Genomic DNA, 57,671 nt, shown 5'->3' with positions numbered 1-57,671 from the left:
GGCAGAGGTTGTTTTACCTCTTGTTGGGTATTGGGTATACGAGGGGGATATGAATTTTTGGCTAGCTGTGTTAGCCGGAACAATCGGTGGAACGACAGGCCCATTAACGTTATATGCACTCGGTTATTACGGTGGTCGTCCTCTATTAATAAAATACGGGAAATACTTCTTTATTAAAGAAGAACAAATTCAAAAAGCAGATGATTTCTTTGAGAAATATGGACCGGTTGTAGCATTTTTAGGACGCTTCATTCCGGGAGTTCGAACACTTATTTCCGTTCCATGTGGTATGGCGAAAATGAATATATGGAAATTTAGCATATATACATTTGTAGCAATGTTCCCGTTAACGACTTTGTATATTTATTTTGGAATGAAATTAGGTCCGCATTGGGAAAAGGCAGCGGATGTTGTTGGACAATATATGTTACCTATATTAGTGGTCGTTCTTATTGTTGTAGGTAGTATCTTTATCTATAAATTTATGAAAAAACGAAACAAAACGGAATCTATCTAGTCATTAACGCTAAGGTTTGATTATTTTTTTAGAATAGATGAATAGTACAGGCAAAAGACTCTAAAGGACATACACATATAGGGAATATAAAAGAGAGAGGGGAAACAACTATGTCTTGTGAGTGCTCAGGGTCAGCATTAACTTGCTGTCCAGATAAAAATTATGTGCAAGATAAAGTGTGTAGTCCGTGGTCTGCTACTGTAGTTGCAACAGCAATTGATAATGTTCTCTATACAAATAATATTAACCAAAATGTAATTGGTACTGGTTTTGTTAAATATGATGTTGGACCAGGCCCAATTACTGTAGAAGCACTTGATTCTGCTGGGGCTACAATTGATACACAAACATTAAACCCAGGAACGAGTATTGCTTTTACGTATCGTCGCTTTGCTAGTATACAAGTTGTGTTACCTGCAACACCTGCTGGAACGTATCAAGGAGAATTTTGTATTACAACACGTTATCCACTTTCATAGTAGAATAGGGGAGGATCAAAATGGGAATGAGAAGTTCCAGTTTGTCTTGTTGTTCTAATAAAACGCTTGTGCAAGATCAAGTATGTACAGACTGGTCTATTACAGTTGCTGGTACTCAAATTGTATACACGAATAATATTACACAAGAAGTGTACGGTTCAGGTTATGTTAAATATGATGTAGGCGCAAACCCGATTACCGTTGATTTTTTAGTAGGTGCTACAGTAGTTGATACGATTACTGTACAACCGCAAAGTAGTGGTACTTTCACAGTGCGACATTTTACTACTGTTCGAATTACTACGACGGGAACAACGGTTAATCAAGGAGAGTTTTGTATTACAGTACGTTATCCGATTTCATAAAAAAGCATACCGAAATGGTATGCTTTTTTGTTGGAGAAGGAATGAAATAGTTATTTTATAAACAACATGTAAATTGGCAACAGTACTTGCCTTCTAAATATAGTGAAGGATTATTTTGTATATTGATAACACTTACGGATTGTAAATCTTTTCCTGTGTAAGACATTGTATTACCAGGAAACACAGTGAAAATATTGGTTACTGCTCCGACGATTTGAATTGTAATTGCTTCGGTGCTGCTAGTACTATTATAAACCGAGACAGTACCTGATATAAGTAGTATCCCATCACTTTGCCACAGTATCATTGATGGTGATGCATCTTTGGTAGAGGGAATAGTGTTATTAGTTATGAGGAAGTTTCCTGCAAATTCATTTGTTACTCGTTCGCAACTTGGATTTGGAGGAGGGGGCGGTGGACAAGGGGCTGGACAAATGATAGATAAAGGAGCAAAACAACCAATATTTTTTTGTTTTTCAATACAACCCCTCCTTTTTAAGTTGTCTTTTACTACTATTAAATGTAGAAGCATGGCCGATGTGTTAAGAAAAGAATAAAATTTTTAAAATTAAGATTGTCTAATAGGCTTACAGCTTAACTTATCATTAATGTTATAGAAAAGATTATATGTAAATAGACATGGGAAAAGAATAATCAGACTCTTTTAGACAAAAGGTGTTTGTATACAATAGTACGAGTAATGTTGGAGTTAACACCTAATTAACTGTATATTTACAAAAATCTAATAAAATTCATTTGTTATTTAAACGACATTAATATGTTTTAGATAAAATAGCTCTTGTAATGAATCAATTATTATGAGGAGGATTCACGTGGAAAGAACTACTTTAAGAAAAGTAAAAGGTCTTATTGGATTATTAATGGTGTTTGTATTGGCATTTGTATCATTTCCGTGGAGTACATCGGTTAAAGCGGAAGAGAAAAAGAAAGAAAAGGCACCAAGTGAGAAGAAAATCGTTTTCCCAGTTGTAAGTGATGTGCATATTAAAGATAGTGGAACAGATGATACGTTCCGCTGGAAAAGAGCGATTGAGCAACTTAATACGCTTGCACCAAAGCAAGATGCGTTTGTCATTGTAGGTGATTTTACTGATTCGGGTTCAGTAAAGCAATATGATCGTTTCATGCAAGTGTATAATGAGAATGCAAATAAAGATGCGGTACGAATGAATTCTCTCGGTAATCATGATTATTGGAATGGCTTATCTGTAGAGGGAGCGCAGAAGCGTTTCTTAGAAAAGACAGGAATGGAATCGATTTATTATCATAAAGTGGTAAAAGGGTATCATTTCCTTGTTATGTCTCCAGAGGATGGGACAACACATGGCTATTATTCGGACAAGCAAATTAATTGGTTAAAAGAAGAAATGGCAAAGGCACAAAAAGATGATCCAGAAAAACCGATTTTTGTGTTTTTACATCAACATATTAAAGATACAGTGTACGGTAGCCAAGAATGGGGAACGAAAGATAGTGCAAAGATTAATGCGGTATTAAAAGAATACCCACAAGTAATTACGTTTTCAGGTCATTCACATTATCCGTTAGATGATCCAAGATCGATTCATCAAAAAGACTTTACGTCTGTTGGAACATCTTCTGTAAGCTATATGGAAGTTGAAGGCGGTAAAGTACAAGGGAATATCCCGCCAGGAGCTAGTACATTAAGCCAAGGTTTATTGGTAGAGGTAGATGACAAAGAGGTAACAATTAATCGCCGTGATTTCCATACAAACTCTTGGACAGGTGAGCCTTGGAAAATTAAATTACCAACGAAAAAAGAAGGATTCAACTATGTAGAAGATCGTGATAAAGAAAAGCCATACTTTGCGAAGGATGCAAAGCTTGCTGTATCAAATGTAACGGAAAATGCGGCAACAGTAACATTCCCGCAAGCGTTGGACAACCTTCTTGTTCATTCTTATCGCTTGCAAGCAAAGGATAAACAAACAGGTGAGATTAAAAATAAGCTATTAGCGTTCTCTGGGTTTTATCGTGATCCAGTGCCGAAAGAACTTACATTTACGCTTGCTGGATTAGATGGTGGGAAAACATATACACTTGAAGTGGTTGCAATTGATTCGTTTGGCAATGAAAGTGCGCAACCGTTAACTGCAGAAATCACAACGAAAAAAGATAATATTGATCCGAATGTGAAAGTACCAAAGGCAGACGTTTTTGATGTGAATTTCTTAGATGGTACATTTAAAGATAACTCACCGTTTGGAACAAAAGGTGATGTGAAAGGCAATGTATCTATTGAATATGATAAAGCGTTGAAAACAAATGTAATGAAATTAAATGGAAAAGCAAATACATTTGGGTACCTTCCATTTTCAGCAACACAAAAAGAAAAAGTAGCAAATTCATTTACGTTAGAAACTGTATTTTCAATGAATGAAATTCGCGGACAAGGTATTTTGCAAAATACAGAGAGCGGTGGAATTGGTTTTGAGTCTACAGGAAGTGGATATGTAGAATTATGGGCTCATATTGGCGGAAGTTATAAACGTGTGGGCGTTCAATTAGAAGCAAACAAAACGTATCATTTAACAGGAACGTATAATGGAAGTGAAGTAGCAATTTATGTAGATGGTAAAAAAGTAAATAGTCAGCCAGCTCAAGGGAAAGTATATCACCCGAACGTACCATTCGCATTTGGTGCAGATCCTGATAGCAATGGAAATGGCGGTATTCCGTTAAATGGACAAATTGCGTTAGCAAAATTATATAGTAAAGCATTAAGTTCTTCAGAAGTAGTAGCAGCATATAACGAGTTTTCTAATCGTACAAAATTAGAGCAAGTAAATGCGTTATATGAAGAGAGTGGAAAAGTGAAAGAAGTGTTAGCTGGTACTTATGAATTTGGTGAAAAGCCAGGTCAATATTCACAAGAAGCTTTTAACGAATTACAAAGAAGCTATGACAATGCAAAGAAAGTGTTTGAGAATATAGCGAGTACAGGAGAACAAATTGTTCAAACGTATAATGAATTAAAAACAGCAAACCAAACATTTGTACAATCAAAGGTAGCAGAAGAACAGCCAAAAACACCGAAAGAAAAATTAAAAGGGAATGTTGAATTTGCAAAAGCTTTAGTAAAGAAAGCGCAAGATGGAAATGTAACAGACGGTTCAGTTAAATCATTAAGTCAAAAAATCACAGTTGCAGAAGCTGCGTTAAAAGATAAAAATGTAAAAGATGAGTATGTGGAATCAATGAATCGTACGCTAGAGCACGCTATTTCACTTGTTGAAAAAAGCATCAACAAATAAGGTATAAGAAAAAGAAGCTTATCATGATAGGCTTCTTTTTTGTTATACTAAAAGTAGTATAGAAAAAGGGAGCGAATAATTTGGAAGAGAAAAAACTAAAAAGAATTCTTGAATATGTATGGATCGCAGTTGTGCTCCTTGTAGGATATTATTTATTAAAAGATAAAAGTATATGGGTTCTATTTTTAATGACATTTTTATTAGCTGGATTAGGAACGCTATTTATTAACTTTTTCTTTGATAGTGTAAACGCGTGGAGAAAGAAAAAGAAAGAGGCGAAGTAAGGGTGAAGAAGTATACAAAAGTTGCAGGTTATGTACTAACTTGCATCGGTATATTTTTCAGTTTACAATCGTTAACTAAAAAACATAATAGACATGAAAATAGCTCGCCGTTTCATAGGCGAGCTATTTTATTACGCTTTTTTCTTCTCATCATTTGTTTTTTCATTAGCTAAATGACTATGTTTTTTAGAGTAGAAAAAGTAGACGCATAAACCGATTATAAGCCAGACTGCAAAGCTGATCCATGTCATTTTAGACAAATTAATCATTAAATATAAACAACAAAGAATAGCGACAACTGGTAGTACAGGTACGAGTGGTGCACGGAAGCCACGTTTTAAATCGGGATGAGTTTTCCGTAAAATAAGTACAGCAAAGCAAACGAATGTGAAGGCTGTTAACGTACCGATGTTTACTAAATTCGCTAGTAAATGTAGATCTAAAAGTCCTGCTAATAAAGCTGCAAATATCCCAGTAATCCATGTGTTTAGTAAAGGGATTTTTACTTTTTTATTTACGCGTGCTAATGCTTTTGGCAGTAAACCGTCTCGGCTCATTGCATACGAAACGCGAACTTGTCCATACATAACGACTAAAAGAACGGTTGTCATTCCTGTCATCGCACCAACTGCAAGTAGCCCCGCAATAGTATCTTCACCGACGAAATGCAGTGCAAATGCAACAGGATCAGAAACGTCTAATTGCGTATAAGGAACCATACCTGTTAAAACGAAAGATACGATCATGTATAAAACTGTACAAATGAGAAGGGAACCGATAATACCGATTGGTAAGTCACGCTGCGGTTTTTTCGTTTCTTCTGCAGCGGTTGCGATTGCATCAAAACCTAAAAATGCGAAGAAGACAGTGGCAGCTCCAGTAATAATACCGTCGTACCCGAATGGAATGAACGGTGTCCAATTTTCAGGTTTTACATATTTTGCGCCTGCCACGATAAAGGCGATAATAACTGCTAATTTTATAAGGACCATAACATTATTAATGCGTGCGCTTTCACGTATACCAAAACTTAAAAGCCCAGTAATGAGAAGTAAAATACAAACAGCTGGTAAATCAATGAGACCACCTTTTCCCGTTCCAGGAGCCGAGGAAATAATGGCGGGAAGGTGTACATTGAATCCTTGAAGCAATGATTGTAAATATCCAGACCAGCCAACAGCTACTGCTGCAACTGCGAGTAAATATTCGAGCATTAAACACCAACCAACGATGAAGGCGACAACTTCTCCGACGGTCATGTATGCATAAGTATAAACACTTCCTGAGACTGGTATAGAAGAAGCGAATTCGGCATAACAAAATGCTACACAAGCACAAGTAAATGCAGCAATAAGGAATGATAGCATAATACCAGGACCAGAATGTTTTGCTGCTACAATACCTGTTAATACAAAAATCCCTGTCCCAATTACAGCGCCGATTCCTAAAAACGTTAAATCGAGTGCCGTTAATGTTCTATCTAGCTGCCGTGGTGATTCAGTACTAAGCGCTTTTTTTCGTAATAATGACTTCACTTTGAACTCTCCTCCTTTAGTTTTCATCTCCATAACTGCGAATATAGTACGAGCCTATTGGAAAAGAGTATGTAAGTGAATGAAGATACAGTTATGGTATGTAGTTTTTTTGAAATTTCTGGATTAATCTTATTATAATTCAGAATATTTTGTCAAATAAAACTTTAACAAATAAAATGCCGGTTGTAAGGAGAAACTATGTGCAGAAATAGATGCAGGTTAACAAAAAGATTTACTTTATATAGTAGGAGAAGATGCTATGTTATTTTATTTTGAACTTGTCGTCATTTTACTTTGTACGAAATTAGCTGGTGATATTAGCGTTAGGCTTGGCCAGCCTTCTGTACTTGGTAAATTAATCGTTGGTATTATTATCGGTCCTGCTGTGCTTGGTATTATTAATAGTTCAGAACTTATTGATGAGCTTAGCGAAATTGGTGTTTTGCTACTTATGTTTATGGCGGGACTCGAAACAGATTTAGAAGAGTTAAATCGGAATTTAAAAGCGTCCTTTGCAGTAGCGGCTGGTGGAATTATTTTCCCTTTCATCGGTGGTTATGTAACGGGACTGCTTTTCGGATTGATGCAATCCCACGCCATTTTTTTAGGATTATTACTTTGCGCAACATCGGTTAGTATTACGGTGCAAACGTTAAGAGATTTAGGGAAAATGAATACGAGAGAAAGTACAACGATTTTAGGAGCGGCTGTATTTGATGATGTGATAGTCGTTATTTTATTAGCGTTTGTAATGAGCTTTTTAGGAACGCAAGATGTGAATATAACACTGGTTATCGCAAAGAAAATTATTTTCTTTGTAAGTATCGTTTTTATCGCATGGAAAGTAGTTCCGTGGATTATGAAAATGCTCGTACCACTTCGTGTATCGGAAGCGTTAATTAGTGCGGCTCTTATTATTTGTTTCTCTTTTTCGTATTACAGTGAAATGATGGGAATCGCAGGTATTATTGGGGCATTTGCAGCAGGAATTGCCATTTCACAAACAGAGTATAAGCATGAAGTGGAACATAAAATTGAACCAATTGCGTATGCGATATTTGTCCCAGTGTTCTTCGTAAGTATCGGAATGGAAATTACATTTCAAGGTATCGGAAGCCAACTTTGGTTCATTATCATCATGACGCTCATCGCAATTTTCACAAAGTTAATTGGATCAGGTTTAGGAGCAAGACTAACAGGATTTAACTTACAATCTTCTATTAGTATCGGTGCGGGAATGGTGTCGCGCGGGGAAGTAGCGCTTATCATTGCAGCAAATGGATTAACGGCGAATTTATTAGCGAAAGAAAATTTCACAGCGATTGTCATTGTTGTCATATTAACGACGATTATTACACCGCCGCTTTTGAAGAAATATTTTGTATAGAGAGAACGGGCTTATCTTATATAGGTAAGCCCTTTTTTTATCGCAAAAAGCAATGGTTATGTAGCATGAATAGGTTGTAATTATGTTAAAATCTACGTATATGCTAGGGTAAGGAGAGAAATAGATGAAGATTACGAGGGGAAAAGTTATAGGTGTAGTTATACTTCTTTTACTTTGCATACCATGTATGGCAGGAAAAGAATCAAAAGTGAAAGATTTTCCGGTTTCTATTTTTTCTTCTTATGTGGAAGGTGATAACCTGAAAGAACATCAGTACACTGCTTTTGTACCTGACTTTGCAATTTGGATAAATGGATGGGAAAAACAGAGATCTGAAGGCGAAATAACTGCATATAAAAAAGGGGATCGAACTGTAATTGTTCACCATCCGTCTGGTAATGATGGCTATTATCTTCATGAAGAAGTAGAATATACGAAATAAAAAGTAGCCACAAGAAGTGGAGGTTAAATGGTGAAAGCTTCAACATTACTATTTAAAATTGAAAATAATATGGATCAATTTTCACCAGCTGAAAAGAAGGTTGCCATGTATATAATGGGGAACGCAGAGATTGTTCCGAATTTAACGACGAAAGAAGTGTCTACAAATGCGGGATCGAGTGAGGCGAGTGTTGTACGTTTTTGTAAAACAATCGGTATTGGAAGCTTTAAAGCATTTAAGATAGCACTCGTTCGTGAATTAACAATTGTTGATTATAATATTAACGACTTTTCAGTGATGAATACAGAAGATGGACCGTATGATTTGTTTAATAAAGTTACATATGTGAATAAAGCTGCAATTGAGGCGAGTGTTACTGCGATAGATAAGAAGGAACTTGAGAAAGCTGCTGATAGTATTGTGAAGGCTGATAAGATCATATTTTACGGTGTTGGTGGATCAGCTACACCGGCGATGGACGGAGCTTATAAATTTACTCGCCTTGGATTTACAGCGATGATGCTATCTGATTTTCATATGATGTTGCCACTCGTCACGAATTTAAAAGAGGGAGATATATTTGTGGCGATTTCAACTTCTGGGCGGACGAAAGATGTGCTCGAAATGGCGCAATATGCGAAGAAGCGAGGGGCTACAGTTGTTGCGATTACGAAGCTAGACCAATCATCTCCTTTATATAAAGCGGCAGACATTCGCCTTTGTATGCCAGATGTAGAGCAAGATCATCGCATTGCGAGTATTGCGTCAAGGATGACGCAACTGAATATGATTGATGCTTTATACGTTATTACTTTTAACCGTATCGGTAATAATGTGATAGATCAATTTATGGAGACGAGAGAAGAAGCTCTGCGGTTACGGAAGTTAAAGTGAAAAGATGGGGAAACCCATCTTTTTTGTGTGACTGGACATAAATTTGTCATGAAAAGAAATGAAATTTCATAAAATAAAAAAGTAATGTCGATTTTAAATTTCTTAAAGTTATAATAAAAGTGTGAAATAAAATTTCAAAGAAGGTGACAACATGTTAGAAAATTTATCTACAGAACATCGTAATGAGAAGACGATGAATTTAGATGAGATGAGCATAAAGGAAGTTTTACAAAGCATGAATCAGGAAGATCGGACTGTTGCGTTAGCAGTTGAAAATGAAATAGAAGAAATTGAAAAGGTTGTACAGATTGTTATTAAGTCTTTTGAAGAAGAAGGCCGTTTAATTTATATTGGGGCTGGTACGAGTGGCCGTTTAGGTATTTTAGACGCAGTGGAATGTCCACCGACATTTGGAACAGATGACAAAATGGTGCAAGGATTTATAGCAGGTGGATTGAAAGCGCTTACCAAGGCGGTAGAAGGCGCTGAAGATCGTGAAGAGTTAGCAGAAGAAGATTTGAAAAGCATTGGATTAAACGAGAAAGATACGGTTATTGGAATTGCAGCAAGTGGTAGAACACCTTATGTAATTGGCGGATTGAAATACGCAAGTAGTGAGGGAGCGAGTACAGCTAGTATTTCCTGTAATAAAAATGCTGAAATAAGTAAATATGCAAAACTAAATGTGGAAGTGGAAACAGGCGCAGAAATATTAACAGGCTCAACACGTTTGAAGGCTGGTACAGCGCAAAAACTAGTACTCAATATGATTTCTACAGTGTCTATGATTGGTGTAGGGAAAGTATATAAAAACTTAATGGTAGATGTTCAATCGACAAACGAAAAGTTAGTAGAACGCTCAAAACGAATTATTGTTGAAGCAACAGGCGCTAGTTATGAAGTAGCTACAGAGTATTATGAAAAAGCAAATCGAAATGTGAAAGCTGCAATCGTTATGATATTACTACAGTGTGAATATGGGGAAGCACTAGAAAAATTAAAATGTGCGAAAGGATTTGTGAAGAAGGCACTTTAAACTCTGGGGAGGGGGGATTCTGTTATGAAGAAAGAAGAGATAATGGCGAGTAGGATTACGGAGCAACTTGGGGGAGTAAAAAATATTCGTGGCATTGCTCATTGTATGACGAGGTTACGATTAACGCTTCATGATGAAAGTAAAGTGAACATGGACCTTTTGAAAAAAGTTGAAGGTGTTATGGGTGTGATTGAAGATGAAACACTTCAAGTTGTCGTTGGTCCAGGAACAGTAAATAAAGTAGCAGCTGAAATGGAAGTTTTAACAGGATTACGAATTGGTGAGGTTGCAGACCATCACCTTGAAGATCTCGGTCAAGAGATAAAGTCAGGGATTAAGAAGAAAAATAATACACCAGTGAAAAACTTTTTAAGAAAAATAGGAAGTATTTTCATTCCGTTAATACCTGGTCTTGTCGCATCAGGAATTATAAACGGGGTTGCTAACTTTGCGAAAAATGCAGGCGCCGACCCGAATGCAACATGGCTACAAATGTTACTATTAATTGGCGGCGGTATCTTTACATTCTTAGGCATTTTAGTCGGCTGGAATACAGCGAAAGAATTTGGAGGGACACCAGTTCTTGGGGCAATTGCAGGTATTTTAATTTTCAATCCAGCGATGGCGAATGTAAAATTATTCGGTGAAGCGCTAGTACCCGGACGGGGCGGATTATTTGCAGTTATTTTTGCAGCATGGCTTATGGTTGTAGTTGAAAGACAAGTTCGAAAAGCTGTGCCAAATGCAGTTGATATTATCGTGACACCACTCATTACTGTATTAGTGGTAAGTATAGTAACGATGTTAGCAATTCAGCCAGTTGCAGGTTTCTTATCTGAAGGAATTACAAGCGGAATTAATGCTATCTTAAATATTGGCGGAGCATTTGCCGGAGCTGTGCTTGCTGGAACATTTTTACCTCTCGTAATGGTCGGATTACATCACGGTTTAACACCGATTCATATGGAATTTATTAATCAAACTCACGTAACGCCTTTATTACCAGTATTAGCAATGGCTGGCGCTGGGCAAGTAGGAGCAGCGATTGCAATTTATGTGAAAACAAAAAATAAACGCCTTCGTAATGTGATTAAAGGTGGATTTCCAGTAGGATTTTTAGGAATTGGCGAACCGTTATTATACGGGGTTACATTGCCACTTGGGAAACCGTTTCTTACTGCTTGTTTAGGAGCGGCTGTCGGCGGTGCGTTCCAAGCAGTTATGAAAACAGCCGCACTCGGAATAGGTGTATCAGGATTATCATTAATTCCGTTAATTGCTGATAATAAATATTTATTATATTTCCTTGGTTTAGTGATTGCATATACTTTCGGATTTATCTTTACGTACTTCTTCGGATTTAAAGAAGAAATGGCAGAAAATATATAGAAAAAGAGAAAGGGGTTTCCTTTCTCTTTTTCTATTAATAGAGAGGGAGATTTATATGATAGGAGTTTCAATTTATCTTTCAAAAGAGCGAGTAGAGAAACAAGAAGCATGGTTAAAAATAGCGAAAGAAAACGGATTTTCATCTATTTTTACATCTCTTCACATTCCAGAAGATGATCCGAATACGTATAAGGAGTTAATTCAAATACTTGGGAAACAAGCTCTCGAAAATGAAATGGAATTAATGGTTGATGTCTTTCCAAAATCGTTAAACCATTTAGGAATAACGTATGAAAATGTGGAAGAGTTAGTAGAGTGGGGCATTACTGGTTTGCGAATGGATTACGGTATTGCACCAAAAGAAATTGCGCTCGTATCTCATAAAATGAAAGTGGCTTTAAACGCGAGTACGATTACAGAATCATTTTGGAAAGAGTTACTTGCGGAAAATATACGAGTAGATCGTGTAGAAGCGTGGCATAATTTTTATCCGCGTCCAGAAACAGGACTAGCAAAGTCGTTTTTACAAAAACAAAATAAGTATTTACATGATTGCGGAATAAAAACGATGGCATTTATTCCGGGAGATGATGAAAAACGAGGTCCTTTATATGGAGGTTTACCAACGTTAGAAAAGCACCGCAATATGCGGCCGCTTGAGGCGTATTTAGAACTTGTTCAAGAGTGTGCCGTCGATAAAGTGCTAATTGGAGACATAAGCGCGAGTCTAGAAAGGGTACAAGAAATCGCGATGGCGAGTAATGGGATTATTCCGGTGCGATATCAATCATTTATAAATGATAGCGACACTGTACAATTGATAGAAAGAGTGCATACGAACCGGCTTGATCCAGCACGTGATGTAATTCGCTCTGTAGAATCGCGTGAAGAAAATAAAGTTGTATTACAACCGATGAATACAATTTCAAGAAAACGGGGCAGTATTACAATCGATAATGAATTGTACGGTAGATATGCTGGTGAAATGCAAATTGTTATAAATGATTTACCTGAAGATGAGAGAGTGAATGTTGTTGGAATGGTGATTGAAGAAGATGTGTCTTTATTGTCTTATATAGGTGCTGGGGAAAAATTTCAACTTATTCTAAGTAATAGAGCGAAAGCTTGAATTAGCACTATTTTGTAAAAGACATTATTCGTAAAACGGATAATGTTTTTTGTTTTCTTTCAAAAAAGTGTTTGACGAATGAAGAGAAATACCGTATTGTTTTGTCTTGTGAATAAATGTTCATCATAACAAAACAAAAAAAGGAGAGTTCAAAATGAATCAATATATTGGTAATTTAATTATTCGTATCGTGTTAGGAGTTACGTTTTTTGCACACGGTTTAGCAAAGTTTCAATCAGGTATCGATAACGTAGCAGGATGGTTTACAAGTATCGGCTTACCAGGTGGTCTTGCATACGGCGTAGCAACAGTTGAATTAGTAGGTGGTATATTATTAATTATCGGTTTAGGTGTACGATATGTAGGATTGTTATTCGCTCTTATTTTGGCTGGAGCTATCGTAAAGGTAAATGGAGCAGCAGGGTTATTAGGAGATGGAAAGAATCCGGGATATGAATTAGATCTTGCTTTATTATCAATGGGTGCGTATTTATTCGTTGTAAAAGCAGAAGGATATGTAGATCGTTTCTTAAAAGAGAGAGTAATGAAAACGAAGTAAATTTCATTTTTTAAGTGTTGACTTGACGACTTGATGTAACTATAATGATTACATCAAGTTAGTTAGGTATAAAATGATACCGATATTTTTTTACACAAGATGTAACTATTCTGATTACACCTTGTGTAAAGTTTAAAGGAATATGAAAGCAGGAGGAAGTAACATGCTTAAATCAAATTTAGAAATTATTCGAAGCACATATGAAGGACCATCTTCTTCAAATACAAAACATTTAGCGGAAGCTCTCTCTGAAAAAGTAGAGTGGACAGAGGCAGCCGGTTTTCCGTACGGTGGAACGTATATTGGTGTAGAAGCAATAATGGAAAATGTATTTAGCCGTTTAGGATCAGAATGGGATAATTATAAAGCGAGTGTAAATACGTACCATGAAGTAAACGGAAAAGATGTAATCATTGCTGAAGGTGTTTACTCAGGAGTTTATAAAGAGACGGGAAAATCCTTTGAAGCAGACTTTGTTCACGTATGGAAACTTGAGAACGGAAAAATCGTGAAGTTTAAGCAGTATGTGGATAGTTATATTGTACGAGAAGCGATGAAGGCTTAAAATAAGGAAACAAATGGAATCGACTATGTGCAGGCGATTCCATTTGTTTATGTAATTATTAGGGGGAATGGGGAGTACATAATATGAAAAAATGGATAATAGGGACAATTACAATGATTGTAATTGTGATGGGGGCTTTATTCGGTGTTACTAAATTTCTTAATTATATAGAGGAGGAGGAGAAGAGCCTTAAAGTACAAAAAGTAATGGATCAACAGGAGAAGAAAGTAAAGGAAGAGAAGCCACAAGTTAGTGAAGATGAAATTATTTCTACAATGCATAGGATGGTACATCAAAAAGTGAAATCCTCTGAGAAATGGGGATTTATCGAAATGACAAATAAGGAAATTAGTAGTGCGAAGAACGCAGTAGAAAGCAGTACTAATTTTAAATATAAATCAAAGCTACTTTCTACCTTGGAGCGTTGGGAGAAAGGAGACTTTTCACAAACGGTTGAGGAGCATAACTTTTTGTGGGAAATTCAAGGTGGTGATACCGGAAAGGCAACAGAACGCTTATCGCCAGAAGAAGAAAAACAGTATGTGAAAGAAATGAAAGGTAAATAAAAAACATCGCCACTCTGGTGGCGATGTTTTTTCATTAAGAATGCTTTCGCACTAAAGCTCCAGTTGGCTGCGAAGCAACGGTTTTAAAATGAGAAAATAAATAACATCCTGTCACGACGATAATTGTCCCGAAAATTTGAATCCATGTTAGTTCTTCTCCGAGGAAAATAAAGGCTAGGATAGCTGTAAAAATCGGATTGAAATTTAGAAAAATACCCGATGTAGTAGCTCCTAATTTCTGTACACCAATGTTCCAAAATACCATACAAAGGACCGTTGAAATCAATCCTGTATATAAAAGTGATGTTATGAAGGAAGAATTAATATTGGAAACAGTGAAGTTGCCTATGTTAAATGGAAGCAATAAAATGACGCCAAAAATGCCAGAATATAACGTCGCCATTAGTGGTGTAACTGTTTTTGTCGCCCATTTACTACAAACAGAATAAATGCCCCAAATACAAACAGCCGCAATCATCCATAAATCGCCGCTATTAAAATGTAGTGAAAACAATAGAGCGAAATTTCCTTTCAAAAGAACAAGGATGACCCCGGAAAATGAAAGAATCATAGAAAGAATTTGAAGTGTATTTACTTTTTCTTTTAGAAATAACACAGAAAATAATGCAATCGAAATAGCGTTCAATGTAGAAATAAGACCTACATTCGTTGCGGATGTTTTTTCTAGTGCTAAAAATTGAAAAATGTTAAAAAGAACGACTCCTGAAATTCCCATAAGTATTAACGGAAGTATTGCAGAGCGTGGTGGAATGATTTTCTTCTCTTTAAACCATACCATTGGTAATAAACAAATGATCGCAATTATCCATCTTAAACTTGTCAGTGTCATCGGAGATGCATGATCGACGAGTGATTTCCCAACAACAAAATTTCCTCCCCATAATAAGCTCGTTAATAATAATAAAAAGACATAAAAATAAGGCATGCTAAAAACCCCTTTTTTGAAATAAGAATGAACTGTAAATAATTTTAGCATTTTTCTTTATTATCTAATATATTCTTTTGTATAATGGTTAAAACTCGATAAAATGTTTTGTTAGAAATCTTATTCGAAGAAAAATATTCAGTTTTATATAAGTTATGGGATGTTTCTTCGAATAATCATCGGTAAGAAAAAAGGAGGAATTTTGATGGAGTCATCTGTTATTAAAGTGCTTGATAATTTGGATGTGAAAATTTTAGATATATTGCAGAAAGAGTCACAAGTAAGTAATGCAGAGTTAGCACGCCGCGTTAATTTATCACCAGCTGCGATGCATGCAAGAATAAAAAGATTAGACGGGGAAGGATTCATTGATAAGCAAGTAGCAATTTTAAATCAAGAAAAGCTAGGTTTTGATTTACTTTGCTTTATTTTTATGAGCACGAATATTCATCAGTATGAAAAGCTTGAAGTGTTAGAACGAGAATTAGAATCTATGCCTGAAGTGCTAGAATGTCACTGTTTAACAGGAGAGTATGATTATTTATTAAAAGTTGCAAATCGTGATCGTAAGGAACTGGAGCATTTTATTAGAAAGCTGAATAAGCTTGGTATTACACGTATACAGACGAGTTTAGCACTGCGTGAAATTAAATATTCGACGGTATTGCCGATACGAAATGAGGAACCAAGCATTGATTAGATTGCTTGGTTTTTGTTTGTGAAAAATTCAGAAAAGTGATTGACGGAGAGAAAAGAGAGATGTATTATTATATGAAATTATGTATTAATATTCATTTAGTCTTATAAATATTATGGTACTAGGTAAGGGGATATAATATGGAAATCTTTAATGCGGTTACAAGTGATGTGAAAGAAATTTATAATCTCATTGAAATGTATGCAAAAGAGGGAGTTGTTTTACCGCGGTCTATTCTGTCTCTCTATCAATATTTACAATGTTTACACGTTGTGAAAGAAGACGGGAAAATTGTTGGAGTTGCTGGATTGCATGTATTAGGAGAAGACCTTGCAGAAATACGATCGCTAGTAGTTTCGCATACATATGCAGGAAAAGGGATAGGGCGTATGCTCGTAAATCATGTGATGGAGGAAGCTACGAAAATAAATGTAAAAAGAGTGATTTCCTTAACGTATGAAACAGTATTTTTTCAAAAGTGTGGATTTGATTTTGTAAATAAAGAAGCATTGCCAGAGAAAGTATGGATTGATTGTAGACATTGTCCAAAGGTTGATTATTGTGATGAGGTGGCGATGGTTCGGTATGTTGGATGAAATTTTAGAGAAAAATCACCCACTATTATTCAAATAATAGTGGGCATCTATATTTTAATACAAAATGAGATGGTATTAGGAATTTGAATTCGTTTTTCTCACGGCAAAATTATAAAGTGGATCTCTAAGTTCATAGTTATACGTAGAACCATCGACAAGTCCTACAACTTTATCGTTATCATAAAGGTCGAGCATAAATTGTGCCATTTGTTTTGCAGTATGAAATTTCGGTACAACACCATCATATTGAAACTCATCAATATTAAATGAACGCTGTGCAAATTCTGTTTCAGTTGCACCAGGAGCTAAAACTTTTGCTTGTAGTTTTGCACCTTGTTCTTTCAGTTCGTGAGATAGTCCTTCTGTAAATGCACTTACATAAAATTTCGTAGCACAGTACGTAACAGCATTGGCAACAATCGTGTATCCACCGCCTGATGAAACGTTAATAAGCTGTGTTCCTTCGGTCATTGAATAATCTCGAACGAAAAGGGAAGATAGTATTGTTAGTGCTTCTATATTTACATGCAACATCGTTTCTATCTTGTTTAAATTTTGTTCAGCAATTGAGGCGAAATTACCAAAACCTGCGTTGTTAATCCACGTTTCAATTTGAAAACTTTGTAGACTTTCATAAAATTTATAAACTTCTTCAGTGACGGATAAATCAGTTCTTCGAATGACAACATCCAATTCCGGATTCATTTCGTTAATTTTCAATTTCAATTCTTCTAATTCTGCTTGTCTTCGAGCTACAAGTATTAAGTTTTTTCCGCGAGATGCAAAGGCTAAAGCTGATTCATAGCCAATTCCTGAACTAGCACCAGTAATAACAGTATATTTCATATAAAAGCCTCCTAAATTCAAATTAATTTATTATGGTTAGATTGTATTTGTTAGAGTATACTCTAAGTCAAATGTTTTTTATAAAGTGAAACTTTAATCAGTGGGGGGGGTGTTCATCCCCCACTGATTATTAGCCCTCACCAATCGGGCGTTTACGGGCAGTTGATCTCCCACCTTGCTTCTTTGCTCCAGCCGAATTTTGAGGTGGGAGTTTTACTGCTCGTTAATGCGGGATAATTTGGATAAGGCAGTAAAATATATGAGAGTAAATGGCGTGCGGAGGGAGTATGATTATGTACACAATTAGCGAGGTAGCTAAATTATTAGGAGTGAGCACACATACATTACGTTATTATGAAAAGGAGAATATATTAATTGCAAATCGCGATGCAAATGGGAATAGATTGTATGAAGAGTCACATATAAAGTGGTTGCAGTTTGTAATGAAATTAAAACAAACACAAATGCCGATAGCAAAAATAAGAGAATACGCTAGATTATATACTGAAGGTGAGCATACAACCGAAGCTCGGTTACAACTTTTAGAAGATCATAAAAAATCTATTCAAACTCAAAGAGAAAACTTAGAAGTTACAGAGAATATGCTTGAAAATAAAATTATTGCATACAAAGCCTCGTTGGAAAATAAATAGATTAAAAAATCCTCCGTTTCTTATTACGTGATGAAAAATGGATTTGATCTATGAGTATTTCATCATAGTGTGCGGACAAATTAAAAAGAGCAGCTAGCAAAAGCTAACTGCTCTTTTTAAGGGATCTCTCCAAGGGGGAATGGAGAAAATATTTTGTTACTACCATTATTGCCAGATTATTAAGAAATATACATGTGAATTTAAGAAATTTAAAATATTTTTGGGTTAATAGAATCCGGGTGTTGACACTTTATCAATTGGTCATGTAGAATATTTATGAATGACATTCAGTCATTTTTTTCTGTGGAAGGGTGTAGATAAGCAACTTTTATATGTAGTTAGCTTAATAACGGAACAAATATAAGGATAAATGAGGATGATATTATTTTTTAAAATAGTAGTTAGCGTGAGATTATATTTTTTGAATTAAAAATGACTGACGGTCAGTCAGTAACAAAAGGTGAGAGATATGAAAAATAAAGCTTGGTTATATGTCATATTAACATGTATTTTTGAAGTCTTTTGGGTGTTTGGTTTTAATACAGCTCATACTTGGTGGCATTGGGCCATTATTGTAGGAGTTATCGCTGTTGATTTTCATTTTCTTTCTAAAGCGTGCGAACATCTTGCAACAGGGACTGTATATGCTGTGTTTGCCGGAGCTGGTACGGTAGGTACTTTCCTAATGGATGTATTCCTTTTCGGCGGCAGTTTCAGTGTAGGAAAACTATTCTTTATCGTGATGGTCGTAGCGGGCGTTATCGGTTTAAAATTGGCTGATAATAAAGAAGAAACTGTGGAAGAAACTATGGAAGGAGCTGCTTAAAAATGGGTTGGATTTTCGTATTTTGTGCTGCAATTAGTGAAATAGTCGGTGTGATAGGCCTTAAAATGTATAGTAAAGATAAGACGTTAGCAAATGGAACGATTTATATAGGTGGATTTGCAACTTCCTTCGCATTTTTATACACATCTTTCTTGTTCTTACAAGTAAGTGTGGCTTATGCGGTTTGGATTGGCATTGGGACTGCAGGAGCAGTGTTATTAAACATGTTCCTGTTTGGAGAATCGAAAAGTAAAGCTCGTATTATTAGTGTAGCTCTTATCGTATGTGGAGTGACGGGATTAAAGGCTCTTTCATAAGAAAATGATATTAAAGTTGAATCTCCTAACGATTTGTTGGGAGATTTTTATTATGAAAAGTGCACTATAATTGACAGTACAGCTAGTTATTTTATAAAATGAGTGACAGTCATTCAATACGCGTGTGAAAGGGTTTAGATGATGAATAAAAAAGAAAAAATTGTCTATGCAGCTATTGAAGTATTTCAGGAAAAGGGCGTTGAAAAAACGAAGATTTCTGATATCGTGAAATTGGCTGGCATTGCGCAAGGAACTTTCTATTTATATTTTCCTTCTAAGTTATCTGTTATGCCTGCAATAGCAGAAGTGATGGTTGAGAAGATGATACTTGCAGTGAAAGAAAAAGTACAGAACGATGCACCTTTTTCAAGTAAAGTTGAGCAGGTAATAGATGCAGTGTTTAACTTTATAGCTGAATATCGTGAAATACAAGCATTAATGTATGCGGGCCTTGCATCTACTGAACATATAAAAGAATGGGAAGCTGTATATGAGCCTCTTTATATATGGCTAAGTGAATTTTTAAGTGCTGCAAAAGAAGATGGTGAAATTCGCGATTCGGTTCACGCAGAAAGAACAGCAAAGTTATTTATCGCTCTTGTTGAATCAGCAGCGGAACAAGTTTATTTATATGATCATAAAGATGATGAGCAAGTCGAGCTACAAAAGGCAGAAGTACTAGATTTTTTAACACATGCACTACATATAAAAATATAAACAGTTAGGTGAACCTGTCTGAAAAAGGTAGGTTCATTTCTGTGAAAAACTGAATGATAATCATTCAGTTTGTACTTATGCATGTGTTGAAGGATAGAGTGAAACTTTTAATGAGTGGGGACATCTTCACTCATTATGAGCCCACGAATGGCGGGATAAAGAGAAAGCTTCTTGGGTATTATTTTTGAGAGGAACTTACGGGAAGAGGTGTTAAAAATTGAAGAAACCGATAAAAGAACAAAAGATGGTATTGATCATTCTTTTGAGTAATATATTTATCGCTTTTTTAGGGATTGGATTAATCATTCCGGTTATGCCATCCTTTATGAATGATATGAATTTAACAGGAAAGACGATGGGCTATCTAGTTGCAGTATTTGCAATGGCTCAGCTTATTACTTCACCTATTACGGGTCGTTGGGTCGATCTTTACGGTAGGAAGAAAATGATAATCATTGGATTATTTATTTTTGGTGTTTCAGAGCTTCTTTTTGGATTAGGAAAAGATGTGTGGATGCTTTATGCAGCGAGGGTGTTAGGCGGAATTAGTGCTGCGTTTATTATGCCGGGTGTTACGGCATATGTTGCTGATATTACCTCTATTCAAGAACGTCCAAAGGCGATGGGATATCTTTCAGCGGCTATTAGTACCGGATTTATTATAGGGCCTGGAATCGGCGGGTTTATTGCAGAATATGGTATACGTGTACCGTTCTTTGTAGCGGCAGTTATTGCCTTTATAGCGTGTGTGATTTCCGTCTTTATTTTGAAAGAGCCGTTAACGAAAGAGGAGCTTGCAGAGATTGCTACTAATACGAAAGAATCGAGTTTTATCGGAGATTTAAAGAAATCTTTAAATCCAATGTACGCTATAGCATTTATCATCGTATTTGTACTCGCTTTCGGTTTATCGGCATATGAAACTGTGTTTAGTCTGTTTTCTGATCATAAATTTGGTTTCACACCGAAAGATATTGCTGCAATTATTACGATTAGCTCAATTTTTGGAGTAGTTGTACAAGTATTTATGTTTGGGAAATTGGTAGACATATTAGGTGAGAAAGTGTTAATTCAATTATGTTTAATTGTAGGAGCTGTGTTAGCGTTTGTTTCAACTATCGTCTTTAATTATTGGAGCGTGCTTCTTGTTACTTGTTTTATTTTCCTAGCATTTGACTTACTTCGTCCAGCTTTAACGACGTTTTTATCAAAAGCAGCTGGGAAAGAGCAAGGGTTTGTTGCTGGTATGAACTCAACGTATACGAGTTTAGGAAATATCGCAGGACCAGCGATGGGCGGAATATTATTTGATATAAATATTCATTATCCATATGCTTTCTCAGGTGTTGTTTTAATAGTTGGCCTCGGCATTACATTTATGTGGAGAGAGAAACAGTTAGCTGAAAGTTTCGCGAAGTAATAAAACCCCTTACCATTGTAAGGGGTTTTTGTTTTACAAACTTAATCCAAACCGCTTTAATTCAATAAATATCCCCTCTAATTGCTTTCCTTTATCCGTTAATGTGTACTCTACACGAGGCGGAACTTCTGGATACACTTTTCTCGTTATTATGCCTTGTGCTTCTAATTCTTTTAGTCGAAGTGATAATGTTTTCGGACTAATCCCGTCCATTGATTTTTGTAAATCACTAAAACGTAATGTTCCTTCGATAAGAAGGTCGCGAATGATTAAAAATGTCCATTTTGTACTAATTACGTCAAGAGTTTTAGCGATAGGACATGGGATGCCAGGTAAACCTTTCGTTAATATAACTGGATCTATATTGGTCATGGAAATAGCCTCCATAAAAATTTTTTGAATGAATTTGCTTTATAGTATCACAAAACTATCTTTTTGGTAACTATATGAAAAAAATATCACTACTTCCATAAAGGAAGTTAATGCATATACAATAGCAATACGAAATACAAAGGGTTTGTATGAGGAGGAGGTGATTTCCATAGGTATGAAAAGGTTATTTGCGTTACTTAGTTTTTTTGTCATTTGTATTGTGCTTGTAGCGTGTAGTGGGGAACAAAAAACCGAAATCCAATTATTGAAGGAAATGCCGAAGCCAAAAACAATGACAATCGATCCTTCGCTAAGCAAAAAAGAAGCGACAGAAATGGTTCATGCAGCCCAGCGCTTTTATGCATTTTGGGATACAGGTAGAGAGGAACTTATTCCGCAGACGGTTACTGAAAATTTTTTCGATAACACACTGCCGAAAGGTCGACCACAAGGCACTGAAGGATTAAAGCTTGCGGCGCGAAACTTTCGTAAAGTAGTTCCAGACATACATTGTGAAGTTGAAGATTTATTAGTGGTTGGTGATAAAGTAACAGCTCGTCTTTCTTTTACAGGAACTCATAATGATAAAAAAATTAGTTTTTTTGCAATTGATATTTTGCATGTGAAAGACGGAAAGATAATGGAAGATTGGCATTTAGAAGATAATCTTACGCTGAAGCAGCAACTGGGCTTAATAGCTGAAGAGTAGATCATATAGGGGAGAGAAAAGCGATGGGAAATATTTTTATTATAAATGGACATGAAAAATACGGTACGAAAGAAGGACGATTAAATAGGACGTTAGTTGATTATATGGTAACTGTATTAAGCGAGAATCATCATGTGAAAACAATAACGATTCAAGATGGATACAATATTAAAGAAGAACAAGATAAGTTTTTATGGGCCGATGTTGTAATTTATCAAACACCAATTTACTGGTTTAGTGTTCCTGGATTATTTAAAACGTATATGGATGAAGTATATAAATATGGCTTGTTCTTTAAAGGTGCGGATGAATATGGAACAGGTGGTTTACTAAAAGAGAAGCAGTATATGTTTTCTACAACTTGGAACGCACCTGAAAAAGCATTCGGAGATAAGACGAAGTTCTTTGAAGGAGAAAGTTTAGAATCAGCGCTTAGTCATTTACATCGTGTGCAGAAGTTTCTCGGTATGAGCCCGCTAAAGAGTTTTGCTTGCTATGATGTGGTGAAGAATCCGGATATTGAGCAGTATTTATTGAACTTGAAAGATCATTTGGATGAAGTAATTAAATAATAGTTTGCATCTCTATGCGTAGAGGGTTCATCTTTAAACATGTAAAAGAAGGTACTACTAGGGATGTAGTACCTTCTCTTGCATTCATAAAAATTACTTAATTCTTATTGGCTTAAAGTCTTCATAAGTGAAATCTAATATTTTATCCCGCTATTTGTGGGCAGTAAAACTCCCACCTCAAAATTCGGCTGGAGCAAAGAGGTTAGGTGGGAGTCGGGCTGCCCGTAAACGCCCGATTGGTGAAGGCTAATAATCAGTGGGGGATGAAGAAAATCCCCACTGATTATAGTTTCACTTTATGAAATACGTTGAAAATCTTTACTCATACAGGACTGTTTTAGTTTTTTTGATTTTATCAAATATTTAATATCAGAGGTGTTATCATATGAAAGCTGAATATGATAATAGTTAATATACTCAAATAATGCAAAAATATAAATAAATAGGGCGAATGATAGCCCGCCTAAAGGTAAATGGGGATACCAAATTAAAAAATCAATAATAAACATACCAAGTCCTGTGATAATCAATCCTATATTTATCTTTTTTAGTCCTTTTAAATATTGAATGATCCAAATAGGCGTAACAGATGTTTTTTCTTTTTTTAGTCTTTTCCACTTTACATACCAGTAAACCGTTCCTTGTAGTAAGAGAAACTCTAAAAGAAGAAATGAGACCCAAAAAGAATATAGGGAATATAAATATAATGTAGGATAAGCATAATTAATTAAGTAACTTGTAAAAATAAAAGTAATGACTGAAAATAACTCACCTGTGTATAAATAGGAAAGCCTTCTTTCTATGTTTCTTCTCATAGTTCTTCTCCTTTTATCCCCCATTACATTTTAATGCGGGGATGGCTGTATCCATAACTTCGCAAAATTCGCCCAACCGAATGAATCAATTGTTACGTTTTTTAAAGAAGAAGGATATGTTTTTCTTTTTAAAACGTGATAGTTAAATAAAATGATGTGTTCGGCTTGTAAAAACTCTTCAATTTCATACATGAGCTCATAGCGCTTTTCTTTATTTTCTTCTAATAAAAATGTATCTAGCAAACAATTAATTTGTTTTTCATAGTGCGGATCCATGAATCGACTTATAAAACAACTTTTATTTTTAAATACATTTAAGAATGCAATTTCATGCTCGGCGGCAAACACTTCTCCCATTAAAATGATATCGGCATGTTTATCAATAGAACAGTCCATATAATCTGAAACAAGAAATGGATGAAGCTCTACTTGTATGCCTAAACGGTCGCAACGTTTCTTTAGGAAGACTGCGTCATTTGCACTATCTTTAAATGCGAAGAAGTAAATATGTATCGTTTCTCCATTGTATGTGCTCTTTTTTAAATACTCTTTTGCCTTTTCTAAAGAATAGGATCTTCCCTGAGCTTGGCGGCTTCTTTCAGGGAAAAAGCTTGATGCAGCAATTGTTCGTCTTCCTTCTATGTTACGAAGTATTGTTTCAACATCATATATTTCTCTCCAAGCTTTACGAAAGTAAATATCGTGATGGGGACCGGTTTTCTTAAAGTTGAAGCCAGCATAGATGCAACCTATTTCTTCTATTTGTATATCGTGTCTTTCGTTTTCCTTTTCATTTGGTAGTTCATAATCAGAATCTATTTTCACGTGGTCTGGAATACGCCAAAACTCAATACGGTCTAGTAGAGCTCGCTCTTTAAAATAATGGGTGAAAGCTTCAAGTATGATATTGTCTTCAGAGTAATGAGCAAGTTTAAAAGGTCCCGTTCCTATGTAGTGATGATTTTGGATACTCGCATCATGTGGTAAAATCGCGAGTTGCATGGAACTCATATAATGTAAGAAAAAAACGTTGGGTTTTGCTAAATGAAATCGTACTTGTAGTGGTGACGGTGTTTCAATTTGGACAATTTCTTCTGTTAACCATGCGTAAGGAGAATGAACTTGCTGCAATCTTTCAAATGAAAATTGAACATCTTTAGAAGTTAAAAGAGTTTCATTATGAAAATGTATATCTTTTCGTAAATAAAACGTCCACGTAAGTTGATCCTGACTTAATTCCCACGTATGAGCAATGTGCGGTTCCATTTTTTCTGTAATATCGTTATAAATGACTAATGTATCAAAAATTTGGCTAATAAGATGACCCTCTGTTGTTACAGCCGTAAAAGCCGGGTCTAATGGAAATATCTTTCTTGATATAGGGATCTTTAATATGTCATACATATCACTTGAAGGTTCATAGCCGAAATGATGATGTAGTTTATTTTCTATCTTTTTTTGAAGTGCAAGAGGAAGGGGCTCTTTTAAAAGAAGAAAGACATCTTTTAATTTTTCTTGCGCTAACAGTTCATCTGTATAGGATTCAATTGCTTCTACGAAACTATGTACAAATATAATTTCAGTTTTATTCCCGCGGCCTCGCCCTGGAGTCCAGCGAATTAATTGCTCCTCACTCATTTTCTTTAATAAAATTTTAACGTTTTTCGTACTGCAATATAAAATATCTGCTAATTCTTGTAAGCTATTTCGCATATGTTGCTGATCTTGTGAATGTAACCTTAAACGAATGTAATAGTCCATAATCTTCATACGTGTACACTTCCTTCTTTATAAAGTGAAGCTTTAATCAGTGGGGGTTTTCTTCATCCCCCACTGATTATTAGCCTTCACCAATCGGGCTTTTACGGGCAGCCCGACCCCCGCCTAACTGCTTTGCTTTCGCTGAATTTTGAGGTAGGGGTCTTACTGCCCGCAAATAGCGGGATAAAAGGGGAAACTCTTTAGAATATTCTAACCTTTTTCTTCCTCTTTTTCAAAGTAAAATGAATAAGCATAAGGAGGGGGAAAACGATGGGGTTTTGGAGTATGCATCGAAATATAAAAATTAGAATTATAACATCATTTTTAACAAGAGCTGTATCAACGATGATTTTTCCATTTATGGCAATTTATTTTTCAATAAAGTTAGGTAGTGCGGTTGCTGGTGCTTTACTACTAATTAATGTAATAGCTTCATTAATAATTGGTTTATACGGTGGGTATGTTGGAGATCGACTCGGTCGTAAAAAGGTGATGATTATCGGCCAAAGTATACAAGTCATTTCCATTGCTTGTATGGGAATTGCGAACTCAGACTATGTAGATTCACCGTGGTTAACGTTTTTGTTTATGCTCGTGAACAGTTTAGGATCTGGACTTATGAATCCAGCGACCGAGGCGATGTTAATAGATGTGAGTACACCTGAAAATCGAAAGGTGATGTACAGCATTAACTACTGGGCTATTAACTTATCGATTGCGATTGGAGCAATATTTGGCGGATTACTATTTGAAAACTATCGCTTACAATTGTTTATCGTATTAACGACTGTTGCGATCATTACTTTATATGTGATGGCTGTATATATGGAAGAAGTGTATGTTTCTCGAAAAACAGTAGAGAAGAAAAATGTATTAAAAGATATGGCGGATAGTTATAAAGTTGTTATGAAAGACCGAGCGTTTTTAATTTTTTGTGCAGCAAGTATATGTACATTATCGTTAGAATTTCAAATTAATAATTATTTAGGGGTACGTTTACAGAAGGAATTTGAAACGATTCACTTTTTCTTTGGAAATGGTTTTACGTTTGATTTAACAGGTATTCGAATGCTGAGCTGGATATCTACAGAGAATACAATTTTAATTGTATTATTTTCGGCGCTTGTTATTAAAATGTTGAAGAGCTTCAACGATTTAAAGATCTTATATGTAGGCTTATTTATTTATACAATTGGATTTACCATACTTGGAACGAGCAATAGCTTATGGATTTTATTAATTGCGGGGCTTTTCCAAACAGTAGGAGAGATGATGTATGTACCGGTTCGCCAATCTATTATGGCGGATATGGTGCCAAATGAGGCGAGAGGTTCATATATGGCGATTAACGGAATGGTCTTTCAAATGGCGAAAATGAACGGTGCATTAGGGATTATGTTAGGTTCATTTATTGCCTCTTGGGGAATGAGTGCGCTGTATTTTATCGTTGGTATGAGCAGTATTTTATTATTTATGAAGGCGATCGGAAAAGAGAAGTATGAGGATGAGAAAGGAGTTTCTCAGATTGGATAAAGTTATCTAAAAAGCGAACCGGTTATGCTGGGACTCGCTTTTTAGATAGCTTCTAAAACGGATCAACTTCAGCTAAATTTGGAGTGGCAATTGGATTTGTTAATAAGTTTTTCAGCTCACCTACTTCTGAGAGAGCGACAAGGATATAACCACTAATAAGGACGATGAGTCCAATGACCCGTAATGTTTGCAATTTAATGTCACGGCTATTTTCTTCTGAGTTGTTTTGGGGCGTTGAAGGCGGATTGTTGTTCATAATAGAGCTCCCATCTTTTTTATTTATCCCGCTATTTGCGGGCAGTAAGACTCCCACCACAAAATTCGGCGAATGCGAGGAAGTTAGGTGGGAGATAACTGCCCGATTGGTGAAGGCTAATAATCAGTGGGGGATGGACAAAACCCCCACCGATTAAAGTTTCACTTTATATGTGCGAAATCATTATTTAACTTATGGATAGGAATCGTATAGTCATTTTCACTATATGAGAAATGCCTACGAAAAGTGATAAGAAATTTTAGGGCGAGAAAAGAGGCTGTTGTGCGCAGCCTCTTTTTGATGTGGATTTAAAGTAATATTAAGTTACTTCTAAATTGATGCGATATTTTAAGGGAATTACTTGTAAGTTTAAATATATGTAAATGAGGCTATTTATAATCAATTATTAACATTTTAATAGTGAAGTTTTTTCTATTGGTAGGTTTATATGGACATGATAAAATAAAAGTAACTGTATATTGTGAGGGCGGGAGGTTGCAATCCTTTCTCTAATTTTAGAGAGAAAGGAGGTGACCGAATGGATTCTTTACTTCTTTTATTGCACGATGCTGTAAAAGTATTTTTTACGGTGTTAGCGGCTGCTTGTGCAAATGAGCTAGTCAAAAAAATTAGCAATAAATCTAACAAAAGAACCGCCCCTAAGGCCTGCAAGCGTAAGGGCGGTTCTAAACGAAAGAAATAAATTTTAGCAACCGACCACCTTGCGGTAACAGTTACTGGAAGAGATGTTAGCGCATCTTTTCTTTTATTTTATACGAAATAAAGCGATATAATACTTGTAATCAATTTCTATACTTATAGTATAACAAGCAGATATGAAAAATCAACCGGCACTATATGGCCAAAAAGAAAACATGTTATAGTGAACAGATATTTGAACTATAAAGAAGAAATCCTCTTCTTCGTTTTCGGTACGATAATAAATTTAATCCAGAGCATCCCAATGACTGCAATGATCAAACTATGTAGTAATTGTCCTGTAGCAATGAGTATAACAACTGAAAATACAATGAGTTGAATACTTAGTAATGTGAAAATTAAGCTAAGAAATTGATTCATTCTTTCTTCAGTGGCAATCGGATACAATGCCACGATAATATTTCCCGAAAAATACTTCCACAGCGAACGAAGCTGCATAGAGATCATATATAGGACGCAGTAAGCGATAGCGCCTTTTACGTATATATTCGGTACGAAATATAGGATGAAAGAACCGATTAACCCTAAGCGAATATATATACCGAAATAATCATTCCCACGTAAAAACGATAGTGTATGTAAATAGAAGAAAGTAGCTTGTTTTTTATGTAGTAAAGGTTCGATCCAATTTGTAAGCCATTTTCTGCCGTTTACTTGTTTTTTTAGCTGCGGAACATCGGTGAAGATGCTAGCGAATTGATAAAAGCGTATGTCCATTTTTTCTTCTTGTTCGATTATGTATTCCCACGGTATGCGCTTTGTAGGCTGTTTTTTTGTATATAGAAGTAGGAAGGAAAGAAGTAATAGTAAGCCGCCTAGCACAATAATATTTGCAACAGAAAATAGCATGTAAATGATAAGTGCATTACAAGTAATGCGCACTATAAGCCATATGTTTTTTTCATGACTATCACGCCATATCCAATGTATGTATATGTTCCAGCCCTTTAAAATCATTAAAACGATAAAGATTGTACATAAGAAAGGTACAGTCAATTGTAATGATTGCATAGCAAGCGGTACGATAATAAGGAACGTAAATACAAGCGGGAAAAGCTGAATGATGTAATTATATAGAAGAGATTTTTTGAAATAAGATGTTAATTTCTCTTCTAGTGCTAGTAAATAGACAGCGTCAGGTTTTTGAATAAATGTGCGAACTTGGCATCTCGTTATAATGAGTGTAAGTACGATCGTGATGAGTAATAAAGATATTCCTTTAGAAGGATCCGTTTTAAGAAACTTTGCGTAATAATATGCACCTACACATGAGACGAAGATGAAGCTATATAGCAAACCGTTAATCATACGTGCAAAGTATGTGATGGCATTTTGAATATGTTGTTGAAAGCGAGAGCTCCATAGTGATTCGATTGACATGTTTTTCACCTCTTTTTTCTATTATATATGTTTTATTAAGCAAAAAACGAGCAAATTGCGTTACGCAATTTGCTCGTCTTTCTTTTCGTTATTTTTTTTCTGATCACGATTCATTAATGGATAGAAGGCAAAGCCGATTACGAATAAACCAATTCCGAGAAGGAATGTTTTTATATCGGACGCGCCTGTTTTAATAACCCATAAAGCATAGCAAATTGCAATGACTGCGACCACGCCATCTATAATTCTTGCCCGTAACTCATTTTTATAAGTTTCACCAGTTGCGACCAGTTTTAACTGGAAGATTGGTGAAACGAGATATGGAATGAGGTAGGCTAAAGTTGATACTGTAATAACGAATGTATAAGCTTCCGCAATGGTTCCAGATAGTGTTGAGAATAAGAATACTTGCGACATAATGTTTGTTAATCGTAATGAGTAAATTGGACTTCCTTTTTTATTTGTTTTTGTAAAGAAGGAAGGGAAGAAACCTTCTTTGGCTGCTTGATAAGGTACTTCTGAGCTTAATAAAATCCAGCCTAATATTGAACCGAATAGGGAAGTAAGAGCAAGTAATGCCATAAGTTTCCCGCCGCCGTGACCCATTGCAGCGTTTAATGCGTCTGCTAATGGACGTTCAGAAGCTTGTAATTTATCAACGTGAAGTACACCCATTGTTAAAATTGTAATTCCTAAGTAAATTGCAACTGTGATAAGTAATCCTGCAACAGTGGCGCGTTTTACCGTTTTTGGGGAGGTAGCTCGGTTTGATAAAAGAACGGCTGATTCAATCCCGATAAATGCCCAAAGCGTTGTAAGAGCCGCTAAATTTACTTGTGAAAGGAGGCCGTGTGATACGCCTTCTTTATCGATCATTGGTGTGTACCATTGTCCAAACTTTGAAGCTTCGAATGCAAATAAAGTAACGACGATGAATAGAAGGAATCCAGTCACTTTCGTTGTCGTTGCTAAGAAGTTTAGCTTCCCAGCTCCGCTTACACCGTTTGTTAAAATTAAATGTGTGCCCCATAGTAAGACAGAACAAATAGTAAATGTAATTAGTTTTCCAACTTCTATATTGAAAGAGCCAATTGAAAACAATAGACGCGTATCTTTCATAATTGGGAAGAAGAGTGATAAATATCCCGCGAAAGATGTGATAATGGCAACGTTACTTGCCCAATTTGCTACCCAATATCCCCACACCATGCTGAAACCAGCCATTTTTTTCTTTTTTGGTGATGAGAATAAAGCATATGCATGACTTTGTGGTCCTGTCGTTAAATCAGGACGACGAATTGCTAAATTACCGAAAACAAGAGCTAGCATTAAAACACCAAACCCTGTTGTTAACCAAGCTAAAGTGACACCGAGAGGGCTAGCTGTTTGTGCCAACGTACTTGGCACCATGAAAATACCAGCGCCAACCATGTTACCGACAACGAAAGCTGTTAGTACCCAAAAGCCCCATTTTTTTTGTTGCATAGAAAATACCTCCAAAGTTAGTATAACCAAGTCAAGCGAGGAGATATGTATGTCTTCCTGCTAGGGAAGAGAAGTTCCAAACAAAACAAAAAAAGCACGTAATTTGCCGCTACATGCTTTCTATCTTATAAGAAACCCACGACATACCTCTCGATAGCTCTCCACAAACGAAACGTTTGTGACAGTTCTGCACTTATTAAATGCAGACCCAGCAAGCGCGCATGGTGGGCACGTCTTACTTCGGCAACCATTCCTTTCTCATTCATTCATCAATGCCACTACATCTCCTGAAATGATACTCTTAATGATTGCAACCTCTACCTCACCGAGATACGAATGAGGATTTATGTATTAAATTAACATGTTTAAGAGTAACAAATGTATTTTTATACGTCAATGGATATAGTAATAATCAGATTATAGAGAAGAGTTCGTTATTAGGTCCTGTAGGATTTAAGCCGCTTCATAATACACAAGTGTTTCGGAAATTTAAAAAGCAGCTGACCTAAATATTAGATCAGCTGCTGAATATAAGATTAAACTAAGTTTAATACAGTTACTTTTTGACGAGTCATAGACTCAAGGCTCTTACGAATACCTTGTGCGCCCATACCTGAACCTTTTACACCGATGAATGGGAAGTGGTCAGGACCGCGCTCTGTGCGTCCGTTAATTTGAACAGAACCAGTGTCGATTTTGTTAGCAATTGCAAATGCTTTGTTAATGTCTTTCGTGAAGACACTTGCTTGCAAGCCAAACTCTGATTTGTTAGCAATTTCAATCGCTTGTTCGTCAGAAGAAACACGGATGATTGGAAGGATTGGGCCAAATGGCTCTTCCCAAGCAACTTTCATTTCTTCTGTTACGTTGTCGATTAATGTTGGGTAAATTAAGTTACGCTCACGTTTGTTACCGATAACGATTGTTGCACCTTTTTCAGCAGCATCGTCAATTAAACCTTGAACGAAGTCAGCAGATTTGTCGTCGATTAATGGAACGATTGTGCTGTTTTGTTCTGGAGATCCAACTGATAGTTCAGCCACTTGCTCTTTTAATAAGCCAGCTAGTTCGTCTGCTACATTTTCGTGTACAAGTACACGTTTAATAGCTGTACAACGTTGACCTGAGTAAGAGAATGCACCGCTTACGATATGCTTTGCAGCTTCTTGTAAGTCTGCATCTTCACAAACGATACCAGGATCTTTACCACCAAGTTCTAATACAAGTGGAATCATCGCAGCTTTTTTCGCTAAATGTTTACCTGTATTTGTACCACCTGTGAACGATACCATATTTACGCCAGGATGTTCTACTAAGTAGTCACCAATTACAGAACCGCGTCCTGTAGCTACGTTTACAAGACCTTTTGGAAGGCCCGCTTTATGAAGTGCTTCAACCATTTTAATACCGCTAATAGCACCTTGAGTTGCTGGTTTGAAGATAACAGCGTTACCCATAATAAGTGCTGGTGCAAGTTTTGCAGCAGATAAGTTTACTGGGTAGTTAAACGGTGCGATTGCTAATACAACACCAAGTGGTGCGCGTTGGATAATCGCAAGTTTAGATTTAGATCCACCAGGGAAGCTATCACCCATCATGCTTTCACCGTGCATGTGAAGTGCTTCGTCAACTGTGTAACGAATTAAGTCAGCTGTACGAACGACTTCTTTTTGCGCATCTTTATATCCTTTACCGACTTCTTTCATAATGATATCGGCAATTTCATCTTGCATATTTACGAGCTCATCAGCCCATTTATATAAATATTTTGCACGATCTTGTAGAGAAGCTTCAGCCCATGATTTTTGAGCTTCTTTTGCAGATGCAATTGCTTCATCCACTTCTCCGCGAGTAATTGCTTGTACTTGCCCAATTACTTCGTGTAAGTATGGAGATGGAATGTCGATTGTTTGACCAGAAGAGCTTTCTCTCCATTCTCCGTTTAAATAAAATTTGTACGTATTGCTAGTTGTCATGATTAGTCCTCCTAAAATAGCAACTTGTAAGAGTGAGTATAAGGTGATTGTAGGTGGTTTGATAATATTTTTCAAATGAAATGTTTGTGAAAACGATTTCTTACTATTTTTTTATTTTGTATGCCCTTTCTTACAGAAGATTCCCTTATTTCAAACTGAATTATAAGTAGAATGCATCACTTTCATTTTTTGTGATAAAAGATTATTTTATTCTAAAGGGAAAAAAACAATTGACAGAATACTCAATAAAGTTGTAAGATTATAAATGGAAAATAAATGAAGGGGGTGTGCGTAATGATTGTAATCGTAAATGTAATGGGCTTAGCTCTGTTAAATGGCGGAAAACATTCATATCATTACGCAACCCGTGCGGATATATAGGACCTTTGTGTCTTATGAGAAGCGTACGTTGCGTATATCGTAACGTACGCTTTTATGCATTCTATTGCATATCGTCAAGCGGCGGTATGCTTTTTTTTGTTTATCTTCCCTGTTTTCGTAGTTACTATAAAAAGTAAGAATTTGGAAGGCGGAAAAATGTGAAGAAATTGTATGGCTTACGAAATGTAAATGTGATGGATTTGGATAGCGGATAAAAAATGAGGGTCAAATGAGAACGAGAAAGGAGAGGTTACATTGTTTTCAGTATTACTAAAGTTAAGCTGGTTTTTTAGGGAGCATTGGAAAAGGTATAGTATCGCAATTGGGGTACTTTTAATTGTAAACGTGATAGAGGTAATTCCTCCGAAAGTGTTAGGAATTACAATTGATAATATTAAAACAGGAGCCTTAACGAACGAGGCGATTATGCAATATATTTTTATTTTACTTGGGGTAACGATTGGTGGGTACGTGCTTACTTTCATTTGGCAGCACCAACTATTTGGCGGTGCATTCGTACTTGAGAAAACGATGCGTTCAAAATTTATGGGGCATTTACTTAAGATGACACCGACGTTTTATCAAAAAAATCGTACTGGCGATTTAATGGCGAGAGCGACAAATGATTTAAAAGCAATCTCCATGACAGCTGGTTTTGGTATATTAACGCTCGTTGATTCTAGTCTATATATGCTTACAATCGTTTGTATGATGGGCTTTTCAATTAGTTGGCAGTTAACATTTGCTGCGCTTATACCGCTTCCGATTATGGCGTTTGCAATGAATATATACGGAAAGAAATTGCATGAAAGATTTACAGTCGCGCAAGATGCGTTCGGGGATATGAATGATAAAGTGCTTGAATCAATTGCGGGTGTACGCGTTATTCGTGCGTACGTACAGGAGAACGCTGATCAAGAAAGGTTTCATCATTTAGGAGATGACGTATACGAGAAAAATATGAGAGTAGCAAGAATCGATGCATTATTCCAGCCAACTGTGAAAATGCTCGTCGGTCTTAGTTATTTAATTGGTTTAGTGTACGGTGCATATCTCGTATTTCAATCAAAGGTGACACTCGGTGAGCTCGTTTCTTTTAACGTCTATTTAGGGATGATGATTTGGCCGATGTTTGCAATTGGTGAATTGATTAATGTTATGCAAAGAGGAAATGCTTCGTTAGATCGTGTAAATGAAACGTTAGCTTATGAGCCAGATGTAAAGAATCCGAAAGATCCAAAGGTTGTACAAGAGCCAGATTACATTCAGTTTGATAACGTTACTTTTTCATATCCTTCATCAATTGAAACAAATTTAAAAAATGTTTCGTTCTCATTAAAACAAGGAGACACACTTGGAGTTGTTGGGAAAACAGGAAGCGGGAAAACGACGCTCGTTCGTCAACTTCTTCGTCAATATCCACTTGGGGAAGGGGATATTGCGGTTTCTGATGTGAAGCTAGATAAAATTACGAATGATAACGTACTTGGCTGGATTGGGTATGTACCTCAAGAACACATTTTGTTCTCAAAAACAGCGAAAGAAAATATTTTATTTGGAAACAGAGAAGCGACTGAAGAAGAACTTGAAAAAGCGATTGAAATAGCTGCGTTTAAAAAGGATTTAGAGTTTTTACCAGAAGGTTTAGAAACGCTTGTTGGAGAGAAAGGTGTTTCTTTATCAGGTGGGCAAAAGCAAAGGATTTCTATTGCGAGGGCTGTTATTCAAAATCCGGAAATTTTAATTTTGGACGATTCTTTATCAGCTGTTGATGCTCGCACAGAAGCAGCAATTATTGAAAATATACGAACAGAAAGAAGCGGGAAGACGACGATTATAACGACGCATCGTTTATCAGCGGTGCAGCATGCTGATTGGATTCTCGTTATGGATAACGGTGAGGTTATTGAAGAAGGTTCGCATGAAGCGCTCGTTCGAAATGGGGGCTGGTATGCTGAGCAGTTCGACAGACAGCAAGGTGAAAGTGAAAGTGAAAGTGCGGATAGCGGGGTGAAAATATGAGTGTTTCAAAACGGTTGTTTCAATATGCGATGAAAGTGAAGGGGCCGATCTTTGCAGCGATGGCGATGCTATTTGTTTTTGTTATTGCTGAGCTCGCGGGTCCTTTCGTCGCAAAAACGATGATTGATGAGCATATCGTTGGAATAGAGAGACCTTGGTATGAAACAGAAAAGAGTGAGGATGCAGTTTCATATAATGGCGCCTTTTATAAGCGAAGTGATCGCTTTGAACAAGGTGAGAAAAAAGGGAAAGAAGTCCGAGTGATTCAAGTTGGTTTTCAGTACTATTTTGTGCCGAATAAAATAACGCTTGAAGGAACTCGTACTGTTAAGGGTGATGTAGTTACAGTAAAAAGTGGTAAGGCAGTGCAAGTGTATAAAGTGAAAGCCTTAACGAAAGAAGAAGTATTTGCGTTTTATAAACCGGAAATAAATCGTTTACTATTACTTGGCGGTGGTTATTTCGCTTTATTAGTAGTCGTATCATTATTTGCATACGGAAAGCAGTTCTTCTTACAGAAGGCGGCAAACAAAATTATTCAAATTATGAGGGAAGACGTCTTTTCCCATATTCAAACGTTGCCAATTCGTTATTTTGACCATTTACCAGCAGGGAAAATTGTTTCGCGTGTAACGAATGATACAGAGGCGATTCGTGACTTATATGTAACAGTACTTGCGACATTCGTCTCTAGCATTATTTATATTATCGGGATTTTCGCTGCTCTATTCTTACTCGATGTGAAACTCGCGATGTTCTGTTTATTAATTATCCCGATTTTAATTGTTTGGGCGATTATGTATAGAAAGTATGCGTCTGTATACAATCATAAAATGCGTTCGCGTTTATCGGATATTAACGGAACAGTGAATGAATCGATTCAAGGGATGCCAATTATTCAAGCATTTCGTCAAGAGCGTGAAACGAAGAAGGAATTTGAAGAGCTCAATGGCGATTATTTTAAATATCAAAATAAAATTTTAAATTTAAATGCAGCAACTTCGCATAATTTAGTGTCTGTATTAAGAAACATCGCTTTTACAGGTGTAATTTGGTATTTCGGTGGTGCTTCATTAAGCGCTTCGGGCATCGTTTCACTCGGGATACTTTATGCTTTCGTCGATTATTTAACGAGGCTATTCTCGCCAATTACGAATATGGTGAACCAACTTGCTAACTTAGAGCAATCGCGTGTTGCATCAGAGCGTGTCTTTGAATTGCTAGAGGAAAAGGGAGAGGCAGTAGAAGAAGAACGTATGCCTCGCTTAACCGGAAATGTGAAATTCGATAATGTTTCGTTTTCTTACAATGGAAAAGATGAAGTGTTAAAAAATATTTCTTTTGAAGCGAAACAAGGGGAGACAGTGGCACTTGTTGGCCATACTGGATCAGGAAAAAGTTCCATTATGAATGTGCTCTTTCAATTTTATGAATTTCAAAAAGGGAAGCTTACGATTGATGGTCACGATGTAACAGAGATGCCGAAACAAGCAACACGTGAACATATGGGAATTGTATTGCAAGATCCGTTTTTATTTAGCGGGACAGTGGCATCCAATGTAAGCTTAGAAAATGAAGAAATTTCAAAAGATCGCATCGTAAAGGCGTTACGTGATGTTGGTGCTGAAAGGTTTGCAAACAATTTAGATGAAGAAATTACGGAGAAAGGAAGTACACTTTCAACCGGAGAACGTCAGCTTATATCGTTTGCCAGGGCACTTGCTTTTGATCCGGCGATTTTAATTTTAGATGAAGCGACTTCCAGTATTGATACAGAAACAGAAGCGATGATTCAACAAGCGCTAGAAGTTGTGAAAAAAGGACGAACGACGTTTATTATCGCTCATCGTCTTTCAACAATTAAAAGCGCTGATCAAATTATTGTGCTCGATAGAGGAACGATTTTGGAAAAAGGTTCCCATGATGAATTAATGAAAAAGCGCGGGCGTTATTACGATATGTACAAAACGCAAATGGAAGGAAACCAGAGCGCTTAATTTTTAGAAGAACTTGCGATTTTCGCAAGTTCTTTTTTGATTGGATTGTCCGTTGAGAAGTTAATATATTTCACCGGCAGAAAAACTTATAAATAAGTAAGTATTGTTTTACCTTTTTCTTTATAAATGCTATATTTAAAAATGTTACTTATTTTTTGTATGTAGCAGTATTTTGCCATTTTGTTTGATTATGAAGAAAAAGGATAAACTAAATAAGAACATTTTCATTGAAAAATTGTTCGAAATTGCATACAATCAATATAGTTTTTAAATTCCTATCAGAATACTTGGAGGACTACTATCATGAAAAAATTATTTTCAGTGCTTGCAGTAACTACATTAGCGATTGGGATTGTAGCGGGCTGCGGCAAAGAAGAGAAAAAAGATACAGCTAGTCAAGATGCGTTACAGAAGATAAAACAAAGCGGTGAGCTTGTAATTGGTACAGAAGGTACATATCCACCATTTACGTTCCACGATTCAAGTAATAAATTAACTGGATTTGACGTTGAATTAGCAGAAGAAGTTGCAAAACGTTTAGGTGTAAAACCTGTATTTAAAGAAACACAATGGGATAGCTTACTTGCAGGAGTAGATGCGAAACGTTTCGACATGGTGGCGAACGAAGTTGGTATTCGTGAAGATCGTCAAAAGAAATATGATTTCTCTAGTCCATACATTTCTTCTTCAGCAGCATTAGTTATTGCGAAAGATAAAGATAAACCTGCTACTTTTGCTGATGTGAAAGGGTTAAAAGGGGCACAATCTTTAACGAGTAACTATGCAGATATCGCTAAGAAAAATGGTGCAGAAATCGAGGGTGTGGAAGGGTTTAGCCAAGCAGCTGAATTATTAAATTCTGGCCGCGTTGATTTCACAATCAATGATAAATTATCAGTGTTAAACTATTTAGAAACGAAAAAAGATGCGAAAATTAAAATTGTAGACACAGAAAAAGAAGCATCACAAAGTGGATTCTTATTCCGTAAAGGTAGCGACAAACTTGTACAAGAAGTAAATAAAGCGTTAGAAGATATGAAAAAAGATGGTACGTACGATAAAATAACGAAAAAATGGTTCGGTGAAAATGTTTCTAAGTAGTGCAGTGATCTCAGATCGATTGTCTACATGGATAGATATTATGCAGACTTCCTTCTCGCCTATGCTGAAGGAAGCTGTCTTTACGACAATTCCGTTAACGCTTATTACATTTATTATCGGTATTATACTTGCGACGTTAACAGCGCTCGCGCGTATTTCAGGTAGTCGTATTTTACAATGGATTGCTCGTATCTATGTATCTATCATTCGCGGAACGCCACTTCTTGTACAGTTATTTATTATTTTCTATGGCCTTCCAACTCTTAATATTGAGGTTGAGCCATATACAGCAGCAATTGTTGGTTTTTCATTAAATGTTGGTGCATATGCATCTGAAATTATTCGTGCTTCTATTCTTTCTATTCCGAAAGGACAGTGGGAAGCAGCTTACACAATTGGGATGACATATCCGCAAGCATTAAAACGTGTTATTTTACCGCAAGCGACGCGTGTATCTATTCCGCCGCTTTCGAATACATTTATTAGTTTAGTGAAGGATACTTCATTAGCATCGTTAATTTTAGTAACAGAAATGTTCCGAAAAGCGCAGGAAATTGCGGCAATGAACTATGAGTTTTTAATTGTTTATTTCGAAGCAGGTCTAATTTATTGGGTAATTTGCTTCTTATTATCTATCGTGCAACAAATATTAGAAAAACGTTCAGAACGTTACACTCTAAAATAACCCTTTCATAAAAGGAGTTTTTGTTTTTATGATTTCAATTCAACATTTACAAAAAAGTTTCGGAGATAATACCGTACTAAAACATATGGATTTATCAGTTGAGAAGGGCGAAGTTGTTGTTATTATCGGGCCATCTGGATCTGGTAAAACGACGTTTCTACGTTGCCTCAACGTGCTAGAAACACCGAACGCTGGTAACATTCGCATCGGTAATAAAGAGCTCGATTTCTCTAAAAAAGTATTGAAGAAAGATATTGTAAATCTTCGTACACAAACAGGTATGGTATTCCAGCACCATAATCTATTCCCGCATTTAACAGCACTTCAAAATGTAATGGAAGGGCTCGTTACAGTGAAAAAGATGGGGAAAGAAGAAGCGAAGAAAAAAGCAAACTATTTCCTTGAAAAAGTTGGTCTTGCGGATAAAGTAGACTTATATCCGTTCCAATTATCAGGTGGACAACAACAGCGTGTTGGAATCGCTCGTGCGCTTGCGATGGAGCCGGAAGTTTTACTATTTGATGAGCCAACTTCAGCACTTGACCCTGAGCTAGTTCAAGAAGTTTTAAAGGTTATGAAAGAACTTGCTAAAGAAGGAATGACGATGGTCATTGTAACGCATGAAATGCGCTTTGCTCATCAAATTGCGAACCGTGTTATTTTCATGGATGGCGGTGTCGTTGTCGAACAAGGTACACCGGAAGATGTATTTACAAATCCAAAAGAAGAACGAACGAAGAAGTTTTTACAAATGTTGCAGTAAATTAAGGAAGGTCTCAGGGCATATGCCCTGAGACCTTTTTGCCATATATATTTATTTTTGGAATCCGCCAAGGCTTTGCTCAGCCATTGCAACTAAACGTTTTGTAATTTCTCCACCAACAGAACCGTTAGCGCGAGCCGTAGAATCTGCCCCTAATTGTACACCAAATTCTTGAGCGATTTCGTACTTCATTTGATCGATTGCTGCTGTTGCACCTGGTACTACTAATTGATTGTAAGAACTTTGGTTTGCCATAGGAATATATCCTCCTTAGAGTTATAAAAGTTTTTTTGGTTGGACTAGCTGGATTTGAACCAGATTATCGCCCCGTTTGGCGCTAATCCATCGGTAATTAAGTTTGTACTCATAGTATGGATGTTACCTAGAAAGATATACAAAATAATAATTTGTAAATTTTGTAAAAAACATTTCATCATTTCGTAAAGTATGAAATAAGAGTAATCGTTGTATTTTTAAGAAAGAAGGCTAAACTAAGAGCGAAATCATATGCGTTAATTTTCTGTGTATAATCAGCTGTGCTTAAAGCTTAGTAAAATAAAAATTAAATCGGCATCAACTGTGTATTTCTGTTTTAATCCGGGATGGGGCAGGAAAAGGAACTAACTGCTCCTATGCAAGGCTGACGTTTTTTTAGCTTGATGTTATTAAAAAGATTAGAGAAACAAAAATGAAAATGGTATCAACTTCGTATTTCTGTTTTAACCCGGGATGGGGCAGAAAAAGGAACTAACCGCTCCTATGCAAGGCTAGATGCTCTCTTCCATTTAAAAAAGAGAGGCTTTTAAACGAAAATGTAATTAAAGTGAGATAAATTAAAGCTTAGTAATATAAAACCTAAAATGGTATCAACGGCATATTTCTGTTTTAACCCAGGGTGGGGCAGAAAAAGGTACTGACCGCGTCTACGCACGGCTAGATGCTCTCTTCAATCTAAAAAAGAGGCTTTTTAATTGTTTTTAAACGATAACATATGGAGGAATAACGATGGGGATTTGTCCGCTTTGCAACGCGCTAGAATCACAAACATATTCTTGTCAAAATTGCCAAGGAATACTCCAAGATTATGGGAAAGCTGTAGACTACATAGATGATTACAGTGCATATATGGATCAGGAATTATTAAGTGCGGTAGACGGTTTAACACATAATAATTCAAATGAGTACTGCAATCATATTTTTTATTGCGGAGTATGTAATGTGGAAACGGAAGTTGTAGTAAAGTTTGTATAAATAGAAAACTTCCACCTTATGAGTGAGGTGGAAGTTTTTGTTTTTGTATTTGTGAGTTAATCATAGGGGACGGGATATTTCCGTTGTCAGGTGCAGGATCTGATTGTATTTGAGATGTTTTTTCTTTCGGACCGCACAAAGAATGTTCAGTTAAATAGATGGCATATTCATAAAATAATTGGCGCGTAAGTTCACTTTGTTCTTTTAACTTTTCATCTTGGAATACAGTTCGCCCCGGTTTAGAATTTGCTTCAAATAGCCACGGATTTTCCGCGGTGTCTAAACCAATGTCAAAACCAATTTCTCCAATATTCCCGGTTACTTGTTGGTCGAGTGCATAACTGATTTGTAAGGCTGTTTGTTTTAGTTTATTTTCAATTTGAACTTGCTTTGTTGAATCAGGAAACAGTTCCTGAAGTAATTTCGTATCACCACCGCTATTTACATGAGTTGTTAAGCTACCTTTGCCGGCGATTTTTGCGACGATTGCACTGACTACCCAATTACCAAAATGGTTTTTATTTGTATGAATGCGAAAATCGACGGGTTGCCCTTCGAAGCGGAGCAGTGAGATACCTTGTTGTACGATAAACTTTTTTAAATCATGTCCTCTTAACACATGGTTAAGAAGTGCTTCTAATGATTGATACTTTCTTAGTTTATTTTGTTCATTTTCACGATAACGACAATAGTAACGATTATCAGTTTGAGAATAGAGTATTTGATGAATATTTCTCCCGAAGCTACCGTGTATTGGTTTCATATAAATATACTTATACGTACCAAGAAGTCGTTCTACTTGTTCAAAATGCTGAAATGCCTCTGTTTTTGGTAAGAATTGTTTAATCGAATCTTCTTTCATTAAAAGTTGATGCACTTCCCATTTGTTAAAAAACCCTGGATTAAACCACGGAATCGCATAGTCGCTTTCTAATCTTTTCTTTGCTCTTACGATAGGTTTGTAATTTTCTGCTTGCCGATTTGGTAAACGGTCGTAAATGACATTTGGTAAAGGGACTTTGTTTTTTACCCATTTGCTTTCTTGAAAGAAGTACCCTTCAATGGTTTCCTCTTCCCAGTTTATATGTTGAATGCCAAAGACAAATACAAATGGCTGCAATGTGAATGGTGGTGTTAGTAACTCACTGAGAGAAGTAGAACGATTTCCTAAAGGAGAATTAGAATCATCGTTAAAGCCAGTTGTGAAAATCCCGATTAATGGACCGAAAACAATTGTTTGATTTTGTATGAAGGCATGGATTGTTGCTGAATGTGGTAGTAAAAGTTTAGTTGCAATTTGTTCTCCAATAATGATTTCTCGAGTGAATGAATAATGAATTTTAATATTCTCACATGTAATATAACGTAAGCCAAAGGAAAGGGATGTAATTGGTGGTGTAATAGAAAAAACGTAAGGTAAAGTAATACTATTTGGATTCTCATCTGAAATACTTAATGTATATATGTGCTCTTTCAACGGGGGTTTCCTCCTTTCGTTAAGGTGTAAATCGGCTAAACTTTAATGGACCATGAAAAATTTGTTCAGCCAGTTCGTCGTTGTACCTAGTATAAACTTCGTAAGACGGCATCGTATTGACGTACATAAGCCAAATGGCACCTTTTTGATCCATAATGGTAGAAAGCTCTAATTCAAATAATGACGAATAGGACTGATCGAGTGTTTTAAACACTTCACTTACAACATCATGTAAAGCATCTTTCAATAATTGAACGCCAGGTGGAGAAAGTAAATATTTAATTTTAGAAAACGGATGTAACTTAGAACGTTCTGTTGCTGAAAGTAAAAATTGTGCTGGGAATGAAGATTTTTGTATAAATTGACCGAGAACGTTCCAAGTCTGTTCTTTATTTTTTTGCATAATGGTTCGAATATGAATCGGATATGATAGTTGATTTGGAGGTTGTAACATTGGATGAATCATATAACGGGATGAGTGTACGTTCGATTTGCACCATGATATAAATTCATCTGTTTGTTTGAATTGAGTAGAAGTATGCTGCTGTTCATTTACTGTATCGATATGAAATGTTTTATTTTTGTAAGTGGCCCGATATAAATTTTCATTGGAATGTATATTGATTGGTCTTATAATAATATCTCTTGTTTCTAGTAGTAATTTAAAAATTCCTTGTACTGTTCCTTTTTTTATTTTTGGTACGTAAGGGGAAAGACGTTTATTAGTAAGAAAAAGATTGTGCAAATCGCTTGGATTAATAAGTGTGTTGTTTAAAAAAGTAGTGGAAGAACGTTTGTGTAATGAATGAATAATCGCATTTGCTTGTTGGAATTCCTCATCCTCTTTGAAATGACAACGATCATATATATATGAAGGAATGGGAAAGGTTTGATTTATCCAATTTCCTGTATCTGTATCGTAAATAAGACCGGAAACAAGATCTGTCTTTGAATCAATGCTAAACGGTGTGAATTGGGCGACGACGTTATGATAGAGACGAGCGCGCTTAGCGATTTCGGTGTAATACGTTTGCTCGTGATGGAGTTGAGAAGTTAAAAGACCAAGAACCAACGAAATCACTCCTTTATTAACAAGATGTTTGCATAATAGGCGAAGCTATATATTGCAAATACGTTTTTATACCATTATACTTTTGTCCGTATGATGATATGCTATAGTTTTGGAGAAGTGAAAGGTTGATTGTGATGAATATATGGTTAAATATGTTAACAACGACAGGACTCGGGGCGATTATTGGAGGGTACACGAATCATTTAGCAATAAAAATGTTATTTCGTCCTCATCGTCCTATTTATATTGGGAAGTTTCAAGTTCCATTTACGCCAGGGTTAATTCCGAAGCGCCGCGATGAGCTTGCTGTTCAATTAGGGAAAATGGTTGTAGAACATTTGTTAACACCAGAAGGAATCGGAAAGAAATTAACAAATGAAGAGTTTCAAGCCAGTTTAATTCGCTGGGCACAAGTGGAAGTTGATAAAGTAATTACAAATGAACAGTCGTTACGGGATATGTTAGGGAAATGGAATGTAGTGCATGTAGAAGAAGAGGCAATCCAAAAAATCGAACATGTTATTACAGAAAAAATTCATGCATTTTTAGCAGAGTACTATACATATACATGGGAACAGGCTTTACCTCATTCTGTTCATGAAAAAGTAGAGAATGCGATTCCGAATGTAGCATCTTTTATTTTGAAAAGAGGAATTAGCTTTTTTGAAAGTGAAGAAGGAAAGGCACGCCTTTCAAAAATGATTGATGACTTCTTTGCTTCTCGCGGGACGATGCTTAATTTAGTCGGTATGTTTTTAGGGAATGTAAGTTTAGTGGATCGTGTGCAGCCGGAAGTGATTAAGTTTTTAGGACAAGATGGAACAGAGCGGCTTTTAACTGATGTACTGCAAAAAGAGTGGGAAAAGTTAAAAGGAAGAGACGTACAAGAATTAGAAACGTTTGTAGAGAAAGAAATGATTGTAAGCTCCATATTGTCAGCGGTTCAAGTAGAGGAAACAGTGAACAGATTTTTAAATCAATCTGTTCAGCAAGTATGTGAGCCAGTTCGAGAAACAATCGTTGGAAAAGTGGTCCCTAGCGCAGTAGAGAAAGGTTTGAAGTGGGGGACAGAAAACGTGGAGAGTATATTGAAAAATTTACACCTTGCAGAAATTGTCCAGCAAGAAGTATCTACATTTTCAACAGAGAGACTCGAAGATCTCGTATTATCCATTACAAAAAACGAGTTAAAAATGATTACATATTTAGGGGCATTATTAGGAGGAACGATTGGGTTTATTCAAGGATTGTTGCTATTGTTCCTTAAGTAATAAAGATGGGTACATAGAAATAAAAGTGAAAATTCTTCACATCTCTTGCATAGTTTGATATGGTAAGAAGAGGTGCGGATGTAAATGCACTTAAAAGGCAGTGCGCATGAAAAGCGCTAGCCTTCTAAAGGAGGAAAATAAAATGACAAAAAACATTCATGATGTTGCATATGAGTTACAAAAAGCAATCGCTGAAAACGAAGATTTCCAAACATTAAAAGCAAGCTACGCAGCAGTACAAGGAGATGCAGAGTCAAAGAACTTATTCGAAGAGTTCCGCACGATGCAACTTGGTTTACAACAAAAAATGATGCAAGGCCAAGAAATCACTGAAGAAGACAACCAAAAAGCACAAGAAGTTGTATCTCGCATTCAACAAGATGCTAAAATCACAAAGTTAATGGAAACTGAGCAACGTTTAAACATCGTTATCACTGACGTTAACAAAATCATTATGCAGCCACTTGAAGAATTATATAGCGTGCAACAACAAGCTTAATGAGAGAAGACACTCCTGGAATATAGGGGCGTCTTTTTTGTTTATGAAATGGATGAATTGCATTTTGATAGTCCATCCACAAAAAAAGCCCATTCAAAACAGTCTTTTTTAGTGACTATTTTGAATGGGCTTAGGATAGATTCTACAATTTTTGAATATTTCATCATTTGTTGAAATACTCAGTTTCAATATTCTTTTCCTTCAAAAACTTTTCGATTTCTTTTTGCTTTCTGCCATTAACTTTCTCAAAGCGCTTTGTAAAAGAAAAATCGGCCTTGAATAAGTTACCATCCTGAGCGATTTTTTCTATTTCTTGATCTAGTTCTACTGAAAGTGCTGTAGACGATGAAATAAATTCATAGATTTCTTTAGAAGGCTTTTTGTAATCATTAGGTATAGTATTGTTACTAATAAAATCATGGAAATTCGCATCATTTTGTTTCGCTAAATCTATTAGTTTTTTTAATTTCTCTCGGTCGGATTCAGTGACATTCTCGTCAGACATGGCTGATGAAAGGGGAACGATGTTTTCAAATAACTCTCCGCTATAATCTAAATAATTTTTTATACTTTGTTGCATTTCATCTTCATTAATATTTTCGTTCTTTTTTTGAGAGTTGAATATATTTTCTGGAATTTTAATAGTAACATCTTTGATAGATTGTACATCGTCTAATTTATCGGATTGTGTATTGTTCGTATCATTAGATTGTGTACTGTGTGAACAAGCTGATAGAAATAAAAGAGTAAGCAACATGAGTGAATATAAAGTATATTTCTTCATTTTAATCTCCTTTTTCATTCATTAGTATCTTTGTAAAACGGCTAAATTCCACTTTAAATACTTTACTAAAAGTGAGTATACATGTTTTATCATTTGGTAAGATATCACAGAAATTAGTAATCCGATGCAAAAAGCTATGAACACACTATATACATCTGAATAACTGATTTGATGAAACCCTTTAAAAAATCCTAATCCTAGTAATAAAATAGGTGAAATGATTAACAATGGTGTGGCAATTATAAGTGCTAAAAGAATCGGTAACAGAAAGAGTAATAAGAAAAAGGCGATAATGATAAATATAAAGTTTAAAACACTTAAGCTCATAACAGAAAATATTGCTGTTATTATATTTTTTAGGCTACGTCTATGATCAGCGTTACTTATAGCATATGTAACATTAAGTTCTTTAGCGATAGTTTTAGGGTTTCCTAGCTTTTTAGAAATTTCTTCTTCAGACTTCCCATCCTGTTTACCACTGATAAAATGAGTTTCGTACTCCGAGATAATATCTTGTCTTTCTGAATTAGGCATATTCCTTAGAGAAGAACTAAGTTGTTTTAAAAATTCACTTTTGTTCATTACAATCACTTTCCTTTATAAAATGATTAATCACATCTGAGGATCTTATCTATTTTTTTATAAACAGCACAACCTTTCTGTCCTTTTTGAAATGGGGATATTTACGGGGTATATACTAATCTTAAATTTGATTCCAATTATTGGTTATTAAATTATTTACAAATATACCACTTACTAGTGTTCTTTGCAAGGTACTGTAATATTGTTAATACCATGAATAGGTGAAAGACGTTCTATCTATTTCTAGAGGAGGATATCAGAATGGTATTTTAAGATAAATAAAAGATTGTAAGCGTATTCCCTAATGATTGTCAAAATACTGTCAAATTCATATCGTTGGAAAAATAATGCATTTGTACTATAATGATAAACAAGATATATTACACTATGTTAATTAATGTGGTGAAGTATATAAAAAAATCTTTATTACACACATTATGGAATAAAGGGATGATTAGTTTGAGTACAGGTTTAAAAGCAAACGACGTGAAAACAAAAACAAGAGGAGCAGATCTTGTTGTTGATTGTTTAATTAACCAAGGTGTTACACATGTTTTCGGTATTCCAGGAGCGAAGATTGACTCTGTATTTGATGTACTGCAAGAAAGAGGACCAGAGTTAATTGTTTGTCGTCATGAACAAAACGCAGCATTTATGGCAGCTGCTATTGGTAGATTAACAGGGAAACCGGGCGTATGTCTTGTAACTTCAGGACCAGGGACATCGAATTTAGCGACAGGCCTTGTTACTGCGAATGCGGAGAGTGATCCCGTTGTTGCTTTAGCTGGTGCAGTTCCGCGTACTGATCGATTAAAACGTACGCACCAATCTATGGATAATGCTGCACTATTCGAACCAATCACAAAATATAGCGTAGAAGTAGAGCATCCTGATAATGTGCCAGAAGCACTGATAAATGCATTTCGAAGTGCTACTTCCACAAATCCAGGAGCAACTTTAGTAAGTCTTCCGCAAGACGTTATGACTGCGGAAACGAATGTAGAGTCTATCGGTGCGCTTTCTAAGCCACAGCTTGGAATCGCTCCCACACAAGATATTATATATGTAGTAGAAAAAATAAAATCAGCGAAATTACCAGTTATTTTACTCGGTATGAGAGCGAGCACGAATGAAGTAACGAAAGCGGTTCGTGAATTAATTGCTGATACAGAACTTCCTGTTGTTGAAACATATCAAGCAGCTGGCGCGATTTCACGTGAGTTAGAAGATCATTTCTTCGGCCGCGTTGGATTATTCCGTAACCAACCAGGTGATATTTTACTAGAAGAAGCGGATCTTGTTATTTCTATCGGTTATGACCCAATTGAGTATGATCCGAAATTCTGGAATAAACTTGGAGACAGAACGATTATTCATCTCGATGATCATCAAGCAGATATCGACCATGATTATCAACCAGGGCGTGAATTAATTGGTGATATTGCTTTAACTGTAAATAGTATTGCAGAGAAGTTACCGAAACTTGTATTACGGACGGAATCCGAAGCTGTTTTAGAACGTTTACGTGCGAAATTATCGGAACAAGCGGAAATACCAAATCGTGCTTCAGAAGGTGTCACTCATCCATTGCAAGTGATTCGTACACTTCGTTCATTAATTGATGATGAAACAACGGTTACATGTGATATCGGTTCACATTCTATTTGGATGGCAAGATGTTTCCGTTCTTATGAACCACGTAGACTATTATTTAGTAACGGTATGCAAACGTTAGGTGTTGCACTTCCTTGGGCAATTGCCGCTACATTAGTTGAACCGGGCAAGAAAGTTGTTTCCGTGTCAGGTGATGGCGGTTTCTTATTCTCTTCGATGGAGTTAGAAACAGCGGTACGTTTAAACGCACCGGTTGTACATCTCGTCTGGAGAGACGGTACATATGATATGGTTGCGTTCCAACAAATGATGAAATACGGTAGAACATCAGCTACAGAGTTTGGCGATGTTGATCTTGTGAAGTATGCAGAAAGCTTCGGTGCGACAGGTCTTCGCGTTAACGCGCCAGATGAACTGGAAGATGTATTAAAATCTGCATTAGCAGCAGACGGTCCTGTCATTATTGATATTCCAATTGACTATCGTGACAACATTAAATTAAGCGAAAAATTATTACCAAACCAATTAAACTAATGGGGGGCATGAGTGAGATGACTGTTGCGCAATTAATTGATATTGATGCGAAAAGAACGAAAACGAATAATGAAGTATATCAAACATCTACAATGCTTGCACTATTAGATGGTATATATGATGGTGTTATTAATTTTGAGGAATTGAAAGAACGTGGTGATTTCGGCATCGGCACATTTGATCAATTAGATGGTGAAATGATTGCGTTTGATAACGAATTTTACCATTTACGTTCAGACGGCTCCGCAGAAAAAGTAGAACCGGAAGAAACAACACCGTTTGCGACTGTAACGCTTTTTGAAAAAGAAATGAGTTATACGGTAGAGCGTCCGATGAATCGTGAAGAAGTTGAAGCGTTACTACATGAATTGATGCCAAGTAAAAACTTATTTTATGCGATTCGAATGGACGGTACGTTCCGTGAAGTAAGAACGAGAACCGTTCCAAGACAAGAAAAACCGTATACGCCGCTCGTTGAAGTGACGAAATCACAACCGATTTTTTCGTTTAAAGATACGGATGGAACGATGGCTGGATTTTGGACACCGGATTACGCGCAAGGTATTGGTGTAGCTGGTTTCCACTTACATTACATTGATGATGAAATACGCGGAGGCGGACATGTTTTCGATTATGTTGTAGAAAACTGTACGATCCAAATTTGCCAAAAATCTCATATGCATTTAGCACTTCCAGAAACAGCCGACTTTATGACGGCGGAATTATCGAGAGAAAATTTAGAGAGTGATATCGCGACTGCGGAAGGTGCGGAGTAAAAAGAGAAGCCGATTTGGCTTCTCTTTTATTTTTGGATTACTTCCGATATGCTGAACAATGCTCATCAGAAATGAAATAATTTTCTTTACCTGTTACGGCTGATACTTCTACCAATTGATGCCCAAGCCCATCCCACACTGTAAGAGTATATAAGGATGACCATTCAATATTCCCGCGAGCGAGTCGGAAAGAATAGTAGTCGTTATCTGTTGTGACTAAAACTTTTTTATAAGTAATTTTTTTCGTTTTTTGGTTTTGTAGAATAAGAACAAAGTCTAACTTATCTTCTTTCGGAACTTGTAGTATTCTCGCCACAAACATTCCATTAGGGTTTTTCTTAGTTTTATATAATTTTTCTGCTTTTATTTTTAATTCAGGTTTGCCTCTCATAGTCTCTCCCTTTGTATATGCTTATTACTTTGAAACAAACGGATGCCCCTCATAATAAAAACGCCACGGATAATGCACAGCTTCTTCTGCATAGTCGATGTTAATACGAGGTCCTGCTGTTATTTTATATTGTGATGATATATGTTCTTCTTCTGGAACGAGTTCAATATGTAATGTATCACTTTGTAATGATACGCCGCGTTCTTCTAAAATAATTCCGAGTGCACGGCATAGTTTGCCAGGACCGTTTGTTAAGTTTTTATACTGAGCTTTCGTAATGTCGGTTTTGTTGTAGCACGCTAGTGTCATGTCTTCGATTCCGTCTACAGGTTCAAGAGCACGAATGAGAACTCCTTGCGGGGTGCCGATTGGTGCTGTAATTACGTTAAAGCAATGATACATACCGTAAATTAAATATACGTAAGCATGTCCTGGTGCGCCGAACATTACTTCCGTTCGATTAGTCCGTCTGCCTCCGTAACTATGAGCGGCCTTATCATCTGGACCTTTGTATGCTTCTACTTCTACAATAATTCCGCTCCGCTTTATGCCGTCTACAATATGAACGAGTTTATGTCCGAGTAACTTCTTTGCGACCTCTAACGTATCGCCTTCATAAAAAGAGGGTGGTGCCTGCATTGTACTATCTCCTTTGCCAGTTGTATATGTATATAGTAAACCAAATTTTGAGTAGTAATTCTAACTCGTTCTATTTACTACATTTATTTCATAAATTATGGATAGAGTACAACAGCGAAGAGGGGGAGTGCGACATGATTTATCGCTTACTAGCTCTTAATATAGATGGGACACTACTATACAACAATGGGAAAATTGCAAAAGGACTACGAGAAACGATTGAATTTGTGAAAAGAAAAGATGTATACGTTACATTATTTACGAGTCGTAATTTTCAATCCGCTCATAAAGTAGCAAAGGCGCTAAAATTAGATTCTATATTAGTGACACATGGTGGTGCTTTCGTTTCAGAAACGCTAGATAAGCCGTATGTTCAAAAGAGATTATCCGAAGAAAAGACTTTTAACATTGTGCAAGTATTAGAGCACTTTGATTGTAACATACGTATTTCTCATGAAAGGTTTTCCATAGGGAATCGTGAGAGAAATACACCAAACATAATTGCGCGTACTGTATTATCAAGCGCAGATCCATTATTTTATCCGGTTCAATTTGTAGATTCGTTAGGTGATGCGCTTCGTGATCATCCGGTAGCGGCACCAAAAATTGATGTAATTTTCCATAGTAAAGGTGAAAAAGAAAGAGGGCTAAATACACTAAGAAAAGCGTTCCAAGATATAGAGTATGTGGAGTGTGATTCGAAACGAATAGAAATTTTACCGCAAAATGTATCAAAGTTACGCGGATTACAATTGCTTGGAGAGCATTTAAATATTTCGCTAAATGAAATGGTTGCGATTGGGGATAGTATGGAAGATTTAGAGATAATTGAAAATGTAGGACTCGGGGTAGCGATGGGGAACGCACCTGTAGAATTAAAGCAAGCCGCAGACTGGATTACACGCTCAAATAGTGAAAATGGTGTAGAGTATATGATTAAAGAACACTTCCGTAAGCAATTCCCGCTTCCGTTTTTGAAAAATCATAAGCATTTGCGGAAATAAAGAAAGAAAAAACGTAGCGTTTTCGCTACGTTTTTTTCTTGTTTAAGCTTCAATACGTGAAAAATCAATATTCAGCGAGTTGTAAATAGGATATAAAAAATAAGGTAAAACCTTCTGTATTGACCTGCAAACGCCCTTCAAGTAAACTAAAGAGAGTTTGCAAATGAAAAGGTGATAATGTTGTTAATTTCAATTAAAACGTTACAAGACGATCGTTTTTTACGCCCGCTACAAAATATTGGCGGTTTATTTTTTGAAGAGAGCACGATAGGGTTTGATAAAGAAGAAGCAAATCTTATCGTTGATATACAGATAGAAGGTAATGTGACAGCATCGGCTCGTTTAACAGATGTTGCGACTGGAAATGTATATGAAGAAACATTCTCTAAAGATTTATCTGCTTTCACAGAAGAAAAAGAACGTATGAAGCAAGTGAAACATGTTGTTTCTTACGTATATCTTTCTGTACTTCAACAGCTAACTGGACTTGAACAGAGCTGGGGAATATTAACTGGGGTACGCCCAACGAAACTTCTTCACAAACTGCTTCAAAATGGTATGTCAAAAGAAGAAGCGCATAAAGAACTTCGTGAAAGTTATTTAATTCATGAAGAGAAAATTGAACTTCTTCAGCGTATTGTTGATTGCCAATTAGCGGTTGTTCCGGATTTATACCGTTTGAAAGAAGAAGTAAGTATTTACATCGGTATTCCGTTTTGTCCTACAAAATGTGCGTACTGTACGTTCCCGGCTTATGCAATTAACGGACGCCAAGGATCAGTTGATTCGTTCTTAGGCGGGTTACATTATGAAGTTCGTGAAATTGGTAAGTTTCTAAAAGAAAAAGGTGTTACAGTTACGACGATTTATTACGGCGGCGGTACACCGACGAGTATTACAGCAGAAGAGATGGATATGCTTTATGAAGAGATGTACGAAGCGTTCCCAGATGTGCAAGATGTACGTGAAGTAACAGTTGAGGCAGGTCGCCCAGATACGATCACACCAGCAAAGCTAGAAGTGTTAAATAAATGGAACATTGACCGTATTAGTATTAATCCGCAGTCATACCATCAAGAAACACTAAAAGCAATTGGACGTCATCACACTGTAGAAGAAACGATTGAGAAGTATCATTTAGCACGTGAAATGGGAATGAACAATATTAACATGGATTTAATTATTGGTCTTCCTGGTGAAGGATTAGACATCTTCAAGCACACGTTAGATGAAACAGAAAAGTTAATGCCAGAATCGTTAACAGTTCATACGTTATCATTTAAACGTGCTTCTGAAATGACGCAAAACAAACGTAAATATAAAGTAGCTGGTCGCGAAGAAATTACTGCGATGATGCATGAGGCGGAAGAGTGGACGAAGAACCATAATTACGTACCATACTATTTATATCGTCAAAAAAATATTTTAGGTAACTTAGAAAACGTTGGTTATGCAATGCCGACGCAAGAAAGTATCTATAATATTGTTATTATGGAAGAAGTACAATCGATTATTGGACTTGGTTGCGGGGCATCAAGTAAATTTGTTCACCCACAAACCGGAGCAATTACACACTTTGCGAATCCGAAAGATCCAAAATCATATAACGATGGCTTCGTGAAATATACAGAAGATAAACTGAAAATTTTAGAAGAGCTATTCGTGTAAGGAGAAGAAGGCTGTCCCAATTTTGGGATGGCTTCTTTTTAATATAGGGGACTATTGTCGTCAGTTTTTGTCGGTAACTCGATATATCTTAAAAATCGCCGATATAATTTCATTTACCAAGATGCCGCACTGTTTGTAAAACTATGTCGATAATAATCAGAAAAATTAGTCAAATTATTAGAGGACAATGTCTACTTATAGACGAAATGATAGATTTATGAAAGAGAAAAGGGGGAAATTGTTGGCATGTACATGACGATAGGGAGAATTTTTGATTTGGCAGTTGGCAAGTATCCGAATAAAGAGGCGTTAGTAGAACCAGAAAAAAATATTCGTTGGACATATAAACAGTGGGATGAGCAAATAAATAAAACGGCGCAAGCTCTATTGAAAGAAGGAGTAAGAAAGGGAGATTGTGTATCTGTTTACTTATATAACTGTCGTGAATTTGTAAACGTTTACTTAGCCTGTGCGAAAATTGGCGCGATCTTCAATCCGATTAATTTCCGCTTAAAAGCAAAAGAATTATCGTATATCATCCAAGATGCAGCCTCGAAAGTAGTTGTCTTTGAAAAAGCAGTCGAATCAACAGTTGCTATGATTGAACGAGATTTTCCAAATTCGTCTTTTTGGTATGTAGAAGACGATACACCTTCCTATGCTAGTTCTTACCATGAAAAAGTAAATGAAGCATCAGCTGAAAAAGTAGATATTGTAGTCGATGAAATGGATTGTTGCTCTATGCTTTATACGAGTGGTACGACGGGTCATCCGAAAGGCGTACTACATCGCCATCGTGATATGGCTGAGCATAGTATGATTTGTACGTATTTCATAAAATATAACAGGGATAGCGCCGGGCTTGTGGTAGCACCTTTATATCATTGCGGCGAGTTAAATGCTGGAATAATACCGCGCATTCAAGTTGGCGGAAAGAATGTTATTTTACATCATTTTGATACGGATAGAGTATTACATACCATTCAAGAAGAGAAGATTACGACGTTTTTTGCAGCACCAACGATGTGGAATATGTTACTGCAAAAAGATCTAACTAAGTATGATTTAACTTCGATGAAGATCGGTGTATATGGCGGGGCTGCGATGGCTCCAGCGCTAGTGAAGGAATGTAAAGAGCGTCTTTATATTGATCTTGTCCAAATTTACGGAATGACAGAAATGGGACCGGTTGTTGCGTTTCTTGTAGAAGAGGATCAAATTACGAAAGCTGGTTCAGCAGGAACACCATGCTTTAGCCATGAAATTCGAATCGTCAAACCGAACGAAGATGCACCGGCAGAGCCAGATGATATGTTGCCTCCGTATGAAGTAGGGGAAATTATTTTGCGCGGTCCAACTATGATGGCTGGATATCATAATCGAGAAGAAGCAAATGCAAAATCGATGTATAAAGGCTGGTATCATTCTGGTGATTTAGGATACTTCGATAAAGACGGCTATTTATTCGTTGCAGATCGCGTTGATGATATGGTAATTAGCGGTGGTGTAAATATTTATCCTCGTGAAATTGAAGATTTCCTTCATAGTCACCCTGGTGTATTAGATGTTGCAGTACTTGGTGAGCCAGATGAACTATGGGGAGAGCGTGTCGTTGCGGTCGTTGTAAAGAAAGATGAAAATATTTCAGAAGTTGATTTAGAAACGTATTGCAAAGAAAGTGATGAATTAGCAGACTATAAACGTCCACGTCATTACTTATTTGTGGATGAACTTCCGCGTAATGCGAGTGGAAAATTACAAAAATTTGTGCTGAGAGAGTCGTTGAAAGGCGCAAAAAACTAGGCGGTAGAACAATCGTCTATACAAATAAGGCTATCTTTCTTAATAAGGAAAGGTAGCCTTATTATTGTAAAATTATTAAAGATGGGGAGATCACAGGCTAAAAAATTTGTATGTACCTTCTATTTATAATTACTCCTATTATTATAGTAGAATATATTTTTGTTTAATGATTTGATTTTAAAATCATATTACCTGTTTTAAATAGGTAGGATTTTGAAGTGGATGAGAAATATTAAAATAGTAAATATAGGTGTGTAATTTCGGAATATGTTCGTGCTTCAGTGCGAGTGGAATAAAGTTATTAGGAGAGAATGGTACTGGATAATATTCGAAAGAGAAAAACACCCAGTCATCATATGACCTTTTGACTAAAATGGTCATTTATTATATTTTGGTAGTATTAATATAGTAATAAATTAATATATAAATGAACAGTCTTGTAATGTATTTTTATAAGTACTAATATTTATTGTTGGCTGCCAAAACAAGAAGTAGAAAGGAACAATAGGGTTAATGAATCGTGTTGCTTACTGCTTTGTTTTGCATGATTAAAGATAGTTTGATGCTGCAAATATTCTTTAGTTGTAACCTTTTTTAAGGTGGGAAAGATTCCACAACAGAAAAATGTGAGAATTAGAATTGGAGGCTTTATGAGTACATATTTAAAAAGAATATCTGTAATCTGTTTTATTTTTACTGTTATTATTGGACAAGTTTTTATGCCTATTATAGGAAGTGCTCAAGAATTAAACACAACAGGATTTGTTGATCGTTTTACATTCAACAAAACGGAATTAAATTATGGAGAACGATCGGGAATAAGAGTAGATTTTAGTGATAAATCTGGAAATCAAATGAAGGCTGGAGACACAGTAACATTAACGCTACCGGCAGAATTAGCAGGATATAGTAAAACGATTGATTTACAGAATGATACAGGTGTTAGCTTTGGTACTTGCCAAGTAACATCTACGAATGTGGTATGTACATTTAATGATATGGTTGAGAAACTTCAAAATATTAGAGGTTATTTGTATTTTGAATTTAAAGCAACTAGTAATGTAGGAATGAATCAAACGATACCAGTTGATACAAATTTAGGCACAAGTTTAGCAACTCAAAGGGTAACAATTAAAGGGCCCACAGAATCGACGGGTCCATCATCATTTATCTACAAAACAGGTGAAATTTACCCAGACGCTCCCAATGAGGTGAAATGGGAGTTGAATGTAAACACTAGTAGTAACAAGGAACAGTTAGGTGCTGATATTGTTTTGACTGATACTTTACAATCAGGTCAAACGCTGAAGCAGGAAGGGTTTATTATAATAGTCGGAAATGCGGGTGTAACTCCGCAACAATTTATCGATCAAGGTTATGGTACGATTACGCTTAACGGTAACTCTTTTTCCCTTAGAGGTTATAAGGATCAGGTAAGTGGTAAAAGGGTATCAGTATTCGATATAGCTCGATTATAACTGATAGCGGAATGAATCAAGATGAGTTTTATAATGATTATACAATTGATTACCAGATTTTAAATCAGCCGCCAGTAACTGTTTCAAAGAATGCATGGGTTAAAAATATAAACGCAGGTGGCGGTGCACAAGGTGATTTACCACCTAAAGGTACGCTAAGAATTGTGAAGCACATTGAAGGAGATAATACAAAATTCATCCCAGATGTTACGTTTAAGTTGTATAAGGAATCGGGTGAACAAATTGGCGATACGTATACAACGGGTGCAGAAGGTATTGTTGAAATTTCTAATTTAGACCCAGGAAATTACTATGTAACAGAGATTAAAGTTCCAGAATATGTGGATTTTGATCCTCAAAAAAAATTCGACTTTACAGTTGATGCAACTGCTCAAAAAGGTGTAAAGTTGATGATTCCGAATAAGGTGAAAACGACATCCATTTCAGGAACGAAGACTTGGAATGATAACAATGCAACAGATCGTCCGAGCACGATTCAAGTAGACTTACTGAAAAATGGTGACGTAATCCAGACACAAGACGTGACAGCAGCAAACGGTTGGAATTATACATTTGCAAATATACCTGCATATGATAATGACGGTAATGCCTATACGTACACAGTAAAAGAGCATCCAGTAGCGGGATATCAATCGAAAGTTAATGGATATGATATTACGAATATAAAGATACAGGAAGCAACAGAAGTAGAAGAAGAAGGTAAGTTGGAAACAACAGAAGAGTTGAAAGAAGAAAAACCGGAAGAACCAAAGGTGACAGAGGAGCCAAATGTGCTTGAGAAGCCAGAGGTGAAAGAAAAGTCGGAAGTGTCGATAAAA

The 57,671-nt window shown here is 36.2% G+C and carries 59 protein-coding genes and 1 riboswitch (1 of these 60 running past the window's edge); of the genes, 41 read left to right on the top strand and 18 right to left on the bottom strand.

What is annotated here, in order from left to right; translation table 11 throughout:
- From MR071_RS18855 to MR071_RS18845, 3 genes are all read left to right on the top strand, one after another.
- Positions 1–517: the 3' portion of a DedA family protein gene (locus MR071_RS18855; protein WP_242237527.1), read on the top strand. The gene continues 89 nt to the left of window position 1, outside the view; only the last 517 of its 606 coding nucleotides appear in the window; its start codon lies beyond the left edge, outside the window; it ends in the stop codon at positions 515–517.
- Between the two features lie 110 nt (positions 518–627).
- Positions 628–996 (top strand): DUF3992 domain-containing protein, encoded by a 369-nt coding sequence (locus tag MR071_RS18850; protein WP_100063499.1) that lies wholly within the window; start codon positions 628–630, stop codon positions 994–996.
- A 20-nt stretch (positions 997–1,016) separates the two neighbouring features.
- Positions 1,017–1,361 (top strand): DUF3992 domain-containing protein, encoded by a 345-nt coding sequence (locus MR071_RS18845; RefSeq protein WP_242237523.1) that lies wholly within the window; start codon positions 1,017–1,019, stop codon positions 1,359–1,361.
- Between the two features lie 55 nt (positions 1,362–1,416).
- On the opposite strand, the gene MR071_RS18840 is transcribed toward MR071_RS18845, so the two are convergent.
- Complete coding sequence (locus MR071_RS18840) at positions 1,417–1,797, bottom strand: S-Ena type endospore appendage (protein WP_242237553.1); 381 nt, start codon at positions 1,795–1,797, stop codon at positions 1,417–1,419.
- On the opposite strand from MR071_RS18840, the gene MR071_RS25635 reads away from it, so the two are divergent.
- The 3 genes from MR071_RS25635 (at position 1,685) to MR071_RS18825 (ending at position 4,941) form a co-directional block, all read left to right on the top strand.
- Complete coding sequence (locus MR071_RS25635; RefSeq protein ID WP_242237520.1) at positions 1,685–1,918, top strand: hypothetical protein; 234 nt, start codon at positions 1,685–1,687, stop codon at positions 1,916–1,918. The two genes, MR071_RS18840 and MR071_RS25635, sit on opposite strands and share 113 nt — an antisense overlap.
- Positions 1,919–2,194: 276 nt before the next feature.
- Positions 2,195–4,657 (top strand): LamG-like jellyroll fold domain-containing protein, encoded by a 2,463-nt coding sequence (locus MR071_RS18830; RefSeq protein ID WP_242237517.1) that lies wholly within the window; start codon positions 2,195–2,197, stop codon positions 4,655–4,657.
- Positions 4,658–4,737: 80 nt separating this feature from the next.
- On the top strand, positions 4,738–4,941 hold the full coding sequence (locus MR071_RS18825; protein ID WP_002201657.1) for a hypothetical protein: 204 nt from the start codon (positions 4,738–4,740) through the stop codon (positions 4,939–4,941).
- A 131-nt stretch (positions 4,942–5,072) separates the two neighbouring features.
- Here MR071_RS18825 and MR071_RS18820 read toward each other — a convergent pair whose 3' ends face one another.
- Positions 5,073–6,509, bottom strand: a complete 1,437-nt coding sequence (locus MR071_RS18820; protein ID WP_242237511.1) for a branched-chain amino acid transporter BcaP — start codon at positions 6,507–6,509, stop codon at positions 5,073–5,075.
- Positions 6,510–6,735: 226 nt separating this feature from the next.
- Between MR071_RS18820 and MR071_RS18815 the strand changes: the two genes are divergently transcribed.
- The 9 genes from MR071_RS18815 to MR071_RS18775 all read left to right on the top strand — a co-directional run bounded on the left by MR071_RS18815 (position 6,736) and on the right by MR071_RS18775 (position 14,443).
- On the top strand, positions 6,736–7,863 hold the full coding sequence (locus tag MR071_RS18815; protein WP_083596011.1) for a cation:proton antiporter: 1,128 nt from the start codon (positions 6,736–6,738) through the stop codon (positions 7,861–7,863).
- Between the two features lie 124 nt (positions 7,864–7,987).
- Positions 7,988–8,305 (top strand): outer surface protein, encoded by a 318-nt coding sequence (locus MR071_RS18810; RefSeq protein WP_242237508.1) that lies wholly within the window; start codon positions 7,988–7,990, stop codon positions 8,303–8,305.
- Positions 8,306–8,335: 30 nt separating this feature from the next.
- Entirely contained in the window at positions 8,336–9,199 is an 864-nt protein-coding gene (locus MR071_RS18805) for a MurR/RpiR family transcriptional regulator (RefSeq protein WP_105585862.1), read from the top strand.
- A gap of 151 nt (positions 9,200–9,350) precedes the next feature.
- Positions 9,351–10,235, top strand: coding sequence for an N-acetylmuramic acid 6-phosphate etherase (gene murQ, locus MR071_RS18800; RefSeq protein WP_242237505.1), 885 nt, complete (start codon positions 9,351–9,353; stop codon positions 10,233–10,235).
- A 24-nt stretch (positions 10,236–10,259) separates the two neighbouring features.
- Positions 10,260–11,624 carry a PTS transporter subunit EIIC gene (locus MR071_RS18795; RefSeq protein ID WP_242237503.1) on the top strand — a complete coding sequence of 455 codons (1,365 nt, stop codon included), beginning with the start codon at positions 10,260–10,262 and terminating at the stop codon, positions 11,622–11,624.
- Positions 11,625–11,679: 55 nt separating this feature from the next.
- Positions 11,680–12,753 (top strand): DUF871 domain-containing protein, encoded by a 1,074-nt coding sequence (locus MR071_RS18790; RefSeq protein WP_242237500.1) that lies wholly within the window; start codon positions 11,680–11,682, stop codon positions 12,751–12,753.
- Between the two features lie 154 nt (positions 12,754–12,907).
- A complete protein-coding gene (locus tag MR071_RS18785) occupies positions 12,908–13,312 on the top strand; it encodes a DoxX family protein (RefSeq protein ID WP_105585782.1) in 405 nt (134 codons plus the stop codon).
- A 163-nt stretch (positions 13,313–13,475) separates the two neighbouring features.
- Entirely contained in the window at positions 13,476–13,877 is a 402-nt protein-coding gene (locus tag MR071_RS18780; RefSeq protein WP_242237497.1) for a nuclear transport factor 2 family protein, read from the top strand.
- 83 nt (positions 13,878–13,960) lie between these two features.
- Positions 13,961–14,443 carry a PRK06770 family protein gene (locus MR071_RS18775; RefSeq protein ID WP_105585780.1) on the top strand — a complete coding sequence of 161 codons (483 nt, stop codon included), beginning with the start codon at positions 13,961–13,963 and terminating at the stop codon, positions 14,441–14,443.
- A gap of 34 nt (positions 14,444–14,477) precedes the next feature.
- On the opposite strand, the gene MR071_RS18770 is transcribed toward MR071_RS18775, so the two are convergent.
- Complete coding sequence (locus MR071_RS18770; RefSeq protein WP_105585779.1) at positions 14,478–15,389, bottom strand: DMT family transporter; 912 nt, start codon at positions 15,387–15,389, stop codon at positions 14,478–14,480.
- Between the two features lie 205 nt (positions 15,390–15,594).
- Between MR071_RS18770 and MR071_RS18765 the strand changes: the two genes are divergently transcribed.
- Complete coding sequence (locus MR071_RS18765; protein ID WP_242237494.1) at positions 15,595–16,089, top strand: Lrp/AsnC family transcriptional regulator; 495 nt, start codon at positions 15,595–15,597, stop codon at positions 16,087–16,089.
- 137 nt (positions 16,090–16,226) lie between these two features.
- Positions 16,227–16,682 carry an N-acetyltransferase gene (locus tag MR071_RS18760; protein WP_105585777.1) on the top strand — a complete coding sequence of 152 codons (456 nt, stop codon included), beginning with the start codon at positions 16,227–16,229 and terminating at the stop codon, positions 16,680–16,682.
- A gap of 75 nt (positions 16,683–16,757) precedes the next feature.
- Here the strand turns inward: MR071_RS18760 and MR071_RS18755 are convergent, their stop codons facing one another.
- A complete protein-coding gene (locus tag MR071_RS18755; RefSeq protein WP_002150348.1) occupies positions 16,758–17,528 on the bottom strand; it encodes an SDR family NAD(P)-dependent oxidoreductase in 771 nt (256 codons plus the stop codon).
- 293 nt (positions 17,529–17,821) lie between these two features.
- On the opposite strand from MR071_RS18755, the gene MR071_RS18750 reads away from it, so the two are divergent.
- From MR071_RS18750 to MR071_RS18730, 5 genes are all read left to right on the top strand, one after another.
- Positions 17,822–18,181 carry a MerR family transcriptional regulator gene (locus tag MR071_RS18750; RefSeq protein WP_105585775.1) on the top strand — a complete coding sequence of 120 codons (360 nt, stop codon included), beginning with the start codon at positions 17,822–17,824 and terminating at the stop codon, positions 18,179–18,181.
- Positions 18,182–18,650: 469 nt separating this feature from the next.
- Entirely contained in the window at positions 18,651–19,007 is a 357-nt protein-coding gene (locus MR071_RS18745; RefSeq protein ID WP_105585774.1) for a DMT family transporter, read from the top strand.
- A 2-nt stretch (positions 19,008–19,009) separates the two neighbouring features.
- Positions 19,010–19,324 (top strand): DMT family transporter, encoded by a 315-nt coding sequence (locus tag MR071_RS18740; protein ID WP_105585773.1) that lies wholly within the window; start codon positions 19,010–19,012, stop codon positions 19,322–19,324.
- Positions 19,325–19,462: 138 nt separating this feature from the next.
- Entirely contained in the window at positions 19,463–20,041 is a 579-nt protein-coding gene (locus MR071_RS18735) for a TetR/AcrR family transcriptional regulator (RefSeq protein WP_105585772.1), read from the top strand.
- Positions 20,042–20,258: 217 nt separating this feature from the next.
- The gene (locus MR071_RS18730; protein WP_105585771.1) at positions 20,259–21,461 is read left to right on the top strand and encodes an MFS transporter; all 1,203 of its coding nucleotides are present in this window, start codon (positions 20,259–20,261) and stop codon (positions 21,459–21,461) included.
- Positions 21,462–21,494: 33 nt separating this feature from the next.
- Here MR071_RS18730 and MR071_RS18725 read toward each other — a convergent pair whose 3' ends face one another.
- Complete coding sequence (locus tag MR071_RS18725; RefSeq protein WP_002114903.1) at positions 21,495–21,833, bottom strand: winged helix-turn-helix transcriptional regulator; 339 nt, start codon at positions 21,831–21,833, stop codon at positions 21,495–21,497.
- A gap of 169 nt (positions 21,834–22,002) precedes the next feature.
- Here MR071_RS18725 and MR071_RS18720 point away from each other — a divergent pair, with 169 nt between their 5' ends.
- A complete protein-coding gene (locus MR071_RS18720) occupies positions 22,003–22,542 on the top strand; it encodes an ester cyclase (RefSeq protein WP_242237550.1) in 540 nt (179 codons plus the stop codon).
- Between the two features lie 23 nt (positions 22,543–22,565).
- Positions 22,566–23,114 carry an NAD(P)H-dependent oxidoreductase gene (locus MR071_RS18715; protein WP_105585769.1) on the top strand — a complete coding sequence of 183 codons (549 nt, stop codon included), beginning with the start codon at positions 22,566–22,568 and terminating at the stop codon, positions 23,112–23,114.
- Between the two features lie 296 nt (positions 23,115–23,410).
- Here the strand turns inward: MR071_RS18715 and MR071_RS18710 are convergent, their stop codons facing one another.
- Both MR071_RS18710 and MR071_RS18705 read right to left on the bottom strand, forming a co-directional pair.
- A complete protein-coding gene (locus MR071_RS18710; protein WP_242237492.1) occupies positions 23,411–23,929 on the bottom strand; it encodes a general stress protein in 519 nt (172 codons plus the stop codon).
- Between the two features lie 30 nt (positions 23,930–23,959).
- On the bottom strand, positions 23,960–25,699 hold the full coding sequence (locus MR071_RS18705; protein WP_242237489.1) for an SgrR family transcriptional regulator: 1,740 nt from the start codon (positions 25,697–25,699) through the stop codon (positions 23,960–23,962).
- Positions 25,700–25,960: 261 nt separating this feature from the next.
- On the opposite strand from MR071_RS18705, the gene MR071_RS18700 reads away from it, so the two are divergent.
- Positions 25,961–27,223, top strand: coding sequence for an MDR family MFS transporter (locus tag MR071_RS18700; RefSeq protein ID WP_242237486.1), 1,263 nt, complete (start codon positions 25,961–25,963; stop codon positions 27,221–27,223).
- 52 nt (positions 27,224–27,275) lie between these two features.
- On the opposite strand, the gene MR071_RS18695 is transcribed toward MR071_RS18700, so the two are convergent.
- Positions 27,276–27,479, bottom strand: coding sequence for a hypothetical protein (locus MR071_RS18695; RefSeq protein WP_242237483.1), 204 nt, complete (start codon positions 27,477–27,479; stop codon positions 27,276–27,278).
- Positions 27,480–28,017: 538 nt separating this feature from the next.
- On the opposite strand from MR071_RS18695, the gene MR071_RS18690 reads away from it, so the two are divergent.
- Positions 28,018–28,182, top strand: coding sequence for a hypothetical protein (locus tag MR071_RS18690; RefSeq protein WP_181149497.1), 165 nt, complete (start codon positions 28,018–28,020; stop codon positions 28,180–28,182).
- A 197-nt stretch (positions 28,183–28,379) separates the two neighbouring features.
- On the opposite strand, the gene MR071_RS18685 is transcribed toward MR071_RS18690, so the two are convergent.
- From MR071_RS18685 to gapN, 3 genes are all read right to left on the bottom strand, one after another.
- Entirely contained in the window at positions 28,380–29,579 is a 1,200-nt protein-coding gene (locus MR071_RS18685; RefSeq protein WP_105585764.1) for an ABC transporter permease, read from the bottom strand.
- Between the two features lie 60 nt (positions 29,580–29,639).
- Positions 29,640–31,064 (bottom strand): amino acid permease, encoded by a 1,425-nt coding sequence (locus MR071_RS18680; protein WP_002201634.1) that lies wholly within the window; start codon positions 31,062–31,064, stop codon positions 29,640–29,642.
- A gap of 146 nt (positions 31,065–31,210) precedes the next feature.
- A riboswitch (Lysine riboswitch) is annotated at positions 31,211–31,392 on the bottom strand.
- Between the two features lie 208 nt (positions 31,393–31,600).
- Entirely contained in the window at positions 31,601–33,040 is a 1,440-nt protein-coding gene (gene gapN / locus MR071_RS18675; protein ID WP_105585763.1) for an NADP-dependent glyceraldehyde-3-phosphate dehydrogenase, read from the bottom strand.
- Between the two features lie 636 nt (positions 33,041–33,676).
- Here gapN and MR071_RS18670 point away from each other — a divergent pair.
- The 5 genes from MR071_RS18670 (at position 33,677) to MR071_RS18650 (ending at position 39,989) form a co-directional block, all read left to right on the top strand.
- Complete coding sequence (locus MR071_RS18670) at positions 33,677–35,443, top strand: ABC transporter ATP-binding protein (RefSeq protein ID WP_242237480.1); 1,767 nt, start codon at positions 33,677–33,679, stop codon at positions 35,441–35,443.
- Positions 35,440–37,440 carry an ABC transporter ATP-binding protein gene (locus MR071_RS18665; RefSeq protein ID WP_242237477.1) on the top strand — a complete coding sequence of 667 codons (2,001 nt, stop codon included), beginning with the start codon at positions 35,440–35,442 and terminating at the stop codon, positions 37,438–37,440. Before MR071_RS18670 ends, MR071_RS18665 begins: the two co-directional genes overlap by 4 nt.
- A 303-nt stretch (positions 37,441–37,743) precedes the next feature.
- Complete coding sequence (locus MR071_RS18660; protein ID WP_105585760.1) at positions 37,744–38,541, top strand: amino acid ABC transporter substrate-binding protein; 798 nt, start codon at positions 37,744–37,746, stop codon at positions 38,539–38,541.
- Positions 38,528–39,226 carry an amino acid ABC transporter permease gene (locus tag MR071_RS18655; RefSeq protein ID WP_242237473.1) on the top strand — a complete coding sequence of 233 codons (699 nt, stop codon included), beginning with the start codon at positions 38,528–38,530 and terminating at the stop codon, positions 39,224–39,226. Before MR071_RS18660 ends, MR071_RS18655 begins: the two co-directional genes overlap by 14 nt.
- 28 nt (positions 39,227–39,254) lie before the next feature.
- On the top strand, positions 39,255–39,989 hold the full coding sequence (locus MR071_RS18650) for an amino acid ABC transporter ATP-binding protein (RefSeq protein ID WP_105585759.1): 735 nt from the start codon (positions 39,255–39,257) through the stop codon (positions 39,987–39,989).
- 51 nt (positions 39,990–40,040) lie between these two features.
- Here the strand turns inward: MR071_RS18650 and sasP are convergent, their stop codons facing one another.
- Positions 40,041–40,244 carry a small acid-soluble spore protein, SasP family gene (gene sasP / locus MR071_RS18645; protein WP_000013349.1) on the bottom strand — a complete coding sequence of 68 codons (204 nt, stop codon included), beginning with the start codon at positions 40,242–40,244 and terminating at the stop codon, positions 40,041–40,043.
- 750 nt (positions 40,245–40,994) lie between these two features.
- On the opposite strand from sasP, the gene MR071_RS18640 reads away from it, so the two are divergent.
- Entirely contained in the window at positions 40,995–41,240 is a 246-nt protein-coding gene (locus tag MR071_RS18640; protein ID WP_002159132.1) for a hypothetical protein, read from the top strand.
- A 16-nt stretch (positions 41,241–41,256) separates the two neighbouring features.
- On the opposite strand, the gene MR071_RS18635 is transcribed toward MR071_RS18640, so the two are convergent.
- Together MR071_RS18635 and MR071_RS18630 are read right to left on the bottom strand one after the other, a co-directional pair.
- Positions 41,257–42,717, bottom strand: coding sequence for a YheC/YheD family endospore coat-associated protein (locus tag MR071_RS18635; RefSeq protein WP_242237470.1), 1,461 nt, complete (start codon positions 42,715–42,717; stop codon positions 41,257–41,259).
- Between the two features lie 19 nt (positions 42,718–42,736).
- A complete protein-coding gene (locus MR071_RS18630) occupies positions 42,737–43,789 on the bottom strand; it encodes a YheC/YheD family protein (RefSeq protein ID WP_242237467.1) in 1,053 nt (350 codons plus the stop codon).
- A 125-nt stretch (positions 43,790–43,914) separates the two neighbouring features.
- Here MR071_RS18630 and MR071_RS18625 point away from each other — a divergent pair, with 125 nt between their 5' ends.
- Positions 43,915–45,060, top strand: coding sequence for a DUF445 domain-containing protein (locus MR071_RS18625; protein ID WP_242237464.1), 1,146 nt, complete (start codon positions 43,915–43,917; stop codon positions 45,058–45,060).
- A gap of 142 nt (positions 45,061–45,202) precedes the next feature.
- Positions 45,203–45,559: a YlbF/YmcA family competence regulator gene (locus MR071_RS18620; protein WP_242237461.1), complete on the top strand. Its 357-nt coding sequence runs from the start codon at positions 45,203–45,205 to the stop codon at positions 45,557–45,559.
- Positions 45,560–45,722: 163 nt separating this feature from the next.
- On the opposite strand, the gene MR071_RS18615 is transcribed toward MR071_RS18620, so the two are convergent.
- Positions 45,723–46,343 carry an NDxxF motif lipoprotein gene (locus tag MR071_RS18615; protein WP_242237458.1) on the bottom strand — a complete coding sequence of 207 codons (621 nt, stop codon included), beginning with the start codon at positions 46,341–46,343 and terminating at the stop codon, positions 45,723–45,725.
- Between the two features lie 21 nt (positions 46,344–46,364).
- On the bottom strand, positions 46,365–46,925 hold the full coding sequence (locus tag MR071_RS18610) for an HAAS signaling domain-containing protein (RefSeq protein WP_242237455.1): 561 nt from the start codon (positions 46,923–46,925) through the stop codon (positions 46,365–46,367).
- 459 nt (positions 46,926–47,384) lie between these two features.
- Between MR071_RS18610 and alsS the strand changes: the two genes are divergently transcribed.
- Positions 47,385–49,073, top strand: coding sequence for an acetolactate synthase AlsS (gene alsS, locus MR071_RS18605; protein ID WP_242237452.1), 1,689 nt, complete (start codon positions 47,385–47,387; stop codon positions 49,071–49,073).
- A gap of 17 nt (positions 49,074–49,090) precedes the next feature.
- Positions 49,091–49,849, top strand: a complete 759-nt coding sequence (gene alsD / locus MR071_RS18600; RefSeq protein ID WP_242237449.1) for an alpha-acetolactate decarboxylase — start codon at positions 49,091–49,093, stop codon at positions 49,847–49,849.
- A gap of 37 nt (positions 49,850–49,886) precedes the next feature.
- Here the strand turns inward: alsD and MR071_RS18595 are convergent, their stop codons facing one another.
- Both MR071_RS18595 and MR071_RS18590 read right to left on the bottom strand, forming a co-directional pair.
- A complete protein-coding gene (locus MR071_RS18595) occupies positions 49,887–50,240 on the bottom strand; it encodes a hypothetical protein (protein WP_242237447.1) in 354 nt (117 codons plus the stop codon).
- 24 nt (positions 50,241–50,264) lie between these two features.
- Positions 50,265–50,879, bottom strand: a complete 615-nt coding sequence (locus tag MR071_RS18590; protein ID WP_242237445.1) for a DNA-3-methyladenine glycosylase — start codon at positions 50,877–50,879, stop codon at positions 50,265–50,267.
- 134 nt (positions 50,880–51,013) lie between these two features.
- Between MR071_RS18590 and MR071_RS18585 the strand changes: the two genes are divergently transcribed.
- The 5 genes from MR071_RS18585 to MR071_RS18565 form a co-directional block, all read left to right on the top strand.
- Positions 51,014–51,883: a Cof-type HAD-IIB family hydrolase gene (locus tag MR071_RS18585; protein WP_242237442.1), complete on the top strand. Its 870-nt coding sequence runs from the start codon at positions 51,014–51,016 to the stop codon at positions 51,881–51,883.
- A gap of 177 nt (positions 51,884–52,060) precedes the next feature.
- Positions 52,061–53,551, top strand: coding sequence for a coproporphyrinogen III oxidase (locus MR071_RS18580; RefSeq protein WP_242237439.1), 1,491 nt, complete (start codon positions 52,061–52,063; stop codon positions 53,549–53,551).
- 246 nt (positions 53,552–53,797) lie between these two features.
- Positions 53,798–55,354, top strand: coding sequence for a fatty acid--CoA ligase (locus tag MR071_RS18575; protein ID WP_242237436.1), 1,557 nt, complete (start codon positions 53,798–53,800; stop codon positions 55,352–55,354).
- Between the two features lie 650 nt (positions 55,355–56,004).
- Entirely contained in the window at positions 56,005–56,832 is an 828-nt protein-coding gene (locus MR071_RS18570; RefSeq protein WP_242237433.1) for an Ig-like domain-containing protein, read from the top strand.
- A gap of 11 nt (positions 56,833–56,843) precedes the next feature.
- On the top strand, positions 56,844–57,671 hold an 828-nt coding region (locus tag MR071_RS18565; protein ID WP_242237431.1), incomplete at its 3' end, for a Cna B-type domain-containing protein.

This window comes from Bacillus cereus group sp. BfR-BA-01316 (assembly GCF_022664195.1).
Taxonomy (GTDB): Bacteria; Bacillota; Bacilli; order Bacillales; family Bacillaceae_G; genus Bacillus_A.
The sequence above is the reverse complement of the archived record's forward strand: the minus strand, read 5'-3'. Positions and strand labels throughout refer to the sequence as shown.

What these genes read in the sequence shown, in the direction of transcription:
- MR071_RS18850 (WP_100063499.1), top strand. Translation starts at nt 628, where the DNA reads ATGTCTTGTGAGTGCTCAGGGTCAGCATTAACTTGCTGTCCAGATAAA.
- MR071_RS18845 (WP_242237523.1), top strand. Translation starts at nt 1,017, where the DNA reads ATGGGAATGAGAAGTTCCAGTTTGTCTTGTTGTTCTAATAAAACGCTT.
- MR071_RS18820 (WP_242237511.1), bottom strand. Translation starts at nt 6,509, where the DNA reads ATGGAGATGAAAACTAAAGGAGGAGAGTTCAAAGTGAAGTCATTATTA.
- MR071_RS18815 (WP_083596011.1), top strand. Translation starts at nt 6,736, where the DNA reads ATGTTATTTTATTTTGAACTTGTCGTCATTTTACTTTGTACGAAATTA.
- MR071_RS18810 (WP_242237508.1), top strand. Translation starts at nt 7,988, where the DNA reads ATGAAGATTACGAGGGGAAAAGTTATAGGTGTAGTTATACTTCTTTTA.
- murQ (WP_242237505.1), top strand. Translation starts at nt 9,351, where the DNA reads ATGTTAGAAAATTTATCTACAGAACATCGTAATGAGAAGACGATGAAT.
- MR071_RS18795 (WP_242237503.1), top strand. Translation starts at nt 10,260, where the DNA reads ATGAAGAAAGAAGAGATAATGGCGAGTAGGATTACGGAGCAACTTGGG.
- MR071_RS18790 (WP_242237500.1), top strand. Translation starts at nt 11,680, where the DNA reads ATGATAGGAGTTTCAATTTATCTTTCAAAAGAGCGAGTAGAGAAACAA.
- MR071_RS18785 (WP_105585782.1), top strand. Translation starts at nt 12,908, where the DNA reads ATGAATCAATATATTGGTAATTTAATTATTCGTATCGTGTTAGGAGTT.
- MR071_RS18780 (WP_242237497.1), top strand. Translation starts at nt 13,476, where the DNA reads ATGCTTAAATCAAATTTAGAAATTATTCGAAGCACATATGAAGGACCA.
- MR071_RS18775 (WP_105585780.1), top strand. Translation starts at nt 13,961, where the DNA reads ATGAAAAAATGGATAATAGGGACAATTACAATGATTGTAATTGTGATG.
- MR071_RS18770 (WP_105585779.1), bottom strand. Translation starts at nt 15,389, where the DNA reads ATGCCTTATTTTTATGTCTTTTTATTATTATTAACGAGCTTATTATGG.
- MR071_RS18765 (WP_242237494.1), top strand. Translation starts at nt 15,595, where the DNA reads ATGGAGTCATCTGTTATTAAAGTGCTTGATAATTTGGATGTGAAAATT.
- MR071_RS18760 (WP_105585777.1), top strand. Translation starts at nt 16,227, where the DNA reads ATGGAAATCTTTAATGCGGTTACAAGTGATGTGAAAGAAATTTATAAT.
- MR071_RS18755 (WP_002150348.1), bottom strand. Translation starts at nt 17,528, where the DNA reads ATGAAATATACTGTTATTACTGGTGCTAGTTCAGGAATTGGCTATGAA.
- MR071_RS18750 (WP_105585775.1), top strand. Translation starts at nt 17,822, where the DNA reads ATGTACACAATTAGCGAGGTAGCTAAATTATTAGGAGTGAGCACACAT.
- MR071_RS18745 (WP_105585774.1), top strand. Translation starts at nt 18,651, where the DNA reads ATGAAAAATAAAGCTTGGTTATATGTCATATTAACATGTATTTTTGAA.
- MR071_RS18740 (WP_105585773.1), top strand. Translation starts at nt 19,010, where the DNA reads ATGGGTTGGATTTTCGTATTTTGTGCTGCAATTAGTGAAATAGTCGGT.
- MR071_RS18735 (WP_105585772.1), top strand. Translation starts at nt 19,463, where the DNA reads ATGATGAATAAAAAAGAAAAAATTGTCTATGCAGCTATTGAAGTATTT.
- MR071_RS18725 (WP_002114903.1), bottom strand. Translation starts at nt 21,833, where the DNA reads ATGACCAATATAGATCCAGTTATATTAACGAAAGGTTTACCTGGCATC.
- MR071_RS18715 (WP_105585769.1), top strand. Translation starts at nt 22,566, where the DNA reads ATGGGAAATATTTTTATTATAAATGGACATGAAAAATACGGTACGAAA.
- MR071_RS18710 (WP_242237492.1), bottom strand. Translation starts at nt 23,929, where the DNA reads ATGAGAAGAAACATAGAAAGAAGGCTTTCCTATTTATACACAGGTGAG.
- MR071_RS18705 (WP_242237489.1), bottom strand. Translation starts at nt 25,699, where the DNA reads ATGAAGATTATGGACTATTACATTCGTTTAAGGTTACATTCACAAGAT.
- MR071_RS18700 (WP_242237486.1), top strand. Translation starts at nt 25,961, where the DNA reads ATGGGGTTTTGGAGTATGCATCGAAATATAAAAATTAGAATTATAACA.
- MR071_RS18695 (WP_242237483.1), bottom strand. Translation starts at nt 27,479, where the DNA reads ATGAACAACAATCCGCCTTCAACGCCCCAAAACAACTCAGAAGAAAAT.
- MR071_RS18690 (WP_181149497.1), top strand. Translation starts at nt 28,018, where the DNA reads ATGGATTCTTTACTTCTTTTATTGCACGATGCTGTAAAAGTATTTTTT.
- MR071_RS18685 (WP_105585764.1), bottom strand. Translation starts at nt 29,579, where the DNA reads ATGTCAATCGAATCACTATGGAGCTCTCGCTTTCAACAACATATTCAA.
- MR071_RS18680 (WP_002201634.1), bottom strand. Translation starts at nt 31,064, where the DNA reads ATGCAACAAAAAAAATGGGGCTTTTGGGTACTAACAGCTTTCGTTGTC.
- gapN (WP_105585763.1), bottom strand. Translation starts at nt 33,040, where the DNA reads ATGACAACTAGCAATACGTACAAATTTTATTTAAACGGAGAATGGAGA.
- MR071_RS18665 (WP_242237477.1), top strand. Translation starts at nt 35,440, where the DNA reads ATGAGTGTTTCAAAACGGTTGTTTCAATATGCGATGAAAGTGAAGGGG.
- MR071_RS18660 (WP_105585760.1), top strand. Translation starts at nt 37,744, where the DNA reads ATGAAAAAATTATTTTCAGTGCTTGCAGTAACTACATTAGCGATTGGG.
- MR071_RS18655 (WP_242237473.1), top strand. Translation starts at nt 38,528, where the DNA reads ATGTTTCTAAGTAGTGCAGTGATCTCAGATCGATTGTCTACATGGATA.
- MR071_RS18650 (WP_105585759.1), top strand. Translation starts at nt 39,255, where the DNA reads ATGATTTCAATTCAACATTTACAAAAAAGTTTCGGAGATAATACCGTA.
- sasP (WP_000013349.1), bottom strand. Translation starts at nt 40,244, where the DNA reads ATGGCAAACCAAAGTTCTTACAATCAATTAGTAGTACCAGGTGCAACA.
- MR071_RS18640 (WP_002159132.1), top strand. Translation starts at nt 40,995, where the DNA reads ATGGGGATTTGTCCGCTTTGCAACGCGCTAGAATCACAAACATATTCT.
- MR071_RS18620 (WP_242237461.1), top strand. Translation starts at nt 45,203, where the DNA reads ATGACAAAAAACATTCATGATGTTGCATATGAGTTACAAAAAGCAATC.
- MR071_RS18615 (WP_242237458.1), bottom strand. Translation starts at nt 46,343, where the DNA reads ATGAAGAAATATACTTTATATTCACTCATGTTGCTTACTCTTTTATTT.
- MR071_RS18610 (WP_242237455.1), bottom strand. Translation starts at nt 46,925, where the DNA reads ATGAACAAAAGTGAATTTTTAAAACAACTTAGTTCTTCTCTAAGGAAT.
- alsD (WP_242237449.1), top strand. Translation starts at nt 49,091, where the DNA reads ATGACTGTTGCGCAATTAATTGATATTGATGCGAAAAGAACGAAAACG.
- MR071_RS18595 (WP_242237447.1), bottom strand. Translation starts at nt 50,240, where the DNA reads ATGAGAGGCAAACCTGAATTAAAAATAAAAGCAGAAAAATTATATAAA.
- MR071_RS18590 (WP_242237445.1), bottom strand. Translation starts at nt 50,879, where the DNA reads ATGCAGGCACCACCCTCTTTTTATGAAGGCGATACGTTAGAGGTCGCA.
- MR071_RS18585 (WP_242237442.1), top strand. Translation starts at nt 51,014, where the DNA reads ATGATTTATCGCTTACTAGCTCTTAATATAGATGGGACACTACTATAC.
- MR071_RS18580 (WP_242237439.1), top strand. Translation starts at nt 52,061, where the DNA reads ATGTTGTTAATTTCAATTAAAACGTTACAAGACGATCGTTTTTTACGC.
- MR071_RS18575 (WP_242237436.1), top strand. Translation starts at nt 53,798, where the DNA reads ATGTACATGACGATAGGGAGAATTTTTGATTTGGCAGTTGGCAAGTAT.
- MR071_RS18570 (WP_242237433.1), top strand. Translation starts at nt 56,005, where the DNA reads ATGAGTACATATTTAAAAAGAATATCTGTAATCTGTTTTATTTTTACT.